Source organism: Kordiimonas sp. UBA4487 (genome assembly GCF_002389025.1).
Taxonomy (GTDB): domain Bacteria; phylum Pseudomonadota; class Alphaproteobacteria; order Sphingomonadales; family Kordiimonadaceae; genus Kordiimonas; species Kordiimonas lacus.
In genome coordinates, this window is record NZ_DGNR01000011.1 from 741,380 (window position 1) to 792,099 (window position 50,720).

The 50,720-nt window shown below is 60.3% G+C and carries 42 protein-coding genes, 1 tRNA gene and 1 pseudogene (1 of these 44 cut by a window edge); 25 read left to right on the forward strand and 19 right to left on the reverse strand.

Annotated elements, in window-relative coordinates:
• Window positions 1–661 carry the 5' portion of a tRNA (adenosine(37)-N6)-threonylcarbamoyltransferase complex transferase subunit TsaD gene (gene tsaD, locus B3Z17_RS09105; RefSeq protein ID WP_286829510.1) on the reverse strand. Its footprint begins 461 nt before the window's first position, so only the first 661 of its 1,122 coding nucleotides appear in the window; the start codon lies at window positions 659–661; the stop codon falls past the left edge of the window.
• Window positions 662–909: 248 nt separating this feature from the next.
• On the opposite strand from tsaD, the gene hemC reads away from it, so the two are divergent.
• The 7 genes from hemC (at window position 910) to B3Z17_RS09140 (ending at window position 6,187) form a co-directional block, all read left to right on the forward strand.
• A complete protein-coding gene (gene hemC / locus B3Z17_RS09110) occupies window positions 910–1,887 on the forward strand; it encodes a hydroxymethylbilane synthase (RefSeq protein WP_286829511.1) in 978 nt (325 codons plus the stop codon).
• Window positions 1,884–2,582, forward strand: a complete 699-nt coding sequence (locus tag B3Z17_RS09115; protein WP_068309080.1) for a uroporphyrinogen-III synthase — start codon at window positions 1,884–1,886, stop codon at window positions 2,580–2,582. The genes hemC and B3Z17_RS09115 overlap by 4 nt, the downstream gene beginning before the upstream one ends.
• 33 nt (window positions 2,583–2,615) lie before the next feature.
• Entirely contained in the window at window positions 2,616–3,845 is a 1,230-nt protein-coding gene (locus tag B3Z17_RS09120; protein WP_286829512.1) for a hypothetical protein, read from the forward strand.
• Entirely contained in the window at window positions 3,842–5,236 is a 1,395-nt protein-coding gene (locus B3Z17_RS09125; protein WP_286829513.1) for a heme biosynthesis protein HemY, read from the forward strand. Before B3Z17_RS09120 ends, B3Z17_RS09125 begins: the two co-directional genes overlap by 4 nt.
• 93 nt (window positions 5,237–5,329) lie before the next feature.
• Window positions 5,330–5,405 (forward strand) — tRNA-Thr (locus B3Z17_RS09130).
• 44 nt (window positions 5,406–5,449) lie between these two features.
• Window positions 5,450–5,872: an alternative ribosome rescue aminoacyl-tRNA hydrolase ArfB gene (arfB, locus tag B3Z17_RS09135; protein WP_286829514.1), complete on the forward strand. Its 423-nt coding sequence runs from the start codon at window positions 5,450–5,452 to the stop codon at window positions 5,870–5,872.
• 57 nt (window positions 5,873–5,929) lie between these two features.
• Window positions 5,930–6,187, forward strand: coding sequence for a hypothetical protein (locus tag B3Z17_RS09140; RefSeq protein WP_286829515.1), 258 nt, complete (start codon window positions 5,930–5,932; stop codon window positions 6,185–6,187).
• 171 nt (window positions 6,188–6,358) lie between these two features.
• Here B3Z17_RS09140 and B3Z17_RS09145 read toward each other — a convergent pair whose 3' ends face one another.
• Genes B3Z17_RS09145 through B3Z17_RS09175 form a run of 7 tightly spaced genes read right to left on the reverse strand, consistent with a single transcriptional unit; the run spans window position 6,359 to window position 12,567 of the window.
• Window positions 6,359–6,685 carry a HesB/IscA family protein gene (locus B3Z17_RS09145; protein ID WP_068309090.1) on the reverse strand — a complete coding sequence of 109 codons (327 nt, stop codon included), beginning with the start codon at window positions 6,683–6,685 and terminating at the stop codon, window positions 6,359–6,361.
• A gap of 29 nt (window positions 6,686–6,714) precedes the next feature.
• Complete coding sequence (locus B3Z17_RS09150) at window positions 6,715–7,230, reverse strand: SUF system Fe-S cluster assembly protein (RefSeq protein WP_414672771.1); 516 nt, start codon at window positions 7,228–7,230, stop codon at window positions 6,715–6,717.
• On the reverse strand, window positions 7,230–8,474 hold the full coding sequence (locus B3Z17_RS09155) for a cysteine desulfurase (RefSeq protein WP_286829517.1): 1,245 nt from the start codon (window positions 8,472–8,474) through the stop codon (window positions 7,230–7,232). Before B3Z17_RS09155 ends, B3Z17_RS09150 begins: the two co-directional genes overlap by 1 nt.
• On the reverse strand, window positions 8,474–9,778 hold the full coding sequence (gene sufD / locus B3Z17_RS09160) for a Fe-S cluster assembly protein SufD (RefSeq protein WP_286829518.1): 1,305 nt from the start codon (window positions 9,776–9,778) through the stop codon (window positions 8,474–8,476). Before sufD ends, B3Z17_RS09155 begins: the two co-directional genes overlap by 1 nt.
• A gap of 48 nt (window positions 9,779–9,826) precedes the next feature.
• On the reverse strand, window positions 9,827–10,564 hold the full coding sequence (gene sufC / locus B3Z17_RS09165; RefSeq protein ID WP_286829519.1) for a Fe-S cluster assembly ATPase SufC: 738 nt from the start codon (window positions 10,562–10,564) through the stop codon (window positions 9,827–9,829).
• A gap of 18 nt (window positions 10,565–10,582) precedes the next feature.
• A complete protein-coding gene (sufB, locus tag B3Z17_RS09170; RefSeq protein WP_068309098.1) occupies window positions 10,583–12,052 on the reverse strand; it encodes a Fe-S cluster assembly protein SufB in 1,470 nt (489 codons plus the stop codon).
• A 44-nt stretch (window positions 12,053–12,096) separates the two neighbouring features.
• Window positions 12,097–12,567 carry an SUF system Fe-S cluster assembly regulator gene (locus tag B3Z17_RS09175; protein WP_286829520.1) on the reverse strand — a complete coding sequence of 157 codons (471 nt, stop codon included), beginning with the start codon at window positions 12,565–12,567 and terminating at the stop codon, window positions 12,097–12,099.
• Window positions 12,568–12,818: 251 nt separating this feature from the next.
• On the opposite strand from B3Z17_RS09175, the gene B3Z17_RS09180 reads away from it, so the two are divergent.
• Genes B3Z17_RS09180 through B3Z17_RS09190 form a run of 3 tightly spaced genes read left to right on the forward strand, consistent with a single transcriptional unit; the run spans window position 12,819 to window position 15,432 of the window.
• A complete protein-coding gene (locus B3Z17_RS09180) occupies window positions 12,819–13,769 on the forward strand; it encodes a thiamine pyrophosphate-dependent dehydrogenase E1 component subunit alpha (RefSeq protein ID WP_286829521.1) in 951 nt (316 codons plus the stop codon).
• Window positions 13,766–14,770, forward strand: a complete 1,005-nt coding sequence (locus B3Z17_RS09185) for an alpha-ketoacid dehydrogenase subunit beta (protein WP_286829522.1) — start codon at window positions 13,766–13,768, stop codon at window positions 14,768–14,770. Before B3Z17_RS09180 ends, B3Z17_RS09185 begins: the two co-directional genes overlap by 4 nt.
• Before the next feature lie 2 nt (window positions 14,771–14,772).
• Entirely contained in the window at window positions 14,773–15,432 is a 660-nt protein-coding gene (locus tag B3Z17_RS09190; RefSeq protein ID WP_286829523.1) for a cytochrome b/b6 domain-containing protein, read from the forward strand.
• A gap of 75 nt (window positions 15,433–15,507) precedes the next feature.
• Here the strand turns inward: B3Z17_RS09190 and B3Z17_RS09195 are convergent, their stop codons facing one another.
• Both B3Z17_RS09195 and B3Z17_RS09200 read right to left on the reverse strand, forming a co-directional pair.
• Window positions 15,508–15,975: a c-type cytochrome gene (locus B3Z17_RS09195; protein ID WP_286829524.1), complete on the reverse strand. Its 468-nt coding sequence runs from the start codon at window positions 15,973–15,975 to the stop codon at window positions 15,508–15,510.
• Window positions 15,976–16,216: 241 nt separating this feature from the next.
• Entirely contained in the window at window positions 16,217–16,633 is a 417-nt protein-coding gene (locus B3Z17_RS09200; RefSeq protein ID WP_286829525.1) for a GcrA family cell cycle regulator, read from the reverse strand.
• Between the two features lie 147 nt (window positions 16,634–16,780).
• Here B3Z17_RS09200 and B3Z17_RS09205 point away from each other — a divergent pair, with 147 nt between their 5' ends.
• From B3Z17_RS09205 to bla, 8 genes are all read left to right on the forward strand, one after another.
• Window positions 16,781–17,629 carry an ABC transporter permease gene (locus tag B3Z17_RS09205; RefSeq protein ID WP_286829526.1) on the forward strand — a complete coding sequence of 283 codons (849 nt, stop codon included), beginning with the start codon at window positions 16,781–16,783 and terminating at the stop codon, window positions 17,627–17,629.
• 40 nt (window positions 17,630–17,669) lie between these two features.
• A complete protein-coding gene (locus B3Z17_RS19625) occupies window positions 17,670–18,440 on the forward strand; it encodes a CatB-related O-acetyltransferase (protein WP_349680300.1) in 771 nt (256 codons plus the stop codon).
• A 672-nt stretch (window positions 18,441–19,112) separates the two neighbouring features.
• On the forward strand, window positions 19,113–21,512 hold the full coding sequence (locus B3Z17_RS09215; RefSeq protein WP_286829527.1) for a TonB-dependent receptor: 2,400 nt from the start codon (window positions 19,113–19,115) through the stop codon (window positions 21,510–21,512).
• A 135-nt stretch (window positions 21,513–21,647) separates the two neighbouring features.
• A complete protein-coding gene (locus B3Z17_RS09220; protein ID WP_286829528.1) occupies window positions 21,648–22,217 on the forward strand; it encodes a hypothetical protein in 570 nt (189 codons plus the stop codon).
• A 502-nt stretch (window positions 22,218–22,719) separates the two neighbouring features.
• Entirely contained in the window at window positions 22,720–23,913 is a 1,194-nt protein-coding gene (locus tag B3Z17_RS09225) for an aspartate aminotransferase family protein (RefSeq protein WP_286829529.1), read from the forward strand.
• A 35-nt stretch (window positions 23,914–23,948) separates the two neighbouring features.
• Window positions 23,949–24,887, forward strand: a complete 939-nt coding sequence (gene argF / locus B3Z17_RS09230) for an ornithine carbamoyltransferase (RefSeq protein WP_286829530.1) — start codon at window positions 23,949–23,951, stop codon at window positions 24,885–24,887.
• Between the two features lie 63 nt (window positions 24,888–24,950).
• Window positions 24,951–25,916 carry an Hsp33 family molecular chaperone HslO gene (locus tag B3Z17_RS09235; RefSeq protein WP_286829531.1) on the forward strand — a complete coding sequence of 322 codons (966 nt, stop codon included), beginning with the start codon at window positions 24,951–24,953 and terminating at the stop codon, window positions 25,914–25,916.
• A 130-nt stretch (window positions 25,917–26,046) separates the two neighbouring features.
• Window positions 26,047–26,793, forward strand: coding sequence for a subclass B1 metallo-beta-lactamase (bla, locus tag B3Z17_RS09240; RefSeq protein WP_286829532.1), 747 nt, complete (start codon window positions 26,047–26,049; stop codon window positions 26,791–26,793).
• 7 nt (window positions 26,794–26,800) lie between these two features.
• Here the strand turns inward: bla and B3Z17_RS09245 are convergent, their stop codons facing one another.
• The 3 genes from B3Z17_RS09245 to B3Z17_RS09255 all read right to left on the reverse strand — a co-directional run bounded on the left by B3Z17_RS09245 (window position 26,801) and on the right by B3Z17_RS09255 (window position 31,651).
• Window positions 26,801–28,270: a TrkH family potassium uptake protein gene (locus tag B3Z17_RS09245; protein ID WP_286829533.1), complete on the reverse strand. Its 1,470-nt coding sequence runs from the start codon at window positions 28,268–28,270 to the stop codon at window positions 26,801–26,803.
• 158 nt (window positions 28,271–28,428) lie between these two features.
• On the reverse strand, window positions 28,429–30,633 hold the full coding sequence (locus B3Z17_RS09250) for a TonB-dependent receptor (protein WP_286829534.1): 2,205 nt from the start codon (window positions 30,631–30,633) through the stop codon (window positions 28,429–28,431).
• Between the two features lie 139 nt (window positions 30,634–30,772).
• Complete coding sequence (locus B3Z17_RS09255) at window positions 30,773–31,651, reverse strand: LysR family transcriptional regulator (protein ID WP_286829535.1); 879 nt, start codon at window positions 31,649–31,651, stop codon at window positions 30,773–30,775.
• Between the two features lie 130 nt (window positions 31,652–31,781).
• Here B3Z17_RS09255 and B3Z17_RS09260 point away from each other — a divergent pair, with 130 nt between their 5' ends.
• Together B3Z17_RS09260 and B3Z17_RS09265 are read left to right on the forward strand one after the other, a co-directional pair.
• Complete coding sequence (locus B3Z17_RS09260) at window positions 31,782–31,991, forward strand: hypothetical protein (protein ID WP_068309130.1); 210 nt, start codon at window positions 31,782–31,784, stop codon at window positions 31,989–31,991.
• The gene (locus B3Z17_RS09265; protein ID WP_286829536.1) at window positions 31,966–32,595 is read left to right on the forward strand and encodes a 2OG-Fe(II) oxygenase; all 630 of its coding nucleotides are present in this window, start codon (window positions 31,966–31,968) and stop codon (window positions 32,593–32,595) included. Before B3Z17_RS09260 ends, B3Z17_RS09265 begins: the two co-directional genes overlap by 26 nt.
• A 7-nt stretch (window positions 32,596–32,602) precedes the next feature.
• Here B3Z17_RS09265 and B3Z17_RS09270 read toward each other — a convergent pair whose 3' ends face one another.
• The gene (locus tag B3Z17_RS09270; RefSeq protein ID WP_286829537.1) at window positions 32,603–33,835 is read right to left on the reverse strand and encodes a cation:proton antiporter; all 1,233 of its coding nucleotides are present in this window, start codon (window positions 33,833–33,835) and stop codon (window positions 32,603–32,605) included.
• A gap of 102 nt (window positions 33,836–33,937) precedes the next feature.
• Window positions 33,938–41,863: a DUF4347 domain-containing protein gene (locus B3Z17_RS09275; protein ID WP_286829538.1), complete on the reverse strand. Its 7,926-nt coding sequence runs from the start codon at window positions 41,861–41,863 to the stop codon at window positions 33,938–33,940.
• Between the two features lie 481 nt (window positions 41,864–42,344).
• Here B3Z17_RS09275 and B3Z17_RS09280 point away from each other — a divergent pair, with 481 nt between their 5' ends.
• The 5 genes from B3Z17_RS09280 (at window position 42,345) to B3Z17_RS09300 (ending at window position 45,160) form a co-directional block, all read left to right on the forward strand.
• Entirely contained in the window at window positions 42,345–42,974 is a 630-nt protein-coding gene (locus B3Z17_RS09280) for a phage tail protein (RefSeq protein WP_286829539.1), read from the forward strand.
• Between the two features lie 45 nt (window positions 42,975–43,019).
• On the forward strand, window positions 43,020–43,466 hold the full coding sequence (locus tag B3Z17_RS09285) for a DUF6916 family protein (protein WP_286829540.1): 447 nt from the start codon (window positions 43,020–43,022) through the stop codon (window positions 43,464–43,466).
• Between the two features lie 20 nt (window positions 43,467–43,486).
• Entirely contained in the window at window positions 43,487–44,128 is a 642-nt protein-coding gene (locus B3Z17_RS09290; protein ID WP_286829541.1) for a phage tail protein, read from the forward strand.
• An 89-nt stretch (window positions 44,129–44,217) separates the two neighbouring features.
• Complete coding sequence (locus B3Z17_RS09295) at window positions 44,218–44,568, forward strand: DUF6916 family protein (RefSeq protein ID WP_068309142.1); 351 nt, start codon at window positions 44,218–44,220, stop codon at window positions 44,566–44,568.
• Between the two features lie 31 nt (window positions 44,569–44,599).
• Entirely contained in the window at window positions 44,600–45,160 is a 561-nt protein-coding gene (locus tag B3Z17_RS09300) for a hypothetical protein (protein ID WP_286829542.1), read from the forward strand.
• Window positions 45,161–45,177: 17 nt separating this feature from the next.
• Here the strand turns inward: B3Z17_RS09300 and modC are convergent, their stop codons facing one another.
• The 4 genes and pseudogenes from modC to B3Z17_RS09320 all read right to left on the reverse strand — a co-directional run.
• Complete coding sequence (gene modC / locus B3Z17_RS09305) at window positions 45,178–46,275, reverse strand: molybdenum ABC transporter ATP-binding protein (RefSeq protein WP_286829543.1); 1,098 nt, start codon at window positions 46,273–46,275, stop codon at window positions 45,178–45,180.
• A complete protein-coding gene (gene modB / locus B3Z17_RS09310; protein WP_286829544.1) occupies window positions 46,272–46,961 on the reverse strand; it encodes a molybdate ABC transporter permease subunit in 690 nt (229 codons plus the stop codon). Before modB ends, modC begins: the two co-directional genes overlap by 4 nt.
• Window positions 46,954–47,715 (reverse strand): molybdate ABC transporter substrate-binding protein, encoded by a 762-nt coding sequence (modA, locus tag B3Z17_RS09315; protein WP_286829545.1) that lies wholly within the window; start codon window positions 47,713–47,715, stop codon window positions 46,954–46,956. Before modA ends, modB begins: the two co-directional genes overlap by 8 nt.
• A 119-nt stretch (window positions 47,716–47,834) precedes the next feature.
• Window positions 47,835–50,720, reverse strand: a pseudogene (locus tag B3Z17_RS09320) (hypothetical protein); the annotation flags it as partial.

Sequence of the window (50,720 nt, forward strand, 5' to 3'; positions counted from 1 at the left end):
TGCAGCCCGGCTTGCCCACCATGGGCTTTGGCAGGCGGAAGCGCTTGGGGTCTCCTTCGCGCGCTGCAGCCTCAACCGCTGGCCCCCCGGGGTACCCGAGGCCCAGTAATTTCGCTGTCTTATCAAAGGCTTCGCCTGCCGCATCATCAATGGTCGTCCCGAGCCGAGTGAACTGCCCCACGCCGGTGACAGACAGGATCTGGCAGTGCCCGCCTGAGACCAGGAGGAGCAGGTACGGGAAGCTGATATCGTCCACCAGCCGCACCGTCAGCGCGTGGCCTGCCAGATGGTTGACGGCGATGAAAGGCTTGCCGGTGGCGGCGGAAATGGCCTTGGCGGTCATCACCCCGACCATCAGGCCGCCGACCAGGCCGGGGCCGGTGGTGGCCGCGACAGCGTCCATGTCATCAAAGCCGAGGCCTGCATCTTTCATCAGCGATTCCAACAGCTTATCCAGGTGCGATATATGCTGGCGCGCGGCAATTTCCGGCACCACACCGCCGAATTCGGCGTGATCGTCAATCTGGCTTAGCACCCGGTGGGCAAGCACGCGCTTGTCGGCGCTGACGATCGCGGCGGCCGTTTCGTCACAGCTGGTCTCGATCCCCAGAACATAGGGGCGCTGCGGGTTTTCCGCGCTGGTTGCCTGGTCGTTCGCCATGATCGTCCTGTCTTACCCCTTTTGGGCACACATTCGCCGCCCCGTGTGCCCTTGGGGCACAAAAGGGCACACCCATAGGGCCCAAAAGTGCCCTCATGCCGGGACAAATTGTCTCGCCGGCCATTTCGTCAGGGCATCTTGCCCCATTTGGGCTTTAGCCCGGTAGCATAAAGTTCTATAAGCCAGAAGATGAGCACGCGGCTGATCCTGACCTGGCCGCGCCCGCAATAGCACCAGAAGAGGCATCCGTGCAAGAAGCGACCAGTAGCAAAAAGATTTTGAAGATCGGCACCCGTGGCAGCCCGCTGGCGCTGGCCCAGGCCGAGGACGTGAAAGCCCGCCTTGTGGCGGCGCACGACCACCTGACCGCTGACAATGTGGAGATCGTGGTGATCAAGACCACCGGCGACCGCATTCTGGACCGGCATCTGATGAACGCGGGCGGCAAGGGCCTGTTCACCAAGGAGATCGAGGACGCGCTGCTGGCGCGCGAGATCGACTGCGCGGTGCACAGTTCAAAAGACATGCCGACCCACCTGCCCGACGGGCTGGCGCTGACGGTGTTCCTCCGCCGAGAGGACCCGCGCGACGTGTTCATGAGCGCGAGCGTGGACCGGTTCGCGGACTTGGCCGAGGGCGCGACCCTCGGCACCGCGTCGCTCCGGCGTCGGGCGCAGGCGCTGAGGCTCCGGCCGGACCTGAAGGTTGTCACCTTCCGCGGCAATGTGCAGACACGGCTCAAGAAGTTGGCAGCGGGCGAGGCCGAGGGCACCTTCCTGGCGCGCGCGGGCCTCAACCGCCTGGGCATGAGCGACAAGGCCACCGAGACCCTGCCGGTGGAGGATTTCCTGCCGGCGCCAGCGCAGGGCGCGGTAACGGTGGAGGTGCGCACCTCAGACGGCGCCATGATGGAGCTTCTCAAGCCCCTGCATTGCCGGGAGACGGCGGTGGCGGTGACGGCGGAGCGCGCCTTCCTGAGCGCGCTTGACGGCAGCTGCCGCACGCCCATCGCGGCCCACGCGGCGCTTGAGGGCGACCGGCTGAAGCTCAGGGCCCAGCTGCTGTCGCTTGACGGCACGCAGGTGTTTGAAAAGACGGGCGAATGCGCCGCGGAGATTGACCGCGCCGCCGACCTCGGTAAAGATATCGGGGCACGGATAAGGGAAGACGCCGGCGAGGCCTTTTTTAGTGAACTCGCCCGCGCCATCGAAGCGGAGATAGAATGACCACAGTCCTCGTCACGCGCCCCATGGAAGAAGCCACCCCCACAGCCGAGAAGCTGGAGGCGCTGGGGCACCGGGTGATCATCGCGCCGATGATCCAGATCGATCCTGTTTCCTTTGAAATCCCCAGCGAAGACCGCAGCCTGATTGTCACCAGCAAAAATGGCGCCCGCCTTGGCCTTGCCAACATCGGCAACAAGGACCGGCCGATTTTCGCGGTGGGTGAGGAAACGGCGAATGAGGCGCGCAGGCTTGGCTTCACCAATGTGACAGCCGGGCCGGGCACAGCGCGCCAGCTGGTGCCGATCCTTCTTGAATGCGGCCTGGCGGACAAGCGCAAATACACCCATCTGGCAGGCAATGTGATCAGCTATAATATCGCTGACGTGCTTCGGGGCGAAGGCATTGACGCCGATACCTGCGTTACCTACCAGTCGCGCCCCTTGCGGGCCTTTTCTGCTGGGGTGCAGGAAGCTCTGGAGGAAGGCGAAATCGACATGGCCCTCTTTTATTCGCCGCGTACTGCCACCACATTTGAGGAAGCAGCGGCAGAATATGGCCGGTCCGACTGGCTCTCGAAGATGGATGCCGTGGCGCTTTCCACCCGCGTGGCGCAAAATCTGATCGGGCCGTGGCGGTCTGTCCGCTATGCCATCATACCGACCGAGAAGGCACTTTTCAGCCTGCTCGAAGAATAAGATGACGAAGGGGGCCCCGAAAGGGGCATGCTTGTGAGCGAAAAAGACACAGACAAGGCGCCTGACGCCGCTTCTGAAAGGCCTGATGATCCCGATATCATCGAGGCAACCATCATCCATGAAACGCTAGAGCCGGACCCGGCTTCTTCATCAAAATCGTCTGACACGACTTCACCGAAGAAGGCGGGCATGGGCGCGGGTACCAAGCTTGCCTGGGGTCTTGTGGTGGTGATGGGCGCGTTTGGCGCGGGTGTCTATCTTGCCCCCCAATTCGCACCGGGGCTGGAACGCCTGGGCATCAGCCTGGCGCCGCCCCCTGCACAGAATTCTGCTGGCACGACTTTTGACAGCCAACCGCTTGAGACAGCCATGGACGACCTGAAGGCAGCCTTTGCGCGCCAGCAGGAAATCCTGGCGCAGCAAGCCGAAGACCTGAAGGCCGCGGAGGCCGCGCGCGCGGCTCTGCAGGCAGACCTGAACCAGTTGGCGGCCACCGGCACGGGCGGGACAACAGCACCTGCTGTCGACGCGCAAAAGCTCGCTGCCCTCCAATCAGAGATCACGCGCCTGACCGATGACGTGGCACGGCTTTCGACCCTGTCTGGCGCGGCCGACCCCAATGTAACCGAACTGAAGGGCGCGCTGGCGCTGGCCCGCAGTGAGGCCGCCAGCCTGAAGGCGCGGCTGAAGGCGGTGGAAGACACGCTTTTGAGCGTGCAGGCCGGGGCGCTTGAAGCCTCCCCGCGCGGCCGCATTGTGCTGGCGTTGGGGCGCCTCAAGGACCGGGCGCTGGTGGGTCAGCCTTTTGGTTCTGGCCTTGGCGCGCTGAGGCCTGATTTCGCCGCCCTGCCCGCGCTGGACCAACAGATGATCGGGGCCGACCTCGGCTATCTGGAAAGCCACGGCACAGGCGTCGCCAGCTATGACGCGCTGGTGGCAGACTTTGACGATGTCGCAGCCGCGGCGGTGAATGCCGCCGACAAGGCCGACGGCAACTTCCTGGCGGGGCTGTTCTCCAGCCGCCGCACGGACGCCGGGGCCACGGGGCTCGATGCCGAGCTGGTGAAAGCCGAGCGGCTGTTGCTGGCGCGCGATGTGGCGGGTGCCGTTAAGGTACTGGCGGCGCTTGAAGGCCCGGCGCTTGAGGCCACGGCCGTGTGGCGCGACCGGGCAGAAGCCTACGCCGGGGTGCGCCGCGCGTTCGACCGGCTGATTGAACGGGTGTCATCCTCCACCGTCGCCATGGGCGGGAGCGGCCAATGATCCGCCTGTTCCTGTGGGTGAGTGCGATCCTTTTGGTGGCCTTTGCGGCCGCCCGCCTGGCCGATAACCCGGGTGCCGTGACCATCGATTTCGCCGGGCTGCGGGTTTACACCAGCTTTGCCTCCATGGTGCTGGCGGCGGCTGTTGTGGCGGCCACCACGGCCTCAATCGTGTGGCTGGTGGGCTGGATACGCCGCGATATGCCGGTCCTGGGCAAGAACGCCGAAATCAAACGCCAGGGCCGCGGGCTCAAGATGCTGAACCAGTCGCTGGTGGCGCTTTCGGCCGGGGATCACAAGCTGGCCAGGAAGCTGGTGGAGCAGGCCGAAGTGCTGTTGCCGCCCCAGCCGATGGTGCATCTGATCGCCGCCGAAGCCGCCACGCGCGCCGGGGACCATAAGGCCGCGCAGGCGCGCTATCACGCGCTGGAGAAAACCGAAGACGGGCGTTTCCTGGGCCTGAGGGGCCTGGTGCAGGAAGCCCGGCGTCTGGGGCGCGAGAATGAAGCGCTCCGGCTGGCGCGCACGGCCTTTCATGAGAACCGCAAAAGCCCCTGGGTGCTCAAAACCTTGTTCGCGCTGGAAGTCGCGGCGGGCAACTGGGCGGAGGCCGAAGAGGCGCTGGCCAAGGTTTCACGTGAAAAACTGCTGGAATCAGAGACAGTTACCCGCCACAAGGCGGCGCTCACGTTTGCCCAGGCGACCGAACAGAACCTCAAGGGCGACCGGGACGCTGCCCGCAAGACCTTCAAGAAAACCCTGCAACTGCGCCCTGATTTCGCGCCGGCGGCTGCGGCCCTTGCGAAGCTTGAATTCGCTTCCGGCAACAAGAAGCGGGCCGAGAAAATCGTGAAGGATGTCTGGTCCCGCGCGCCGCACCCGACGCTCGCAAAGGTCTATAAGGAACTGGACGCCTCCGAAAGCGGCGCCGACTGGCTGAAGCGTGTGCGCACGCTGACGGACGCCAACCCTGAAGACGCCCAGTCGATGCTGCTGCTGGCGGACGCGCTGATGGACGCGCGCGAGTATGACGCCGCCAAACCGGTGCTCGAGAAACTCACTCGTGACGCGCCTACCCGCGCGGCGTGGCAATACCGCCTCGCGCTCGCGCACGCGCTCGGGGAAAACCCGGACCCGATCGAGGCCGCGCTGGCGCACGCCGAAGACGGTGCGCGCTGGGTGTGTACAGACTGCGGCCACACGCCAAAGGGCTGGGCGCCGCTCTGTGGTGGCTGCGGGGCGTTCGACAGCTTCCGCTGGCACGCGGGTGAAGCGGTCGCCCACGCGCGCAAGGACCCGGGCGAAGCCCCCATCGCCATGCTGGTCGGGACCTCGGGCACGCCGCTGGATGCGGTGGTGGACGACGAAGACGCCGAACGCCTGGGCGCCTAGGGCGGGCGCAAAAACGCTTGATCACCATGGCCCGCATCCGGTATATACGCCGCCAGACGGGGCACCCCGCCCTTTATCTTGCTGATCGCAAGGGCCGCTTTAGCTCAGTTGGTAGAGCACATCATTCGTAATGATGGGGTCACGTGTTCGAGTCACGTAAGCGGCACCATTTCCCGAGATTGCTTTTCCGCGCGCCTGCGCTATCCTGCGCGCATGATTGAGATCACGCCGCATATCATCATCCAGGACGATGACATTCAACTGACCGCCAAGCGCGCGTCGGGGCCGGGCGGCCAGCATGTCAACAAGGTGTCGACCGCGGTGGAACTCAGGTTCAACGCCCGCGCGTGCGACGCCATCAGCAATGAGATGTTCATTCGCCTTCGGAAAATCGCCGGCAAGCGCATGACGGCGGCGGGCGAGATTGTGCTGGTGGCGGAAAGCCACCGCAGCCAGATCGACAACAAGCGCGACGCCACCAGGCGCCTCACCGACATGCTGAAGGCGGCGACCAAACGGCCCAAGTTCCGGGTGCCGACAAAGCCGTCGAAGGCGGCGAAGGAACGTCGGATTACGGCCAAGAAAACCACCGGCGACCGCAAGAAGATGCGCGGCAAGCTGAAGCTGGTGGATTAGGGCTGGTGGCGTGTGTGGTCTGTGGGGTTGGGCTGTTGATAAGGAGAACGTAACGCGGTGCAGGAGTTTTTTGTTGGATACAGTTATGGGGCTGGTGGATTTTGGTTTTTCATCACAGCACCTTCCAAGGAAGACATTATAAAGGAATATCCCGGCGTGAAGGTTTGGGACAATCCACCTGAATTTGCCCAAGACATATCGGACCATATACGAGCCACCAGTAGTTACGAACTGGGCGCAATCCCCGATTTGGTGCATGACGTTTTGGAAGAGGCGATCCGTACGGCCGTGCATTTGAAGCCGTTTCACGATTAACCTGAGTTACACACCTTGCCGTCATTCCTTGCCCAGCCGAAGGCAGGTTACGGCGCGGGCTCCATGAACAAAAAAGCCTCCGCCTGTGGGCGAAGACTTTATCGGTCTCTGGACCCCGGATCGTATCCTCGGCTTGCGCCTCGGGTCCGGGGTGACGATGGAAAAGGTCCCTTAAACGTGGAAGCTTTCGCCGCAGCCGCAGCGGCCCTTCTCGTTCGGGTTGGTGAATTTGAAGCCGGTTGAGAACATGCTGTCCTCCCAGTCCATTTCGGTGCCCAGAAGGAATAGCAGCGATTTCCGGTCAACGAACACCTTCACGCCCTTGTCTTCGACAAGTTCAAAATCGTCCGATTGTTCCTCGACATAGTCGACCGTATAGCCAAGCCCCGAGCAACCGTGTGTGCTGGTGCCAAGCTTGATGCCCACAGCCTTGTCATTCCTGGCGAGGATGCCCCGAATGTGCTCTGCGGCGCGGTCTGTAATGTTGATTACTGCCATTTATACGTCTCCTTGACCTTAACGTGGTGCTAAAGAAGCCCCAGTTCAAGCCGTGCTTCGTCTGACATGTTGGACATATCCCAAGCCGGTTCCCACACCAGCGACACTTCCGTGCCGTTCACGCCCGCGACGCCGTTCACCTTCAGCTCCACTTCGCCGGGCATGGATTCCGCGACCGGGCAGTGGGGAGTGGTGAGCGTCATGGTGATCTTGACGTTCCAATCATCGTCGATATCGACACCGTAAATCAGGCCCATCTCATAGATGTTGACCGGGATCTCGGGGTCGTAAATTTCACGGAGCGCCTCAACGATGCGGGCTTCAAGTTCGTCTTTCGACGCTGGCGGCGTGCCGCCATTCTTGGGCGCAGCGTCTTCGCTGGCGGCTTCCTCTTTCTTGTCCTGCTCCAGGAACTTGTTGAGGAAATAGCCGCCTTCCTGCGGGCTCACGGTCGGGCGCTCAACGTCCGCCTTCGGCTGGTTTTCCGCCGGTACCTCAGGGGTGCCCGAGAGGTCCATGATATCGCGTTTGTTGTCTGTATCCATCATCCAAAGATGTCCGTTACTTTTTTGAGGCCCGCCACCAGGCGGTCCACGTCAGATGTGTCGTTATAAATACCGAAGCTGGCGCGCACGGTGCCCGGAACGCCGAAGCGGTCCATGATCGGCTGGGCGCAGTGGTGCCCGGCACGCACGGCGATGCCCTGGCGGTCCAGGATGGTGCCGATGTCATGCGGGTGCGCATGCTCCATGGTGAAGCTGATCAGCGCGCCTTTCTCAGGCGTCGTGCCGATGATGCGCAGGCTGTTGAAAGCGCCGAGCGCCTTGGTGGCATACTCAAGGAGCGCCTTCTCGTGCGCCACGATGTTTTCCTGTCCCAGCGCGGTGATGTAATCCAGCGCATGCTTCATTGAGATACCGCCCGCAATGTTGGGCGTGCCCGCCTCGAACTTGTGCGGCAGGTCGTTATAGGTGGTTTTCTCGAACGTGACGGTGGAGATCATGTCCCCGCCGCCCTGCCAGGGTGGCATGCGGTCCAAGAGGTCTTCCTTGCCGTAGATCACGCCGATACCGGTGGGGCCGTAAGCCTTGTGGGCAGAGAAGGCGTAAAAGTCCGCGTCCAGGTCCTGCACGTCAATCTTCAGGTGCGGCGCGGCCTGACAGCCGTCAATCAGCGTCACGGCACCCACGTCATGCGCCATGCGGATGATGTCCTTGACCGGGTTCATGGTGCCGATTGAGTTGGAGATATGCACCACCGCAACCATCTTGGTGCGCTCACTGAGGAGCCCCTTGTAGGCGTCCATATCGAGCGAGCCGTCGTCCAGCACCGGAATCACGCGGATTTTCGCACCGCGCTCTTCGGCCACCATCTGCCACGGCACGATGTTGGAGTGGTGCTCCATTTCCGACAGGATGATCTCGTCACCTTCCTTAAGGAACGTCCGGCCCCAGGCTTGTGCCACAAGGTTGATGCCTTCGGTCGCACCGCGCACGAACAGGCATTCCTTGGATTTTGCCGCGTTAATGAAGGCCTTTACCGTTTCGCGCGTGGCCTCATAGGCCTCCGTCGCATCCTGGCTGAACTTGTAAACGCCGCGGTGGATGTTGGCATAATAATGCTCATAAAGCGCCGTCTCCGCATCGATCACAACGCGCGGCTTCTGGGCCGATGCGGCGGTATCCAGGAAGGTCAGCGGCTTGTCGTAGACGGTTTCCGAAAGGATTGGGAAATCCTTGCGAATCGCCTCCACATCCAGGCCTTTTATGATCGGTGCAGCGTCGTTCATTACTCTACTCGCGACTTGTTTTCCGGGATGGGCTTCGCTTTGCGCTCTGCCATCCAGTCACCCACGCGGACCATCAGGGCGTCGCGCAGGGGTTCAATTTCAATGCGCTCCAGCGCGGCGGCTGCAAAAGCTTCCACCAGCATCTGGCGCGCGGTCACCGGGTCAATGCCGCGGCTGGTCAGGTAAAAGATCGCTTTCGCGTCCAGGTCACCCACGGTGGCACCGTGGCTGCATTTGACATCGTCTGCGAAAATTTCAAGCTCGGGCTTCGCGTTCGCTTCCGCCGTGCGGTCGAACACCAGCGCCTTGAAGCTTTGGTCTGCCTCAACCTTCTGGGCGTCCTTGTCGACGGTCACTTTTCCTTGAAACGACGTTTTGCCGCGGCTGTCGGCCACCGTGCGGAAAATCTGGTCGCTGGTGGTGTGCGGCATGGTGTGGCTGATGTGTGTCAGCGTATCGTGGCTTTGGCCCGTGCCCGCCAGCGCCACGCCGTCGATGGTGGCATTGCTTTCGTCCGACAGCAGGCGCACATAGGCTTCAAACCGGCCAACCTTCGCCCCGAGCGACAGGTTACAGGCATGATACTGGCCGCCCGCGCCCACATTCACATAGGCTTTGGTGGTGTGGATGGCGTTTGCGCCTTCTTCCTGCAGTCGTGTGTGATGGAGCACCGCGCTTTCGGTCACGCGGGCCTGCAACATGCTGTTGGTCCAGTAGGCACTGTCATCGCCAATGAAACGCTCAACAATATGGACGCTGGCGCCTTCGCCAAGCTCAACGATATGGCGGCTGTGGGCCGCGCAGTCGTCTGCGCCCGTCATGATATGGATAATCTCCACCGGGTCGTCGATCTCAACTCCTGCGGGGACCGCAATCACCATGCCGTCTTTCGCCAGTGCCGTGTTGAGCATGCCGACGCCGTCGCGGCCACGCACCAGTTCCGCCGCGCGGTCCGGATTGGCCATGAAATGGTTCGCGAGCGAGCGCACGCTTGCTGCCTGCCACAGGTCACCCATGTCGGACCGGCTTTCGCTGAAGCGGCCGTTGACGAACACAAAGCGCGCTGCACAGTCGGTGAAGGCCTCGGGAACATCCGGGGTTTCGCCTGCATGGTTCGCTGGTGCGTAGGTTTTGGTGCGCAGGGTTTTGAGGTCGCTGTAGCGCCAGTCCTCGGCCTTCGCGTGCGGGAAGCCCTGGGCGGCGAAATCCTTGATCGCCTTGGCGCGCAGGTCGTCCATGCCCGCAACCGACCCTTCAAGGGCTTCAGCCTGCTTCTCGTAGCTCTGTATTACTGCGTCGTCCATAAGTTGGTCCTTGCCAGAAAGAGGGGCCAGATAGAGGGTTTCGCGCGCTTACGCGACATCCGCATAGCCTTTTTCTTCAAGTTCAAGCGCCAGTTCCTTGCCGCCAGATTTCACGATCTTGCCGTCGATCATCACATGCACCTTGTCCGGCTGCACATAGCTGAGAAGCCGCTGATAGTGGGTGATCAGCAAGACCGCCGTGTCTTCGCGGCGCTGTACATTGATGCCCTCGGCAACGGTCTTGAGCGCGTCGATATCGAGGCCACTGTCGGTCTCATCGAGCACGGCCAGCTTGGGGTTCAATACCGCCATCTGGACCATCTCGTTGCGCTTTTTCTCGCCGCCCGAGAAGCCCACATTGACGAAACGCTTCAGCATGTCCGGGTCCATGTTCAGAAGGGTTGCCTTTTCGCGCACCAGCTTCATGAACTCAGCCGCCGACATGTCGTCTTCGCCGTTCAGCTTGCGCACGCTATTGAGCGCCGTGCGCAGGAAATTCAGGTTCGACACGCCGGGGATTTCAACCGGATACTGGAAGCCGAGGAACAGGCCCGCAGCCACACGCTCATGCGGTTCCATTTCCATCATGTCCTGGCCCATGAACTCGATGGTGCCTTTGGTGACTTCATAATCGTCGCGGCCCGCGATGGTGTTGGCCAACGTGGATTTGCCGGCGCCGTTGAGGCCCATGATGGCGTGGGTTTCGCCCGCGTTAATCTCAAGGTCCAGGCCTTTGAGGATTTCCTTGCCGGCGACATTCACATGGAGGTCTTTGATCTTCAGCATAATTCTCTCAATCACTCTCTAGCCAACGCTGCCTTCAAGGGAGATGCCAAGAAGCTTCTGGGCTTCCACGGCAAATTCCATGGGCAGATGTTGCATTACTTCCTTACAGAAACCGTTCACGATCATGGCGACCGCTTCTTCTTCCCCAAGCCCGCGGGCCCGGCAGTAGAAAAGCTGGTCTTCCGAAATCTTCGATGTCGTCGCCTCGTGTTCAATCGTGGCGGACGGGTTCTTCACTTCGATATAAGGCACCGTGTGTGCGCCGCATTCACTGGATACCAGGAGCGAGTCGCACTGGGTGTAGTTCCTCACACCCTCGGCGCCGGACATGACCTTCACCAGGCCACGATAGGTGTTCTGGCTCTTGCCCGCACTGATACCCTTCGAGATGATCGTCGAGCGGGTGTTCTTGCCCTGGTGGATCATCTTGGTGCCGGTATCGGCCTGCTGGTAATTGTTGGTCACGGCCACGGAATAGAACTCGCCCACGCTACCGTCGCCGGCCAGCACGCAGCTTGGATATTTCCAGGTGACGGCAGAGCCGGTCTCAACCTGGGTCCAGCTGACTTTCGAGTTCTTGCCCTTACAGAGCGCCCGTTTGGTCACGAAATTATAGATGCCGCCCTTGCCTTCCTTGTCGCCCGGATACCAGTTCTGGACGGTGGAATATTTGATTTCGGCGTCGTCCATGGCGATCAGTTCCACCACAGCGGCGTGCAGCTGGTTCTCGTCGCGCATGGGCGCCGTACAGCCCTCAAGGTAGGAGACATACGAGCCTTCATCGGCCACGATCAGTGTGCGTTCGAACTGGCCGGTGTTTTCCGCATTGATCCGGAAATAGGTCGACAGTTCCATCGGGCAGCGCACGCCCTTCGGGATATAGACGAACGTGCCGTCGGTGAAGACAGCGCAATTGAGCGCGGCGAAATAGTTGTCGCGCACGGGAACAACGCTCGCCATATATTTCTTCACCATGTCCGGATATTCGCGAATGGCCTCCGAAATTGACATAAAGACAACGCCGGCCTTCTTCAGTTCCTCGCGGAAGGTGGTGGCAACAGACACACTGTCGAACACGGCGTCGACGGCAACCTTCGCGGCGCCCTCAACACCCGCCAGCACTTCCTGCTCGCGGATCGGGATGCCGAGTTTCGCGTAGGTGGCCAGCAGCTCTGGGTCTACTTCATCCAGGCTCTTGGGGCCGTCTTTCTTCTTGGGTGCTGCAAAATAATAGCTTTCCTGATAATCGATCGGTGGGTAGTTCACCTTGGCCCAGTCGGGCTCATCCATCTTCAGCCAGGCTGCATAGGCCTTCAGGCGCCACTCCAGCATCCACTCCGGCTCTTCCTTCTTGGCGGAAATGAAACGGATGACGTCTTCGGACAGGCCTTTTGGGGCCATATCCATATCGATATCGGTGACAAACCCGTATTTATATTCGCCCGTAACATCCTGGACTTGTTTTTGGGCTTCAGCGGTTCCGGCCATGGTGGCGGCTCCTTACGTTATCCATACTCAGTTTACTGGCGGCCTCAGGCCGTGGCGGTCTTCTTGCTCTCTTTGGCTTTCTGCTCGAAGCGGGCGGCCAGGTCGAAACTGTCCTCGGGCCCTGCAAGCGCAGACAGCTTTACGTCAAGAAGTGCGCCGCGGACGGCACTGTTTATCAGCTGCCAGCGGGGGCGCATTTGACATATGTCATCGAAGCAGCAATCGCTGGTGCCGGTCTCGGCGCAGTGCGTCAGCGAGATCGGGCCGTCGATGGCCTCGATAATGTCAGCGACCGAAATATCGTCCGCCGGGCGCGACAGGGAAAAGCCGCCCTTCAGGCCCCTGTGGGAGGTCAAAAGACCGCCTCTGCCGAGGGCATTCAGGATTTTGGCGACGGTGGGTGCCGGGATGCTGGTGGCGCTCGAGAGGTCCTGCGCGCTCAACCGGCCGTCAGCATGCGACATTTCGCACATTAACACCACGGCATAGTCTGCTAAGTTGGTTAGCCGGATCACGGCCCTATCCTTATTTTAAATCCCCGGTGTGGGGCGCCAGTTCAAATCATATCAGTAAATTCTTACCAATTTACTCTGATTTCACACATATGGGCGTGTCAGGCGGAGGAGTCAACCGATTTGCAGCGCCTTATTACGCATTTCTGACAAAATTACACCTATTTATTACGCACGCCGGGTAAAACTGTGGTTAAGACCGCCAAATTTCGCTAAACCCCGAGAGAGGGAAGCTTCATTCTGACGGACGTTTTATGGAACTTGAAGACCTGACATTGATGTTTGAAAAGGCCCACTTTATCCGGGCGTTCGAGGGCGCGCTTGCTGCGGCTTCTGATGCTGGTGAGGTGCCGGGCCTGGTGCATCTGTCGAACGGGGCAGAGATTCTGGAACTGGCGGTGGCCTCGGCGCTTGACCTGCCGAAGGACCAGGTGACCGGCTCGCATAGGAGCCACGGCATTGCGCTTTCCCTCGGCGTCGACCCGCTGGCGCTGGCCTGTGAAATCCTGGGCCGCGAGGGCGGCTTGTCTGAGGGCCTTGGCGGCACCCAGCATTTGATCGCGCCGGAAAGCGGCCTTTTGGGCTCAAACGGGATTGTTGGCGGGCAGGTGCCACTGGCGCTGGGCGCCGCGCTTTCGGCAAAGACGCTCAAGACCGGCGGTATTGCTGTCAGCTATTTCGGTGACGGGGCAGCCAACCAGGGCGCTGTGCTCGAATCGCTCAATCTCGCGGTGGTCCTGAAGCTGCCGGTTCTGTTTGTGTGCGAAAACAACGGCTTTGGCCAGTCGACCGCATCTGCCTACGCGGCGGGCGGCACCAGTCTCCTTGGTCGCGCGCGGGCTTTTGGCCTGGCCGCCGATCATGTGGACGGCACCGACCCCCTTGAGGCCACCAAGACCGCGCACCGGCTTGCCGCCTGGGTGCGGGACACCGGCTCGCCTGCGTTTCTCGAGGCCAGCGTGCCGCGTCTTTCCGGCCACTATCACGGCGACACGGAGCGTTACCGCACCACGGACGGCAGATCGACCGATCCGCTGGATCGGCTGGAGGGGATGATTCTGTCCCGCGATGTGCCTGAGGGTCTTGTTGACGGCATGAAATCCCGTGCCCACGCCGATGCCCTGGCCATTGTTGATGAGGCCACCGCTGCACCGGACGCGAGCGACACAGCCCTTGAGGCCTTCATGGCGGAGGCACAGGCATGACCCAGATGACCCTTTCCCAGGCGCTGAACCGCGCGCACCATGATGTGATGGCCGCTGACGACCATATCATTGTTATCGGCGAAGACATCCATGGCGGCAGCGGGGTGACCGGCGGGCAGGAGTTGGGCGGCGTGTTCGGTGTGACGCGCGGTTTGGCGTCCAGGTTTGGCGCCGGCCGGGTGATCGACACGCCGATTTCAGAGACCGCCTTCGTCGGCATGGCCACGGGCGCGGCGATGACCGGGCTGAAGCCGATAGTGGAGGTGATGTTCTGTGATTTCATGGGCGTCTGTTTTGACCAGATCATGAACCAGGCGGCCAAGGCGCGCTTCCTGTCGAACGGCCGGTTTGACCTGCCGCTTGTCATCCGCACCACCATGGGCGCGGGGGATGGTTCGGGCGCCATGCACAGCCAGTCCACTTTCGGCATGCTCAGCACCGTCCCGGGCCTCATGGTGGCGTGCCCCAGCTCGCCCGCGGATGCGGCGGGGCTTTTGAAGTCTGCGGTAGCGGCCAAGGGGCCGACGATATTGATGGAGCACAAGGGCCTTTATGGTCATGCGGATACGGTGGAAGATGATCTTCCTGCTGTGCCTATCGGCAAGGGACGCGTGGTACGGGAAGGCACGGACCTGACGATCATCGCGGTTTCCGCCTTCGTCCATAAGGCCGAGGCGGCGGCTGAGGCGCTCAAGAAGGACGGTATTGAGGCCGAAGTGATCGACCCGCGCACCATCAAGCCGCTTGATGAAGCGCTGATCCTTGAAAGCGTGAAAAAGACCGGGCGGCTGCTGGTGGCCAGCGAGGACGCGGCCTTCGCCGGCTTTGCCGACGCGGTGATCAGCTTTGTTACCCGTGCGGGCTTTGCGGACCTGAAGGCCGCGCCCGTGGCGGTCACCCCGCCGGACATGCCCGTGCCTTATGGCCGCAGGGCGGAGGCCAAATGGCTGCCGACGGCGGAGACGATCATCAAAGCGGCAAAGAAAATGATGGAGGCATAATCATGCGCGGAGACGCACCCCAGGAAGGCGTGAAAATCTGGGACATTGCCCTGCGGCTGTTCCACTGGGCGCTCGTGGTGGCTTTTGCCTTTTCGGCCTGGTCAGCCTTTCAGGACAAGTTCGGCATTTATGCGAACATGCACACCTACGCGGGTGTTTGCGTGCTGATTCTGGTGTGCTGGCGCATCCTGTGGGGTCTTGCCGGGTCTGAAAGCGCGCGCTATACAAGCTTTGTCCGGGGGCCGAAGGCCATCATCGGGTACCTCAAGCATGGCGACGCGGCCAAATGCCCGGGCCACAACCCGCTGGGGGCCTGGAGCGTGGTCTTGATGCTTCTTCTTCTTCTGGCGCAGGCAGTGATGGGGCTTTTTGCCACCGATGATATGTTCTTCTCCGGCCCGCTGTCGGACCAGGCGGGCGACTGGGCCGGGCGGCTGACGCGCTGGCACAAACAGACAGGCCTCGTGCTCCTCGGCCTTGCCGGGCTGCATATCCTGGTGGTGCTTTATTATACGCTGATCAAGAAGGCCGGGCTGGTCCGCGCCATGATCACCGGCACCAAACCTGCGGCCAAACGGGCGCCGAAACTGGCCTCACCGTGGCGCGCGCTCGCCATCCTTGTGCCGCTGGCTGGCACGCTCTGGCACCTGATCCTGGGTTAGGTCCGGCTTGTATTGGAAGCCATAAAAAAGGGCGCCCCAGTTGGCGCCCTTCCTGTTTTCGGTCCTGAACGTGCGTCAGTCCAGGTCGGCTTTATATTTGTCGTGGCAGCTTTTGCAGTTGGACCCAAGTTCCTTCATCGCCGGGCCGATCTGGGCCATATCGCCGCTGTTGGCGGCGGCAAGGAACGCCTGGGCATCTGTTTCCATCTTGTCGAGACGCTCGGCGAAATCGTCCCAGTTTTCCCAGATGTTGTCCTTGGCTTCGGTGAAGCCGTGCATGCCGCGGGTGTCTTTTTCAAAGCTGGCTTTGGTTTTCGAGGCTGCATCAGCCATGTCGGCCGCGATGGCCGGGAAGTCCGCCGGGCTGCCTTCTTCGCCCTTCATGATCTTGCTGATCTTGCCGAAGCCTTTGCCAAACACTTCCATCACGTCGTGGCGCACCTGCGATTCGTGAAAGCGGTCATCACCGTGGCTGAAGGCCGGCAGGGCCGTGCCCAGCATAAGGGCTGCGGTTGCAAGGCCTGTCAGGACTGTCTTGTTCATTCTGTGCTCCCAAGTATAGCGGGGCGCCCCCGGCGCCCTTCTGGTTCGTTTGTTCAAACTGTAACGCGGCGCGCGCGAAGGGCAAGCCCGGTTTGACGTCGAATTCGCAGCAGACGCCTGCCCTCGCGACAATGTGATCACAGGTGCTGAGGTGGGCATAAAGAAAAACTCGCGGGAGGAAGACCTCCTGCGAGTCGCATTATCTGATTCGGCCTGAAGCCCGGATTGGCGCCCGCGTATCCTACAGAATGGTGCGCGGCGGCTGAGGGCGCTTGTCGCGGCGTGGCGGCTGGGCCTGGTAGGCTTCCGCGCAGTGGCCAGCGCAGTAAGGCATGCCCGCTTCGGCTTGCTTGCCGCAGAAATGGAAGTCTGCGTCGCCCGGGTGACCGATTGGCCATTTGCACATGCGGTCTGTCAGGTCCAGCAGCGTAACTAGTTGTTTATCCGCCTTTTTTGCGACTTTCTTGGGTGCGGCCTTCTTCTTGTCCTTGTCGGCTTTCACCGGGGATGGACGTGATTTGAGGCCAAGGCGGTGGGCCTTGCCGATCACGGCGTTGCGGGTCACACCCTCGCCCAGTTCCTTCGCGATCTGGCTGGCGCTGAGGCCATCGTCCCAAAGTTTCTTGAGCTGATCAATGCGATCGTCCGTCCATGCCATGGTCTTTTCCCTGTATTTCTTTTTATGGGCGTCGGTGACTCCCGAGTCACCCGATTCCCTAAAGCTTATATCGCCCAACGACCCCTCTTGCCAAGGGGACAAACGACACCATATGGTGAGGCCCTCATTTTTTTATGGAGTCAGCCCATGGAATCCACCACAGCCAGTATCGCCCCCAAGGACGCTCAGGACAGCTATCCGGAACTGGGGAGCCGCACCATTGGTGCCGTCAACTGGGTGGGGCTGTGGACGCTCTATGCGCGCGAATCGCGCCGCTTCATGAAAGTGTGGGCGCAGACGCTGGCGGCACCTGCCGTCACCACCATCCTTTTCATGATCATTTTCACGCTGGCCTTGGGCGGTCGGGGCCGCATGGTGGCGGATATGCCCTATGCCCAGTTCCTGGCGCCGGGCCTGATTGTGATGGCCATCCTGCAGAATGCGTTCGCCAACACGTCCTCATCGATCCTGATTGCCAAGGTGCAGGGCAATATTGTCGACACATTGATGCCGCCCTTGTCTGCCCTTGAGCTGACGCTCGGGTTCGTCGGTGGCGGGGTGACGCGCGGGCTGCTGGTGGGCCTTTCCGTGGGCACTGCCTTCTGGGCCATGCCGGGTGTCACCATGACCATCGAGCACCTCTGGGCCGTGGCCTATTTCGCGCTGGCGGCCAGTGTGATGCTGTCGCTTGTTGGCGTGCTGACCGGCGTGTGGGCGGAAAAGTTCGACCATTCAGCCGCCATCACCAATTTTGTGATCGCGCCCCTCAGCCTTCTCTCGGGCACCTTCTATTCCATCGAACGGCTGTCGACCGGCTGGCAGGTGTTCAGCCAGTTGAACCCCTTCTTCTATATGATCGACGGCGTGCGCTACGGCTTTATCGGCCGGGGCGACAGTGACCTGATGACCGGCATCATCTACACGCTCGTGCTCAACATCATCCTGACGCTGTGGGTTTACCGGGTGTTCAAGACCGGCTACCGCCTGAAGGCCTGAGTAGGATTTTTTTATGATTAAAACCATCTAGGATTTTTTTATGATTAAAACCATCAACGAGACTGAAGCGAAGCATTTGAAGGACAAATATTCGTTTCACTCGAAGAACATCATGATGTCCCAGTGGATCGATTTCGAACCCGGTGTTTTGTTTGGCGATCAATGTATGATCAATACTGTGCAGATCGGGAAATACAGCTCTGCCAGCCCGGGGACTGAGCTGATCAATGTTGAGATGGGGCGCTATACGTCCGTTGGGCATGCAGTGAAGATCGGCATGTCCCAACATCCGCTCGATTGGCTGACCACAAACGCTTTCACCTACCGGTACAAGAAGTTTGGCGGCAAATTCAACGATGCCGGTCGCACCTATGCCAGCTTCCCTGACAAGACGGTGATTGGCAATGACGCCTGGATCGGCGCAAAGGCTGTGATTACTGGCGGAATCACCATCGGCAACGGCGCTGTCGTGGCGGCGGGATCGGTGGTGACGAAGGATGTGCCCGACTATGCCATTGTGGGCGGCAATCCGGCCCGTATCATTCGCTATCGGTTTGATGAGAAGCTTTGTCAGCGCCTGTCGGAGAGCGCCTGGTGGGACTATGATCTTTACGATGAAACCGACACCAAAAGCATCCCGTTCGAGAACCCGGAGGAAGCCCTGGACCTGATCGCCAGCCGTGCCGAATCCGGCGAGATCGCCAAAGTAGACGGGACGCTCTACCGCTTGCAGGTAAAGCAGAACGATCAGGAAAAATTGGTGCTGGTCTGTCGCGAGAAGAAGCCGGAAGCAGGCGGCCGCCAGGACTGACAGGCCAAGGCGCCGGATGACGCCATGATCCGTGGGCGGTAAGGGGCTGCCCCGGCACCCGCATCCGTGGCTGCGGCCTGATCCCCCAACGATTATTCCCAGAATACAAACTGACTTCGTCTTTTATGCAAGTGGGGCCGCCTGGCCCTCTGCGAAACTTATCGGGAAGGGTTTCCTGCAACGTTTTCCCATGCAGGAAAGTCTTTCCAAACGGGGGACCGGTTCAGCCGGTTCCCCCTTTTTTTGTTCGAGCGTCAAATCAAGGCCGCCAATTCAATCCGTCACCCTGAACTTGTTTCAGGGTCCATCCTGGGAATGGTGATGCGGGCAGATAAAGTTTGTGGATGCTGTTTGCGAAGCAGGCGGCACGCCAAACGAGGTCAGCATGACGGCGATACATATTTGATTCATGGTGGCTGTATGGACCAGGTGGGTGATTGAAGGGGGCTTTCCTTTACCAACCATTCTGCCTGTAAACTATTGTTATATGGTCAAAATCCCCGGTTTTCGGGGCTTTTTTTCCTTTATTGCCCGACCGTTCGAATTTCTTAACTATTTTATTCCTAAAACAATTCCGCCCTTCGTCATGGAGGGTGTCGGCGGGCAGATGGGTGCTTGCTGATTGGTTAAAAATAACATCGGCGCAAAGTGCCGAACCAGGGAGGTATTCATATGATATCCAAGAAAACATTGTTGCTGAGCTCATCGGTCGCTGCGCTTATGGGCGCGACAGCGGGCACGGCAATCGCCCAAGACAGCGATTTCACTTTTGAAGAAATCGTTGTGACGGCAACCAAGCGTGCGTCCTCTATTCAGGATGTGCCTTTCTCGATCAACGCCATGAGCGAAACCGACATCAAGCGTGCGGGCGCCAACAATCTGGAAGACCTGGCGCGCAATGTCGCTGGCCTGCAGATCCAGAACCTGGGCCCCGGCCAAAGCCAGGTTGCCATCCGCGGCGTGTCCGCCGGCCAGATCGTGCGCGACCAGCCGGGCGTGAAAGAACAAGTCGGCGTTTACCTGGACGAATCCGTGATCTCGCTTTCCCTGTTCACGCCAGACCTGGACCTTTATGACCTGAACCGCGTTGAAACGCTGCGTGGCCCACAGGGTACGCTGTTCGGTTCCGGTTCCATCGGCGGTACCATCCGTTACATCACCAACCAGCCAAGCTTCGACGGCATCGCAGGCAGCTTTGAAGCAGACCTCAACACCGTCAAGGATGGTGGCACCGGCGGCAGCCTGAAGGGCATGATCAACGTGCCGCTCAGCGACACCATCGCTGTGCGCGCTGTGGCCTACCACACGGAATATGGCGGCTTTATCGACGCCATCCGTGAAGGCGGCTCGATCGACAAGAACGTTAACAGCGGCAACCGTACTGGCGGCCGTTTCGCGCTGACGTTCAAGCCATCCGATAGCGTCACCTTCACGCCGCGCATTGTGTATCAGGAAATCGACATGAACGGTTTCAACCGGCAGGAAGTGTTCAACCTCTATGCCAATCCGTTCACTGACGCGTCCGTGGCCGGTGGCCGCGCGCCGGTAACCTTTGACGAGCGCCAGCAGTTCCTGCTGCTCGACGAAGCGTTCGAAGACCAGACCATGATCGCCGATGCCACGCTTGAGATCAGCCTCGACGGTGTCGATATCACGTCTGTGACCAGCTACACCGACCGTGACATTCTGGTTTCCCGCGATGCGTCCGCACTCACGGGCAGTGTGTCTGTTGACCTTGGCTATCCGGATGAAGCTGTGATGCTGCCATCGAACCTGCGCGACACCACCAAGGTGGAAAGCTTCACGCAGGAACTGCGCCTGTCGTCAAACGGTGACGGACCGCTGCAGTGGGTTGTGGGTGCCTTCTATTCCGACACCGACCGTTTCTACAAACAGTTCCTGCCGACGCCAGGCTATGACGCCTACACCGACGCGGTTCTGGGCGATGGCACGGCTGCGGCGACTTCGATGGGTGTTGGCCCGGTCGATTCGCCTTTCTATTCGGAGCTGCCCTACTCGATCGAGCAGATCTCCCTCTTTGGTGAGCTGACCTATGACATCACCGACCGCCTGCAGGTAACAGCCGGGGGCCGTTACTATGACTATAGCGAAGAGCGCTATGTGACCCAGGTTGGCCTGTTCGGTAACGGCGTCGTTGACCAGCTTGACGAGACCTCCGCGAACGGTTTCACGCCGCGCGTTCTGGCGCGCTATGACGTCTCAGACGACGTGACGGTGAACGCGCAAATCTCCAAGGGCTTCCGCCTGGGCGGTGTGAACGATCCGCTCAATACCGCGCTCTGTAACGCGTCTGACCTCGAAATCTTTGGTGGTTTCCAGGACTATGGCGACGAGACACTGTGGAACTATGAAGCGGGCATCAAGGTGAACAAGCGCAAGGTGTCCTTCAACGCCGCCGCTTTCTACACCGACATCTCGAACCTGCAGGTCACGCTGGATGCGGGCTCCTGTTCGTCGCGGATTTCCTTCAACGTGCCGAAAGCCCACACCATGGGCCTCGAGGCAGAGTTCAAGGCGCGCCCGACCGACAATTTTGAGGTGACGTTCGCAGGCAGCCTGATCGAATCCGAGTTTGATTCGACCGTGATCGACAGCACAGACGCGGTACTTGGCGGCGTGCGCGACGGCAACCGCCTGCCTTCAGTGCCGAAGTTCCAGTTTGGCTCCACGGCAACTTACTTCTTCCCGGCAGACTTTATCGCTGACGGTGCTGAAGCTTACTTCTCCGCCACCTTCCAGCATCGCGGCAGCATCTTCACGCAGCCGTCCGACCAGGAAGCCGGCGCGGGCACCTTCACGTCCGGCCTGCCGTTTGGCGGTGCGTCGGGCACCGACACCACGGTTCTGGACCTGGAGCTTGATAGCTTCCAGACCATGAACCTGTCGTTCGGTGTTGAAATGGAGAAGTGGGACGTTGTGGCCTACATCAACAATGTGTTTGACGAGAATGCGAACCTGTCGTTCGACCGCGAGCGCGGCGGCCGGGCCCGCCTTGGTTTCCGGACCAACGAGCCACGCACCATCGGTGTGAAATTCCGCACCCGCTTCTAAGACACTCAGAGACTCCGGGAAGGGTTTCCTGCAACGTTTTCCCATGCAGGAAACCCTTCCCGACCAGGGGAGCCGGCCAGTCCGGTTCCCCTTTTTTTATTGTATTGGTGTGGGGTAGGGGGTGTATTCAAAGAAATGTCCGATACCAAAAAAGGGGCTGTTGGCTACTGCGGATATGAGGAATGGGCAGCAAGGGGTTGGATGTTGCAGCAATCACAGAATGAAAAACTGGAATACGGGAAGCGAAAAGCCGGCGTGAAGCGCGCCGGGTTTGAGGCCAAAGAGCGGGAAATTTTCGTCGATGAAGATAAGCCGTCAACCACTGCACCGTGGCTTGAGTCATCAAAGCTGCTGCTCACCCTGTTGGGTAAGGCCATCAACCCGCTGAACTGGAAAAAAATATATCAGGCAATCTATTGGACCTGGCTCAAGACGACCAATCAGTATGAAAAATTGCTGGGGGTTTGGGATGCGAAATCGCCTGAAGAACCTTCCGTAAAAATATTCGTGTCGCTGCAGAAGGTAGATTGTTTGATCCAGCTTGGAAGGCATCCTGAAGCGATGAATTCCTTGAAAGGATTGGCCGCAGAAATCGATGCCTGTGAGAGCGACGATGCATGGAAGGAAGAGAAGCACCGAAAGGTGAAGTTCTACTGGAAAACAATTCAAGGCCTTGCCGCTCTGCCACATAAGGAAGCGGGTTGATGAGGCGCTTCACTGAATCAATTCCTACAAACACTTTTTGTAATTGGTGATTGAAAGAATTTTCAGTCAGCAACTTATCTCCCCTAATTCAACAGAACTTCCCGTATAGCCCAGTTTTTTTCGTGTTTCCTGCGGTGCGCTGCCATTGACTTGGCCGTGCCATGGGGGCATCCTTCGTGCCAATCAGGCCGGGGCGCGGGGGCACTCCGGCTAATAGCATTTAAATGATCGAGAAAAAGTCCTTCGGCGTTGCCTCAGTGTCCTTTTCCTCGGGGAATTAATGAAAAACTGGTCCTCGAAGCGGTTCATTGGCCCAGTTTTAAACGATTGCTCAGGCAATCCGGCAGTGCGGATTGCCAGGAAGAAATTTGACGGCAAGGCGAAGAGCCGCCTCAAGCCTTGTCGTCGCCGTATGGTAGCTGAAGGAAAGTACACTGAGCGCAAGCGAGGGACTTTTCTTCAATTGAACAGAGCCTCACAAGAGGCCGGATGGAGAGAAGACGTGATTAGCCCATTGATGCCTACATACGCCCGTATCCCTGTCGCTTTCGAGCGCGGCGAGGGCATGTATCTCTATGATACCGACGGCAAGAAATATCTGGATTTTTATTCCGGTATCGGCGTGATGTGCCTGGGACACAGCCACCCGACGCTGGTGAAAGCCATCCAGGACCAGGCGGCCAAGCTGTGGCACACGGCCAACACCTATGAAATCCCGCTGGGGACCAAGCTGGCGCAGCGCCTGTGCGACGCCTCGTTTGCCGACACCATGTTCTTCACCAACTCGGGCGCGGAAGCCATCGAATGCGCCATCAAGATGGTGCGCAAGTATCATTATGACAAAGGCAATGCGGGCAAATACCGCCTGGTGACCATGTCGAACGCTTTCCACGGCCGCACGCTGGCGGGCATCGCCGCCGCGGGCCAGGAAAAACTGACGAAGGGCTTCGAGCCCCTGCCGGACGGCTTTGACGTGGTGCCGTTTGGCGACATTGAAGCGGTGAAGGCGGCCATTGGCCCCGAGACCGGCGGCATCATGGTTGAGCCCGTGCAGGGCGAAGGCGGCATCCGCCCGCTCAGTAAAGACCAGATGCAGGCGCTCAGGGACCTGTGTGACGAAAACGGCCTCCTTTTGGTGCTGGATGAAATCCAGTGCGGCATGGGCCGGACCGGCAAGCTGTTTGCCCACGAATGGTCTGAGGTGAAGCCGGATATCGTCACGGCGGCCAAGGGCATCGGCGGCGGTTTCCCGCTGGGCGCATGCCTCGCGACCGAAGAAGCGGCCTCCGGCATGACCGTTGGCACCCACGGCAGCACCTATGGCGGCAACCCGCTGGCGATGGCTGTCGGCAACGCGGTGCTGGACGAAATGCTGGCGCCCGGCTTCCTTGAGCGCGTGCGCGACATGGGCGACAAGCTGCAGGCCCGCCTGGGCGCACTGCAGCAGCGCCACGGTGATTTTATTTCTGAAGTGCGCGGCATGGGCCTGATGGCCGGTATCCGCCTGCCGGAAGTCCCAACCCGTAATGCGGTGGTGGACATGATCGGCCGCGGCATGCTGCCGGCTGTGGCGGGCGACATGGTCATGCGCATGCTGCCGCCGCTGATCATTGAAGACGAACATCTGGACGAGGCCATGGACAATCTGGACGCGGCCATGAACGACTGGCGGAAAAACGGCATTCCCGGCAAATAGCCGCCAGCAAACTTGTGTGAAGAGGAAAAGGTGAGATGACGAAGACACCCAACAGCCATTTTATTGACCTGAAGGATATCCCTGCAGAAACCCTGCGGCACATCCTGGACACGGCCAAGGAATGGAAAGAGGCGCGACGTCATCTCCCCAAAGGTGCTGTGGACGAAGGCGCGCCGCTCGCCGGCCACGCGCTCGCCATGATTTTTGAGAAATCCTCCACCCGCACGCGCATCAGTTTCGAGATGGCGATGCACCAGCTGGGCGGCAAGGCCGTCGTGTTGCAGGGCGGCAGTATGCAGCTGGGGCGCGGCGAAACCATCGGCGACACCGCCCGGGTGGTAAGCCGCTATGTGGACGCCATCATGATCCGCGCCAACACGCACGAAGCTGTGCAAGAACTGGCAGAAGAGGGCGATGTGCCGGTGATCAACGCGCTCACAGACCGCTCGCACCCATGCCAGATCATGGCCGATATCATGACCATCGAGGAACACCTGGGCCCGATCAAGGGCAAGAAGCTGGCGTGGGTCGGCGACGGCAACAATGTGGCCACGTCGCTCATTGAAGCGGCGGTGAAGTTCGACTTCACGCTGATGCTGGGCTGCCCGGAAAACTTTGCGCCCTATGACGACGTGCTCGAATGGGCTGAACAGCAGGGCGGCGATGTGCATGTGGTCACCGACGCCGAGGCCGCCGTGTGGGACGCCGACGCCGTGTTTACAGACACCTGGGTGTCGATGGGCGATGACCGTACCGGCAGCCGCGTGCGCGCGCTGGAGCCCTTCCAGGTCAACCGGGCGCTGATGGAAAAGGCGGCCGACGAGGCCGTGTTTTTGCACTGCCTGCCCGCGCACCGCGGCGAAGAGGTCACCAACAATGTGATGGATGGCCCCCAGAGCGTGGTGTGGGACGAGGCGGAAAACCGCCTGCACGCCCAGAAGGCAATCCTTGCTTGGTGCCTCGGAAAGATATAAAAGCGCCCCGAACGGGCCCCTTGGGGCCCAAAGGCCTTTTAGTTGAGTATGGAAAGCGTTCCCATGAACGACACCCCGATTGTTGTCAAAGACCCGGCAGGCAGCCGGGACAATGAAATCCGCCCCTTTGCCATTGAAGGCATGGATGTGCGCGGCCGCGCCGTGCGGCTGGGCACGGTGGTGGACCAGATCCTGAAGGCACACGACTATCCCGAGCCTGTGGCGAAGATTTTGGGCGAGATGCTCACGCTCACCGCCATGCTGGGGTCCATGCTCAAATTCAACGGTATCGTGACGATCCAGACCAAATCCGGCGGTCCGGTGCCGATGATGGTGGCGGACTATGAGCTTCGGGATGACGGCGTCGGTCGCCTGCGCGGCTATGCGGACATCAACGCCGAGGTCATGGCCCAGTACGGCAAGAACCCCAGCTTCCACGGCCTGATCGGCTCCAAGAACGGCTATCTGGCGCTCACCATCGACCAGGGCGACGACATGGAGCGCTATCAGGGCATCGTTGAGCTGAAGGGCGAGACGCTTTCGGAAGTGGCGCGCAATTATTTTGAAAACAGCGAACAGACGCCCACGGAAATCCGCCTCAGGTGCGACCATGACCCGGTGACCAACCATTGGCGCGCCGGCGGCATCATGGTGCAGCATCTGGCACGCGGCGAGTCGGGACGCGAGCGTATCCTTGAGCGCAACACAGAGGAAGAGTGGAACCGCGCCAGCGTGCTGATGCACAGCGTCAAGACCGAAGAGCTTCTCGACCCGCAGCTGACGCTTGACCAGCTGCTGTACCGCCTGTTCAACGAGGACGGCGTGCGCGTGTTCGACAGCGTGGCGCTGGTTCACGCCTGCCGCTGCAGCCGCGACCGCTTGCTTACCGTGATCAGCCAGTTCTCGGACGACGATGTGGATCACATGACGGTGGACGGCAAGATCAGCGTCAATTGCCAGTTCTGCAACTCCACCTACGATTTCACGCCCGATGAGGCGCGCGCGGCGGCCGAGGAAGCCAAGGCCTGAGGCAGGCAATGACTTCAGAAATCTCGAAACAGGCGTGCCGCCATGGCGCGCCTTTTTTGTTTCTCCATCTTTTTGCCCTCATTGGGTGGCACAAGGGGTCGGTGTGGACGTTAATTTCAGGGAGGTCTTTGTGCGTGCACTGCTGATGTTTCTGGTTCTTCTTTTTGCTGTTTCGGGCGCCCATGCGGACGGCACGCCGGACGACGATAGCGTGCGCATCCGGCCGCTGACAAACGGTGTGTGGCTGCATGTCTCAAGCCACACGTTCGAGGACGGTTCGCGCTATACCTCCAACGGGCTGATCGTGCGCGAACGCGGGCACCTGGTGCTGGTTGACAGCGCCTGGGGCGACGCGGCCACAGCCACCCTTCTGGATGAAATCGAAGCCGCCATCGGCCTCAAGGTCACCATGGCAGTGGCCACCCACTCCCACGCGGACCGTGCGGCAGGCGCTGCAGTGATGCGCGAACGCGGCATCCGTTTCTATGCCTCTCCGAAAACCCGCCAGTTGATGATCGCCCGCGGTGAGATCCCGCCGGAATATGAATTGGATATCGCGGCAGAGGCCGGCGCGACAACCACCCTCGGGCCGCTGGAGATCATGTATCCCGGCGCGGCCCACACCACCGATAATCTCATGGTATGGCTGAAGCAGCAGAAGCTTTTGTTCGGCGGCTGCGCGGTACGTGAAGCTTCAGCCCGGGGCATCGGCTATTATAAGGAAGGTGATCCGGCGGGTTGGGGTAATGCCATGGCGCTTGCAAAGGACCGTTACGGAAACGTAATAATTGTTGTTCCCGGCCACGGCGCGGTAGGTGACGCCAGCCTGCTGGACCATACAGCGGCCCTGGTATCGGACCATCTGGCAGACCAATAAGGCGCGCCTAGTCCCGCCAGAAGTGCGGGTCAAACAGCATGATCAGGGTGAAAATCTCCAGCCGCCCCAGAATCATGGCGAATGAGAGTAGCCATTTGGCGGCGTCGGGCAGGCTTTTAAAATTGCCCGAGGGGCCAATGATCTCGCCGAAGCCGGGGCCCACATTGGTGATGGCCGTGGTGGCCGCCGACAATGCTGTGGCAAAATCGATATCCATCATCGCCAGCATGAGGGTGACGATGGCGATCGAGGCAAAGAAGGCCGCGAGGAACGCCAACACCGACAGGGGCAGGTCTGTGGGCATGCGCGCGCCGTGATAGTTCAGGATCACCACCCGGTTGGGGCTGTTGAGCCTGAGGAGCTGTTCCCGAAGCGTGATCCACAGCACCTGGAAGCGGTATATCTTGATCGCGCCGGAGGTGGAGCCCGCGCAGCCGCCCGCGAATGTCAGCAGGAAAAAGCCCGCCACAGCGCCCGTGCCCCACAGCGTATAGTCCTCAGACGCAAACCCTGTGGTGGTGACGATGGAGACAATATTGAAAGCCGCCGCGGTCAAGGCTTCGAAGAAGTCCCAGCCCCTGTCCGCCATCAGCATGATGGTGGCGCCCAAAATCCCCACAGCCAGGAACTTCAGGAAGGCGTTGATCTGCGGATCGCTGGCGAAGGCGTGCTTGCGGCCCCGGGCGAATTTGATGAAGGCGATAAAGGGAATGCTGCCGGCAATCATGAACAGGATGCCAACCCACTGGCTGGCCATGCCGAAGTGGCCGAAGGAATCGTCATGTGTGCTGAAGCCGCCGGTCGCGACCGTTGCCAAGGCATGGTTGACCGCGTCAAAGAAGCTCATGCCGGTCAGCAGGTATCCCAGTGTGCAGGCTACTGTCAGGGCCACATAGACACCGGTGATCCATTTCACCAGTTCGGTGGATTTGGGGATGATTTTTTCAGACTTGTCGCTGCTTTCGGTGCGGAACAGCTGCATCCCGCCGATGCGCAGGAACGGCAGCATGATGATGGCCATCACCACAATGCCAATGCCGCCGATCCAGTTCAGGAGCGACCGCCACAGCAGAATGCCGGGCAGCACGGTGTCCAGGTTGGAGATGACGGTGGAGCCGGTTGTCGTGATGCCCGATACGGTCTCGAACACCGCGTCGGTATAGCTGAGGTCGGCGTCATGCGGCAGGCCCATGCCAATGAGCGGCAGCGCCGCAAACACCGGCAGCACCAGCCAGGTGGCGGCGGTCAGCAGGAAGGCCTGCTTGATGTCCAGGCTGAAGGGCGCGTTGTCGCGCGTGGCCAGCACCAGCGCCAGGCCCATGAAGCCGGTGAAGGCAGCAGAAAAAAGAAATTCGTAAGGGGTGGAGCCCGCCATCTTGGCTTCCACCACGGCAGGGACCATCATGAAGACGGCCAGCGCCACCAGAAGGAGCCCAATAACCTGGACGATTGGGCGAGCGTCGATGCGGAAAGTCATGGTCTTGGTTGCCCTTGGCGGCTCAGGCGGGGCACAGGTCCCTTACAAGCCGTTCCGCAGGCTTCTTCCTTTGCTTGTCTGGCTGATCTTATTCATCAGGCCGTATCCTGCCGGACGCTAGAAACACCGGGCCCCCAAGTCAAGCTTCTCGCGCGCGCCTAAAACTCATACGTCAGTTCAACACCGTAGCTTCGCGGCACGGTCTGCGCTTCCACGATGGTGCCGAAAAAGTCCCTGAGGCTGGCGGCGGTGCCGCCGTCGCCAAAGCCGTTCTGCAGCCAAAAGGCAGCCGTCCAGCCGTCAGCCGGGCTGCCGACTCCCAGTTTGGCATTGAGCTGCGACCGGCTTGATATCTGCCCGAATGGCACGCTGCCACCACCCAGCAAGGGTTGCTCGGTGATATTGTCGGGCGTGACGAAATAGCTGTCGGCGAAGGAAGCGTTCAGATTGATAAAGCCCATGAGGCTGTCGCTGATCGGGCGCTCGTACGCCAGGGCGATGCTGGCCTCCACATCAGGGGCCTCAAGCTTGTTGCCGGACACGTCCGTCGCCCCCACGCCGCCATCGACGAACTGGCGGTATTTTGCGTCCAGCAGCGCCAGCGATGTGGTGAGAGAAAGGCCGTCGGTGGGCCGGGCGGTCAGCTCAAGTTCCAGGCCCTTGGTGCGCACCTTGGCAGCGTTTGAGATCACGATGATTGTGCTGCCGCCGCCCTGGTCCAGGAACTGGTTCACCTGGAAGTTCGTATAGTCCACCCAGAAGGCAGTGGCGCTGAACCAGGCCATGCCGTCCCACAGGCTGCCCTTGATGCCGGCTTCATAGCTGCGGGCGCTCTCTTTTTCGAACTCCAGCTGGTCCGGGAAAATGGCGGCGCTGACATAGTCCAGGTTATAGCCGCCGCTCTTGAAGCCCTCACCATACCGCAGGAACGCGGTGATGGCGTCGGTTGGCGCGTAGCTGAGGCTGAACGTGGGGGAGACGTCTGTGTCATGGCGGCTGTCCTTGAGCGTGCCGGTGGCCAGCTGGAATGCCGGCGCGCCGGTTGTGTCGACGCTCCAGTCCACGCTTTTCCCGTCACGCGACCACCTGAGCCCGGCTGACAGGGTAAGCGCGTCGCTGAGGCGGTAATCAAAGCTGGCATAAAGCCCCCAGGCTTCCGTGTCCACACGGCCGACACTGGTCATGTCCGCGCCTTCAGCAGCCCCCAGAATGAAGGCCGCAGCGCCGCCAATGGCGTGCCGGTCGGTCTCGCCTTTCTGGTCCAGATAGGTGACCCCGAGCACATAGCCCAACCGGTTGCCGTCGTCCGGCGACGTCAGCCTGAGTTCCTGGGAAAAGTGGCCATAGTCTTCGGCGTAATCCACATAGAGGATATCGATACTCGTATAGTCGGTATCATAGTGATGCGCGGCGTCGGTGGCCCTCAGTCCCGTCAGGGACTTGAGCTCCATGCCGCCTTCAAAGGTCCAGGCCATGCTGAGGCCGGCGCCCTTGGTGATCACTTTCTGGGTTGGCGCGACGTTGAAATCCACTTCGAACGGGGCAGGTGCCACTGTGTCGGGGAAGATGCCGAAGGTGTCCGAATTGGGGTCGCCTACCAGCATGGCTTCGTCGATTTCATTACGGTCCAGGCTCAGGTGTGCCTCAAACCGGTCGCTGGGGCGATAGAGCATCTGGGCGCGCAGGCTGTTGCGGTTACGGTTGTCGATTTTCGAACCGTCAAAGAGGTTGGTGGTCAGGCCGTCGCGCTTATGGAGGCTGCCGGAGAGGCTGGCGAACAGTGTGTCCGACAGCGGTATATTGAGGCTGCCCTCAAGGGTGCGGGTGTCGAACCGGCCATAGCGTGCCAGCGCTCTGCCTGACACCTCTGGCCCAGGTTTGGCGCTGATCAGGGTCACGGCGCCCGCGATGGCGTTGCGGCCAAAAAACGTGCCTTGCGGCCCGCGCATCACTTCCACCTGCGCCACGTCCAGCAGTGACTGGTTCAAGCCGTAAGACGGCCCCAGATAGATGCCGTCCAGATAGAGGCCCACGCGTTCGTCAAAGCCGATGTTGCGGCTGTAGGTGCCCACGCCGCGCAGCGACACAGTGTTATTGTAGGCAAACTGGGCGGCGGTCCTGAGGTTGGGCACAGCCAGTTCCAGGTCTTCCAGGGATGTTAGGGTCCAGTCTTCAATGGTGGCTGCACCCACCACACTGATGGATACGGGCGTGTCTGTCAGTGTCTGTTCCCGCTTGCGCGCATGTACCATGATCTCTTCAACCGGGCCTTCCACTTCCATACCTGTGGCCGGGGCCGACAGGGCAGGAACCAGAGCTGAGCCAAGCAGCATTGGCAGATAGGTGCGGCGGATACGTGGCACGGCAATGACCCCTAGCGTGAGAACTACCCCTCATTTAGGGCGGTTCACTATAGGAAAAAGCCCCTAAGGCCGCAAACTTTATACATATTATCCGGGAATGGGAGGAAATGTCTGGTTGAGTGGGCTGTGGCTGTTGTCGCTATGCAGTGCCCGCGCTAACGCCGCTGTTTTCGGCCGCGATCTGCCTTAGGCCGCTCAACACGGTGCCGATCAGGGCGCTGTCATGGTCTTCCGGGAAGGCGGCATAGACCGGATAGGTGAAGGTAGGGGCGTCAGGTACACGCATCAGGCTGCCAGCCGCGATATAGGGGGCCGCAATGCGCATGGGAAAATAGCCTGCTGCCGCATTGTTCAGGAGGAACGAGATCCCCAGTGATCCCACATTCAAATTCAGGTGCGGTGTGACGGCATCGGGAAAATTGAGCGCATGGTCGGCTTCAAACTCGGGCCCCCAATCTACATAGACATATTCGGCCTCGCCCAACCCGCCCGGGTCATCGGGCCTATTGCTGCTGACCAGCACCAGCTGTTCTTCGAAAATCTGGCGGATTTCCGTGCCCGGGCGCGCTTCGGGCCGGTAGAGCACCACAAGGTCAAGCGTGTCGTCCACCAGTTGCTGCATAAGCTGGCTGGAGGAAGCGATCATCTGGGCGCGGATGGCAACCTCAGAAGCGTTCTGGCGCATCCAGGGCAGCCAGTGCAGCAGGAAACCGTCCCACAGGCTGGGCTGGCCGCCGATGGTCAGCAGCTTCTGTTGGCCTTCCGGGAGCGCGAGCGACAGTTTCGCCTGGTCCCACTGGCGCTGGATGGCGCGGGCATGACGGGCGAAGGCAAGGCCCGCGCGCGTGGGCACGGCGCCCGTTTTGTTGCGGGTGAACAGTTCCTGCCCCAGCATTTGCTCCAGCGCCTTGATGCGGCTGCTGACAGTCGACTGGGCCACATTCACCCGGTCAGCGGCGCCCAGGAAGGTGCCGGTTTCCAGAACCGCCAGGAAGGTTCGCGCCTGGGTGATGTCCATGGGTTTCTCCATGTATCGAATTATTCGATATCAACTATCTGATTTATCCGCTTTTCAAATGAAAAGAGCAAGCGCAGAACGACAAATATGAGTGTCCTTTCCGGGGAATAGCCCCATCGGGAGAACGGAAATGAGTCGGTCTGGATTTTTTGATGACGAACTGGGGCTGGACGACGATCCCAGCTACAGCGATCAGTATGACGACGAATGGCCCATCGATGAAGCAACGCTCAAAGCTGCGCTGCAGCGGGGACGCACGATGAGCCAGATTGCCCAGAAATATGATGTCAGTGTGGGCGAAGTTGCCGACCTGATTGACATGTACGACCTGGACCATTGAAGCCATGACACCCCGCGGCGATATCGGCCTTGCGCCCCCTCTTGCTGCCAGAGAAACGGTTGTTACCCTGCCGGACTTCCTGAGCGCGGAGGAATGCGCGCGCCTGACCGCTTTCGGGGAATCCGAAGGCATGGCGCCGGGTCGCCTGACCGGTGGGGTCATGGTTTCCGGCATCCGGTCCGCCAGCACCCTGTGGCTCGATGATGACACACTCCTCTGGTTCACCGACCGTATGATCGAAGGCCTGGCGCTCCTCAACCGGCGCTGGTTCGATTTCGCCCTGATGGGCTTCGATGAAGGCTTCCAGCTGCTGCGCTATGACGGGGCGGCAGAAAGCGGCGATTTCTATGACTGGCATATCGATATCGGCCGCAAGGGCCTGAACGCCAGTCGCAAGCTCAGCCTTGTGCTGCAGCTTTCAGACCCCGCTGACTATGAAGGCGGCACGCTTGAGGTGAATGCGGACGGCACACCGGCGGCGCAACCGCTTGCGCGCGGGTCCCTGACGGCCTTCCCGAGCTATGTGCTGCACCGGGTCGCACCTGTAACCAGTGGGCGGCGCTATTCCCTTGCCGCCTGGGCGCACGGCCCGGCCTTCCGCTGAGGTTCTTTCAGCCGTCAGGTTGCTTGTTTTTCAGGATCAATTGTAGCAAGAGGGGCGTCAGCGCGGTGGTCAGCACGCTGACCAGCACCAGCGCCGACAACAGCGGCCCGCCTGCCGGGTTTTCCCCGGTTCCGTTAAAGACCCCAGCGTCAACGGCAATGCCCACCACCACAAGCCCAACCACCCCGCGCGCGGCCATGCCTGTGCCGATGGTCAGCGCATCCCGGACACCAAAGCCCAGTGCCAGCGCCGGCAGCCCGGCACCGGCAATTTTGCTGAGAAGCGCGAAGGCCAGCAGACCGGCGAGAATCCACGGCATGTCGGCCGCCGCGCCGATATCCACATAAAGGCCCATGGACAGGAAAAACAGCGGCCCCAGCACGCCCTGCACCATTGTGGTCACCAGGGCCATGATCTCGGTATAGCTGCGGGCGCCAACACGGTATTTTTCAAAATACAGACCGGCCATAAAGGCCCCGACAACCCAGTGCAGGGACATGGCCTCCGCCAGCCAGCCATAGCCGAGTGCGGCAGTCACCAGCGCGCTGAACTCAATGGCCGACGCCTTCAGGAGCTTCAGGCCTTTCTGCACCCGGGGATAGACATGCACCCCAAGTAGCACCGTGACCGCGAAAAAGGCTGCAACCTTCAGCGCCATCACCCCAAGGTCCGCCAGACCCGGCAGGCCGCCGGTTTCGACAATGGCCAGCAGAAGCGCGATCAGCACCAGACCGATGATGTCATCGAACAGGGCGGCTGTGACGATCATCTCGCCGGCTGCCCCCCGGAGCATGTTGAAGTCTGTCAGCACCTTCACCACCACCGGCAGCGCCGTGATCGACAGCACCACGCCTGTCACAAGGGCCTGGCTGTCATGTTCCGGCCCGGCCGGCAGGAAAGTCCAGGCCAGCCAGGCGCCGCCCACCAGCGGTAGCAGGACGCCCCCTAGCGCAATCCAGAGGGCCTTGCCGGACGCCTGGGCAATCTCGCGCGGTTCCAGTTCGATCCCGGCCAGCAGGACGAGGAAAAAGACCGCGATATCGGCAGCCGCAGCGAGGGAATCATCCTTGATGATGGTCGGCAGGACAGGGAAGGTGTCTCCGAACTGGCTGGCTGCCAGCGCCACCAGCACACCTGCGGCCATTTCGCCCACGGACACCGGCAGGCGTGCGCGGTCGGCAAGGTGTCCGCCCAAGCGGGCCAACAGCAGAAACAGAAAAAGCGCGAGCATCATGTTCATGATGTCATCATGGCGGCAATTGCCCTTGAAGACCAGCCATCAAGAATGGGCGCCATAGGGAAAAGCCAGCGACATAAAGCCGCTGGCTGATGGATTGGTGGGCTAGAGCGTGAGGGTCATGCTGGCCAGGTCCCCGGTATCAAGGCCTATGAGGAACACACTCTGGCCGTTCCCCAGGTCGATCAGCAAGCCAGCCTGGCCGTTCTGCGTGGTATCACTGGCGGCCGCCTGTACGTCGGCCAGGGCGTCAAAGCCTGCGCCGCTATATTGCAGGTCCAGGCTGTCGTTCGCCAGCTCGAAGTCGCTGATGGTGTCGTTGCCCGAAGCGGCGCCGAAGATGAAGACATCCTCGCCCGATCCGCCCGACAGCACATCGTCGCCCGCGCCAGCCCACAGCGTATCATCGCCGGTGCCGCCCATGACAGTATCGCTGCCTTCGCCGTTATAGAGCATGTCGTCGCCCGTTCCGCCATCGACCGTGTCGTCGCCGAACCGGCCCCACAGGAGGTCGTCGTTGTCGCCGCCGTCCAGCTTGTCATTGCCGGCGCCGCCACCCAGGCTGTCGAACCCGCCACTGCCCATGACCGTGTCGTCGCCCAGGTCGCCAAGGCCGGCATAGACCAGGTCATTGCCCAGACCGCCATCGACGGTATCATTGCCGCCGCCGCCTTTGAGGAAGTCGTCATCATTACCGCCGCCGATGTCGTCGTTGCCGTCGCCGCCGTCGATGGTGTCCTTGCCGCCGCCGGTTCTGATGCGGTTGTTGCCGCTGCCCGACTGCACATAGTCGTCGTTGTCGGTGCCGTCGATGGTATCATCGTTACTGCCACCGTTGATGATTTCATTGACGTCGATCACGGTGATGGTGAAATCGTCGCTGTCGCTTGCGCCGTCATCATCGGTTGCCGTCAGTGTGACGGTGACAGTCGGCTCGGTTTCGAAATCAAGGATCTGGCCGGCTTTCAGCTTCAGCTGATTGTTGCTGTCGATGGTAAAGCGATTGTCGCTGACCGTATAGGTCAGGCTGCTGTCATCCACATCGCTGGCGCTGACAGTGCCCACAACTGCACCCGGCACAACTTCCTGCACGCTGCTGTTGCTCAGGCTGACGTTGGTGGGCGCATCGTTGCGCGCCGAGATGGAGATATTCATCGTAGCTGTGCTGGTGGCAAAGCCGGTGCCGTCATTGACGCTGTAGGTGAAGCTGGTTGACCCCGACTGATTTGACGGTGGGGTGAAGGTCAGGTTGCCGATATCGCCGACAGCAATCACGTCGCCTGCGGTCACATTCACGCCCGAGAGCTTCAGTGTGCCAGTGCTTGGCAGCGTGTCGATACGGACGCTCTGCAGCGTGTCGCCGGTATCCACGTCGCTGAAGTTGAAGTTGCTGGATGCGAAGGTCTTGTTGCTGTCCTCAGCGGTGGAAATCGATCCGCCGCTGCTGGTTGGCAGGTCATTCACGCCGGTGACATCCACATTGACTGTGGCGATCGCCACATCGCCCGACCCGTCGCCATCATTGGCAGTGACGGTGATGGTAGCAGCGTCATCCGTGTCCGCGTTGGCGGCGCTGGTATACTGAATGTTTGATGCGGTATCGAGATAGGTATCGATATCGTCTGCGTCGCCCGCCAGTGTGATGGTGGTGCTGTTGGCCAGGGTTGCCGTGACGCCCACGCCTGCACCATCGGCCGGTGTGCTGAAGGTGCCATCGCTGAGGGTCAATGTCACGGTGATGCTGGCACTGTCCACGTCGCCGAAGTCGGCGGCCGACAGGTCCACATCGCTTGCTGTGTCTTCCGTGACTGTCACATCCGTTGGCAGGCTTGCGCCTGTCGGATCATCGTTCACGGCCGTGATGTCGATATTGACCGTGCCCATCGCCACATCGCCAGAGCCGTCGCCATCGTTTGCTGTCACGGTGATGGTGGCGGCATTGTCGCCGTTGGTGTCTGCGCTGCCGGTATATTGAATGTTCGACGCGGTATCGAGATAGGTATCGATGTCGTCCGGTGCGCCCACCAACGTGATCACCGTGCTGCTGACCAGCGTTTCGGTGACACCCGAGCCCACGCCTGCGCCGTCTGCCGGCGAGCTGAAAGTGCCGTCATCAAGGGTCAGGGTGACGGTGATCGTGGCGCTGTCCACATCGCCGAAGTTGGCGGCTGACAGGTCAACATTACTGGCCGTGTCTTCTGTGACCGTCACATCCGTTGGCAGGCTGGCGACTGTTGGGTCGTCGTTCACGGCGGTGATGTCAATATTGACGGTGCCGACAGCTACGTCGCCCGACCCGTCACCGTCATTGACAGTAACGGTGATGGTGGCCGCGTCACCACCGTTGGTGTTCGAAGACCCGGTATACTGGATGTTCGACGCGGTATCGAGATAGGTATCGATATCGTCCGCGTCGCCTTCGAGCGTGATTTCCGTGCTGCTGACCAGCGTTTCGTTGACGCCGACACCTGCGCCGTCGGCTGGGGTCGAGAAGGTGCCGTCATCGATGGTCAGTGTCACGGTAACGCTGGCGCTGTCCGGGTCCGTGAAATCGGCTGCCGAAAGGTCAACATCGCTTGCTGTGTCTTCCGTGACAGTGACATCTGTTGGCAGGCTGGCGCCTGATGCGGCGTCATTGACCGGATCAACATTGATCGTGATGTCTGCCGAGCTGGAAGCCGGGTTGGTATCCGAATCGGTGATTGTCACGCGAACGACACGGTCGCCGTCTGTCGGATTGTCGCCACCTTCATTGTCATACTGGATCGCCTGCAACAGTTCCTGCACACGGGCCGGTGTGGCATCAGTGTTGAAGTTGATAACCAGGTCATTGCCCGCACTGATATTGTTACCCAGCGTACCCACAACCGTGCCGCTGACGGACACGTTCGAGCCCGCGGTGGTGCCTGCAAGGGATACCGTGCCGGAAGTGTCGAGCGTCAGCAGGTCTTCCGCGGCCTGACCGCCCGACTGGAAGGTGACTGTCATGTTGCCGCCGTCGAAATTGCTCGAATCCGCATCTGTCAGCGTTGCATTGCTGCTGACATCAATCAGCGTTGCGCTGTCACCTTCTGTGAAGGTCAGGCTGTCGCCATCCAGATTGCCAATCGCTGGCGGGTTGCCCGTGACGCCGACAGTGAAGGTGGCGGCTGTATCTTCGTCACCACTGTTTGCGGTGCCGTCGCCGTCATTGAGTACCAGGGTGAAGGAACGGTCACCCAGGCCTGTCGCTGCCGAAAGTTCCAGATTCTGAATCAGGGTCTGGACGTTGGCGTTCGTGGCATTGGCTGAACTGAAGTTGATCGTCAGGGTATTGCCGCCCTGACCGTCATCGGTGGCGTCCACCGTGCCGACGGATAAGCTGCCGACCTGGATGGTTTCACCCGCCGAAATGGTGGCGTCGCCGCCGGATGTCACATTCGTGCCGTCGACCGACCAGTCACCATTTGTGGTGCCGGATAGTTGGCTGAGCGTGATAAATCCGCCGTTATAATCAGACGAATCCGCATTGGTGACGGTCACATCATTGAGGTCGGTGACATCCTGCGCGCCGTCGCCGGCCACAATCTCGCTGGCGGCATCACCGTTGAGGTTCGAGACCACAGGCGCGTCGTTGACCGCTGTGATGGAGACGGTTGAGCTGACGGCCAGTGCCGCCACATTGTCGTTATCGCCGGTGTTGGAGCCGCTGTCGGTGATGCTGGTCAGCGTGACCACACGGCTTGACCCGGTAGTCGGATCGTCACCGGTATGCCCATAGGTCAGGCCGTCAACCAGTGTCTGGGCCTCGACCTCGGTCAAGGTGCCGCCCGACAGGGTGATGGTGGCTGTGCCGCTGGAGAAGGCCACGCTGTAGCTCAGGCCGTTGGTCGCAGTGGTATTGCTGGAGGCCTGCGTGATATCGATCACGGACCCGTCGATCTCCATGAACTCCTCACCGGTATCGGAGACGTCGGTGACGGTTATGGTCATGCCCGTGATGGTCTGGCCGCTCTCAACCGTGTCTATCGTGACGCCGGAGAACAGATCCTGGTTCGAGCCGCCTTCGGTGAAGGTTGGATCTGCACCGGTGGCGGTCAGCGTGGGTTCGTCGTTCACTCCCGTGATCGACACGGTTGTCGAACCACTGTCGCTGTCCGTGCCGTCACTGAAAGTCCAGTCCATCTGGGCGCTGGAGGCCGGGTCGTCGCTGGTGTTCTGATAGGTGATGCGCTGCAGCACTTCGTCCACCAGCGCACCGGTGGCCGCTGTGCTGCCGGATGTGAAGTTGATGGTCAGCGTGCCGCTACTGTCGGTGAAGGTGGCGAAGGTTTGGCCGCCGGACTGCAGGTTGCCGCCCGACACGGTGAAGCTGGCGCCCGACGTGTCGAAGTCGAAATCGTCATTGCTGTCAGCGCCACCGTTTCTTGCGATGGTCAGGGACGCACCCGAATAGTCGCTGGCGTTGTCAAGCTCGAAATCTGAAATTGTGACGTCGCTGTCAAAGGTGACAACGCTACCACCTTCGGTGAAGGACGGCGCGCCATCGAGGCCCGAGAAGGTCGGCGCATCATTGACCGCATTTACGGTAATATATGCCTGCTCAATTGCAGTTGAAAAAGCTGTTGAACCACCAGATGTACTAGAACTTACAATATCACCAGCTGTTCCGGTACTTTGGTCCCAAGCTCGGTATCTAATATTCGGTGACGTGCCGTACCAATTCTCACCAGGTACATACCTGATCAGGTCTGTTGGTCCTAGCAAAAGAACATTATCAGCGGCTGTTCCTATACCCGTGATTTCAGACCATGTTGTACCACTGTCCAGAGAATATTGCCAAACGCCGTTCGTGTCGGCTCCAACGTCGGTTGAAATGACAGCGATAGCCTCAACAGCGGAGCCATCCGCGTCAGTAATCGACCCATCCACAACAAGGCTGGCCACTGTGGTGCCGCCGTTGTTGGTGTTGTCGGTGGCGTCATCGTCGCCGTCGGCGCCGGAGCCGTCATCGTCGCCTGCATCCTCGTCAATCGCTGTCAGGGTTGGCGACTCGGTGTTATCCAGCACCGGCGCATCATTGACCGCCGTGATGTCCACATTGACGGTGCCCAGGTCCACGTTGCCGGAGCCGTCGCCGTCATTTGCCCGCACAGTGATGGTGGTTGCGTCATTGCCGCTGGCGTCAGACGCGCCGGTATATTGCACGTTCGAGGCGGTATCCAGGAAGGTGTTGATGTTGGTGAAGGTGCCGGAAAGCGACAGCGTTCCCGTGCCCGACCCACCAACGGTCACGCTGCCACCCGACGTGGCCGTCATGGTGCCGGCGCCGGCGATCAGATAAACCGTGACTGTGCCTGCACTGTCCACATCTGCGAAGGCGCTGGCGGACAGGTCGAGGTCGCTGGCTGTATCTTCTGTGACCGTTACGTCGGTTGCGAGCCCCGAAATGGTCGGATCGTCATTGACGGCTGTGATGTCCACATTGACAGTGCCAAGCGATACATCGCCCGATCCGTCGCCATCATTGGCTGTTACCGTGATGGTGGCAGCGTCGTTGCCGCTCGTGTTCGACGCGCCGGTATACTGAATGTTCGACGCGGTATCGAGATAGGTGTCAATGTCGTCCGGGGCCCCCGCAAGGGTGATGGTGGTGCTGTTGACCAGTGTTGCCGTGACGCCTGCGCCCGCTCCTGCGCCGCTTGCCGGCGTACTGAAAGTACCGGCACTGGCGGTCAGGGTTACGGTGATGCTGCTGCTGTCCACGTCACCGAAATTGGCGGCAGACAGGTCCACGCTTGAGGCTGTGTCCTCAGTGACTGTCACATCGGCAGGCAGGCCCGAGAGGGTTGGGTCGTCATTGACCGCGGTGATATCCACATTGACGGTGCCCAGGTCCACATTGCCCGATCCGTCGCCGTCGTTTGCTCGCACAGTGAGGGTGGTGGCGTCATTACCGCTGGCGTCAGACGCGCCAGTATATTGAACGTTCGACGCGGTATCCAGGAAGGTGTTGATGTTGGTGAAGGTGCCGGAAAGCGACAGCGTTCCCGTGCCCGACCCGCCAACGGTCACGCTGCCGCCTGACGTGGCCGTCATGGTGCCGGCGCCGGCGATCAGATAAACCGTGACTGTGCCTGAGCTGTCTACGTCAGAGAAAGCGCTGGCTGACAGGTCGAGGTTGCTGGCTGTATCTTCTGTGACCGTTACGTCGCTGGCCAGGCCGGAAATTTCCGGATCATCATTAACGGCGGTGATATCAAGATTGACGGTGCCCAGATCCACATTGCCCGATCCGTCGCCGTCGTTCGCGCGCACCGTCAGGGTGGCGGCGTCATTGCCGTTGGCGTTGGACGCGCCGGTATAGGTCACGTTTGAGGCGGTGTCGAGGAAGGTGTTGATGTTGGCAATTGTGCCCGAAAGTGTCAGCGTGCCGCTGCCCGATCCGCTGACCGTAACACTGCCGCCCGACGTCGCGGCAAGGGTGCCGGCGCTGGCAATCAGATAGGTGGTAATGGTGCCCGTGCTGTCCACATCCGCAATAGCGCTCGCCGAGAGGTCGAGGTTCGAAGCGGTGTCTTCCGTGACCGTGACGTCAGCCGCCAGGCCCGAAATCGTCGGGTCGTCATTGACCGCCGTGATGTCGATATTGACGTCATTGTTGGCCGCGCTGTCCGTGCCATCGGTAACCGCGATCGTAAGTGTGGCTGCGTCGTTGCCATTGGCGTTCGATGCGCCGGTATACTGGATGTTTGACGCAGTATCGAGATAGCTATTGATGTCAGCAACGGCGCCCACAAGGGTGATGGTGGTGCTGTTGACCAGCGTTTCCGTGACGCCGGAACCGTCGACCGGAGTCGAGAAGGTGCCGCTGTCGACCTTCAGCGTGACCGTAAGGCTGTCACCGTCCGCATCGGCGAACGTAACGGCAGACAGGTCAACGCTCGATGCCGTATCTTCAGTAACTGTAATATCGGTTGGCGCGCCCGAGACCGTCGGCGTGTTGTTAGTTGGGATCGAGAAAACAATATTGTCGAGAACTGCATCAAAGCCGTTGGCGCCGCCATCACTTACGGTGATGGTGAAGCCTGTAATTCCTGTCCAGTCACCAGGATTGACCACATCGGTTGCGGCATTGTCAAAACTGCCGAAGGAAACATTGATCGTGCTTCCTCCGCCGATTGGCGTGTAGGTAAAAGTACCTGTCGCTGTGACCGAGGCATCTCCAAAGACGAATTGCGTAACATCGATGGCGGTATCGAATGTGACGGTGATCTGGGTGATAGTATCATTGCCACCGGACGCATTATATAGCGTTTGGCCCGTCAGGTTCTGGGTGTTGTAGGCGGCGCTGCCAATGGTGCCGCCACTATATTCTACAGTAACAGTGACGCCATCGACGGTTTCAGTTGCCTGGTTATCAGCCACTGCATCTGCGCCGGACGCTGTTCCCAACGTCAGGTTAGTATCAAAGTCAAACGTGGGTAAGGTGTGGGGATAAGCTTCTGTCGCGGCGGGCGAAAAGGGTGCCTTTACGCCAATGTTCCAGGTGCCACCTGTTGCGGCGTTGCCAACAAGCCGGTTGGTGGCGGCTACTGTTGATTGTGTCAGGTTGGCGATCTGGTCGACAAAGCGTGCACCCAAAGCTCCCGTGGCGACCGAACAGGCCCATAAGGCAATGTCGCCACCAGTCTTGGTGACATGCGCAAGGGCCATGGAAAAGGGGCTGGGTTTTTCGAGAAAATGGCTGTCGATCCGTTGCCCGGCCAGCATAATGGCGCCGGGTTCACCGTGTGACAGGATATGGACTGCATGGGTCGGGGACAGGGCTTCAAGCCTTTCCGCGACATCCGTCAGTTTGCCATCTTCCGCCTGCACCACCTGTGTGCCGGGGACAAGGCCTGCCAGCAGGATATCCGCGTCAGCAACCGTCGAATCGATAATCAAAACCGATGCACGCTGCATGCCTTCAGGGCATGATTTACCGGTTTCTGAACTGTTGCTGGAGAGACGAGTGATGGATGTGGTGGCGCCGTAGAAGCCGTCTACCATGGTATGATCCTATTGCTGAATATCTGACCAACCTGTCTCAGTCCCGCCCTGGCGCGGTTCCGGCAGCTTGCTCGAGTGTACTATGCCCCCAAATACACGTGCAGATTTTGCTAAAACAATCGCGACAATCGAAACTTCAAACAGTTCGCAGCTATTCATACGCACGTAGCAAAATAGTGGAGAATTACTTCACAAGAAACAATAATTTTCGACTTTTTGGCGATTCAATGGTTGTATTTTAGTTGTAAGTGGAGGGCGGTGGATGAGAGGAAGATGAATTTTCCCTCCGTAAAGTAAGGGTTTTAAGGGGTTTTACGATTTTTGTCAGGTCAGCTCATTCAACCACTGTTACGATTGTTCAAGTTTTCGTCAGCACTAATAGGTTGACGAATAACAATCTTAGGGTTTCAATCCCACTTCTTGTTATGCGTGTGTTTTCCGAGTTTTTTGCATCCATTCCAATAATTTTAGGGGAAATCCTATGGAAGGCTATCTTGGAGTCATCGAGGCTCTCGGCTTCAATTTTACACCGCGCAACTACGGCGCGTGTGCAGGCGGACTGCTCGCGATCAGTCAGTATTCAGCGCTGTTCTCGCTTTTGGGGACAGCCTTTGGTGGCGATGGTCGCTCCAGTTTTGGTCTGCCCGAACTGCGTGGCCGTGTCCCCATGGGCTTTGGCACGGGGCCGGGGCTTCCCCCTTACATCATGGGGCAAAAGGTGGGTGTTGAAAGCGTTACGCTGCAAAGCGCCCATCTCCCGGCACACACCCACACCCACTCGTACGCCGGCGGAGGCGGCGGCAGCTTGGCAGCACAGGTAGAAGTGGCTTCCAACAGCGGCGGCAAGAAGCAAGTGCCTGCTGACGGCGACTATATTGCGGGCCCTGGTAACTCCCTTGGTCAAGTGCAGGAAAGCCTATTCCTGTCACCCGCAGATGTAACGGCATCGGTGCCTATTGGCGGTGTCAGCATCTCAGGGGAGGGTGGTTTCGATTCGAGCGCGTTCGCTATCCACAACACCGGCCAGAACTATCCTTTCTCTATCATTCAACCGAGTACGGTGATCAACTTCGCCATCTGCATGCAGGGTATGTTCCCATCACGCAGCTAACCCCAAGGGACGGATTATCCAGCCCTTATAGAAGGAGGTTTAGCTATGCTGGACAAGGTAACATCAAAGAATTTTAAGGATATCATCGGGTCAAAAGTGACCCTGACGATCATGGACGGCCCTGACATTGACCTGACGGTTGAGGAAGTTCATGAGGTCAAGATCAAGAAGGACGATGAACGCCCCGCCGGGTGCCGTAAGAAACCCTTCACGGTGATCCTGAGCGGACCCGAGTCCTATCAGGCGCCTGACGGTTGTTACAACCTTGCGGTTGATAAGGTCGGCGTGCTTGAGGGCCTCTATGTGGACAACAAGGCTGACAACCCTGAAAGCGAGGATTTCAACACAGAGGCTATGAAGAAGGCCGCGGCGGCAGCCAAGAAAAAGGCGCCCGCCAAGGCCAAGAAAAAAGCCGATGATGTGACGGTCGTCGATACCGAGCAGGAAACTCAGCCCAGCCCTGTTGTGCTTTACGAAATCAATTTCGGATAACGGGCAGCAGGAGATTTATCATGTATGAACAATATATGGGCGTCATCAAGGCGCTTGGGTTTCAATTCACACCGGCAGAATGGGGCCGTTGCAATGGTGCCATAATCGATATTTCGCAGTTCACGGCGCTGTTTTCGCTTCTGGGCTGTCGGTTTGGCGGTGATTGCAGGACGACCTTTAACTTGCCTGACCTGAGGGGGCGTATCCCGATGGGGTGGGGGCAAGCTCCCGGGCTGACGCCAAGGGTAATGGGCACAATGCCTGGCTTGTACCAGGAAGTATTGTCGCTTTCAGAAATGCCAGCACACATGCATAGCTTCAGCTACTCGGGGGGCAGTGGCGCCGGTTCGGGTGTCAGTTTCAACATGCATGTGGCAACAAACAGCGGCGGCAAGAATGCAGTGCCAAACACTGGTGACTATGTCGCCGGGCCAGGCAATTCCTTTGGCCAGTTGCAGGGCAATCTGTTTATTGCGCCATCTGATGTTAAGGCAAAAGCAAAAATTGGTGGCGTTACTGTGGCTGGGGATGTGCAGTTCGACAACAGCCGTCTCAGTATTGCGAATACGCCGCAGGCGACCCGGGCTGTGACGATCCAGCAACCAGTGCAGGCTGTCCATTACAGCATTTGCATGTCTGGCATTTATCCGTCGCGCTCCTGAGCGGGCGATAGATATCGGGTGCCGCGTGCGCGCGGCGCCCCACTCGCCAGGGAAGGCGGGAGTGGGTGGAACCAATTCGGGAGACAATCATGACCAATACAGAGACAGCACAGCTTTCTGTCGGGACCGCGAATGCGCAGCTTTTTGCTGGCGGCGAAGACCAGGACTATCAGTTTGTCGCGGGCGATCTGGCAATGCCGGTTCGGTTGATGGAATGCACAGAGAGACCTGATTCAGCCGGGCCAGACAGCAAGCGTACGCCCTTCCTGCTGATATTCCGGGCCGATGTCGATGAAGCGCACCTGATGCAGCAAACCATTGAATTTAACGGCAGCATCGTCGGGCTCAAGGACGGTTCCCTTGATGGCCTGATGATCCACCGGATGATGCGCCCGGCACAATTGCCTGAGGGCGCTTACTATCAGGTGATGTTCAACTGATCCCTGCCGTTACCGAGATTGGAGACACAGCATGATTGAAGGAACTGTCAACCTGCCGCACGGCATCAGCGCGCGCCCAGCAGGCCGCCATGACAAGGATTTCCTGGCGAAAATGTACAGGGACAACCGCGATGACCTGCGGATGGTTGACGCGGACAAGGACTATATCGAAACCGTGATCGAGATGCAGCTTGATGCCCAATCAGGCGGCTATGGGGCGCAGTTCCCCAACGCCATCTATCTGATCCTGGAAAAGAACGGCACCCGTATCGGGCGCCTGACACTGGATGTCCAGCCCGTTGAGCTTCGCCTGGTGGATCTGGATTTCATCAAGAAGGCCTCGGGCAAGGGTTATGGCTCGTCGATCCTTCTGTGGCTGATGAAGGCGGCGGCGACGACCAAGAAGCCACTTCTGGTACCCACCCGGCGCGATGATTTCGCCATGGGAAAATTCCTGATGCAATACGGGTTCGTTGAGGATGCGAGCATGTCGGACGATGTGTTCGCGCGCCTGAGCTGGATGCCGACAGCCGATGAGATGGCGGGTGTCGCGGACATCAAACCGCGTGCGGCTGCGGGCGGTACCGTTTAGGGATGCCCAGGCCTCGGCTAGGCGCCGGGGCCGTCAAACGACATGCTTTTCACCAGCGCGAAGACGGAGGTACCAGCCTTCAGCTGAAGATCATTGCAGGCATCGTGGGTGACCTGGGACCTGAGCTGGCCCCCACCGATATCGATCAGCACATCCACATGCCCAACATCATCAGCGTCGCGGATTTCCAGAATGGTGCCCTCAAGAATGTTGCGGATGCTGATGGCCTCCGGCTTCTTGAGCGCAATCGCGACATCCCGTGCCTTGACCCTCAGTGTCACTTCAGTGCCCGCCGGCGCTTCAATGGCCGGGGTGGTCATGGTTTGACCGTTCACCGCCAGGTGGGTCAGTTGCATGGTGCTGTCATGATCCTGCACCCGGGCCTCCAGGATCACGCCCGCTTCTGCGCGCCCGTCCGGCGGGATGAAATCAAGCTGGCTGAACAGGGTGCCTGCGGGACCTTCCGCCTGCTTCCGGCCGCCCTCGATGATCACCAGATGGTCGGCCAGCCGCGCGACCTCTGCCGAATCGTGGCTGACATAAAGAATCGGGATTCGGGCTTCCCGGTGGAGGGCTTCAAGGCAGCCCAGCAGGTCGTCGCGCCCGCGCCGGTCCAATGCCGACAGGGGCTCGTCCATCAGCAACAGCTCGGGTCCGCGCATCAGCGCCCGGGCCAGGGCCACCCGCTGGCGTTCGCCGCCCGAAAGGGTGTGGGGTGCGCGGTCCAGAAGGCGGCCGATTTTCATTTGGTCGACGATGTCCCCGAACACGGGCGGGGTGGCGCCAGCCCGCAGGGACCGTTTTTCACCAAAACGGATGTTGTCCGCCACATCGAGGTGCGGGAACAGGCTGGCTTCCTGGAACACATAGCCGATCGGGCGTTCGTGCGGGGCCTTGAAAATACCGCGCGCGCTGTCCTGCCATATGGCGTCGCCCACCTGCAGGCTGCCCTCAAGTTTTCCCAGCCCGGCCATGGCGCGCAGGATGGTTGTCTTGCCGCTGCCGGATGCGCCAAAAAGCGCGGTCACACCCGCGCGCGGCATGGTGAATGCCACGTCGATATCAAAGCCACCGGTCTGCCCCCGGAAGGCCGCCTGGATCATGTCAGCGCTCATGGCCGGTCCTCCCTTTTAAACCGCCAACGCTTTTCAAGCGTCATGACGGTAAAGATCACAAGGAAGGAGAAGGCCAAAAGGCCGGCCGCCAGCATATGGGCCGGTGCCCAATTGAGCGTTTCCACATAGTCATAGATGGCCACAGACAGCACCCGCGTTTCGCCCAGGATGTTGCCGCCGATCATCAGCACGACACCAAATTCACCCACGGTGTGACTGAACCCCAGCACCGCGCCCGTGAGGAAGCCCGGGCGCGCCAGTGGCACTGCCACGCTCCAGAATCGGTCCCACGGGCTGGCGCCCAACGTGGCGGCGACCTCCAGCGGGCGGTCACCGATAGCCTCGAACGCGTTCCTGATGGGTTGCACCACGAAGGGCAGGGAATAGATCACCGACCCGATCACCAGTCCTTCAAAGGTGAAGGCCAGGGACCGCGCGCCGTAAAGCGACGCAATCATGCCGCCTGGGCCGTCCGGGCCCAGCGCCATCAACAGGTAAAAGCCCAGCACCGTGGGCGGCAATACCAGCGGCAGGGCCACCACGGCGGCCACGGCTTCCCTGAAGCGGCTCCCGGACCGCGCCAGCCACCAGGCAATGGGCGTGCCGATAACCATCAGGATCAGCGTCGTGACAGACGCAAGTTTCGCCGTTAGCAGGATCGGGGACCAGATATTCAGATCATCCATCCGCGGCTCCCCCCTTGGCTGCGGGCAGGTGATACCCCATGCGGGAGATGATGGCGCGGGCTTCTGGTCCCTGAAGGAACGTGAGAAATGCCCGTGCGGCGTCATTGGTTTCACCGCGTGTCAGCAGCACAGCATCCTGCGCGATGGGCCGATGGAGGGTTGCGGGGACCAGCCAATAATCCGTCGGGGCTTGGTCGAACACCAGCGCCAGTGCCACAAAGCCCAGTTCCGCATTGCCTGTGGCAATGAACTGGTAGGCCTGCGCCACATTGGTGCCGCGCACCAGCCGCTCCTGATACGTCTCCAACAGGCCCATGGCCGCCAGCGTTTCAAGGGCCGCAGCGCCATATGGGGCCGTCGCCGGGTTGGCGATGGCCAGCCGGTCGGGGGCTGTCGTGGCCAATGTTCCTTCCTGAACCGGGCGCTTGTTGCCGCCATACAGCACGAGGGCGCCCATGGCATAGGTGAAGCGGCTGCCGCGGACGGCCAGGCCTTCGACCTCGGCACGTTGGGGTCGCACCTGATCGGCGGCGAGGAAGGCATCAAAGGGTGCCCCCTGGCTGATCTGGGCATAAAGCTGGCCGGTGGCCCCGAAACTGAAACGCACACGGTGGCCGGTTTCCCGTTCGAAAGCGGTGGTGAGGGCGCGGGCCGCATGGGTGAAATTGGTGGCCACAGCCACCCGGGTGTCGCCTGCGAACGCGGGGCCGCTCAGCAGCGCCAGTAGAAGCAGCAGTTTAGCAAAGCGCAGCATCAGCATTCGCCCGATCATTCCCGTGAAACACAACAAAATGTCTAGCGCGCGCCAGCGGTTGTGGCAAGGGCGGGAAAAAGAGGCGGCCCATCCGCTGGAGGGAAGGGCCGCTCTGTTGGCTAAAGGTCGATGTCAGCGAGGGCAATTTCACCCAGCGACACATCCGCAATGAAGATTGTGTTGCCGCCGCCGGTGTCGATCAGTACGCCATGGTCGCGGCCCAGCGTGGTCTCACGGGCCACAAGGGCAATGGAGTCGATCGGCGTGGTGATGCCGGTCAGATCCAGGCTGTCGACAAGCGGGTCGAAGCCGGTGATCACGTCATTACCGTGGTCACCTGCGAACGTGAATGTGTCCGCGCCTGACGTTCCGCGAAGCCGGTCGTCGCTGGCCGCCACATCCAGGACTGTGCCACCGTCACCCAGGATAGTGACCTGTGTCAGTTCAGCCAGGCTGATGTCTTCAAGGAACACGCTGTTGCCGCTGCCCAGGTCCAGAAGCACACCATCGTCGCGGCCGTGAGTGGTCTCATACGCCGCGTCCAGGACATCGGATAGCGTCGCAAAGCTCGTGGCCACGCCAGACAGGTCAAGCGTATCGTCGCGGCTGTCCAGGTCGGTGATCACATCGTTGCCGGAATTGGCGCCCAGAATGAAGCGGTCATCATGGCGGTTGCCGGTGAGGGTGTCATCGCCCGCGCCGCCATTGATGGTGTCGTCACCGCGCCGTCCGTCGATCTGGTCATCACCTTCTGTACCGTTCACTACATCAGCACGGTTGCCAGCGCGGATGCTGTCGCCTTCGACTGGTAAGGTTACGTCGGTTTCGCCGCTGAACAGGATGGTGGCATCCATCAGCTCAGCCAGGGACAGGCCTTCGATGAACAGGGTGCCGCCCCAGTCATCCACCAGCAGGATACCCGCAGTGCCACCCTGTGTTGTTTCTTCCGCCGCCGCCAATAGGTTGGCTGCGGTGATGGTGGTGGCGCTGAGGTCAAGAATATCGGCGTCGACGTCAAAGTCGGTGACTGTGTGATTGCCGGTGTCGATCGAGCGCACCACGAACCTGTCGCTGCCCGAGCCTCCTGTCAGCTGGTTGTTGCCCGCACCGCCGATAAGTGTATCGTCACCCGCGCCCGCGTCCAGCGTGTCGTTGCCGTCCCCACCATCCAGCGTGTCGTCACCGGCCCCTGAGGTCAGCATGTCATTGCCAAGCATACCGATCACATAGTCATCGCTGCTGTCGCCCGTCAGGGTGTCGTTTCCGTCGGTGCCCAACCACAGGGTGCCTTCAATGGCGAAGTTGCCAACGGATACATCCGTTGCGGTCACGCCGACGAGGCGCAGGCTGTTGCCGTTGCCGTCATCAAACACCGCATCAGCGCCGTCCTGTGTCAGCCCTGCCAGGACCTGGGCAAAGTTGAAGCCGGCACCGCGCAGGTCCAGTTGGTCCGTGCTGATGTCAAAGTCCGCCACCACATCATTACCGAAGCCGCTGCCGAACTGGAAGAGGTCTGCGCCTGCACCGCCCGTGAGCGTATCGTCGCCTTCCCCGCCAATGAGAATGTCGTCTCCATTGTCGCCCAGAAGCGTGTCATTGCCTGCGCCGCCATCAAGGGTATCCGCGCCCGCGCCGCCAGACAGAATATTGTTGCCGTTGCCGCCGTTCAGCAGGTCCGCATGGTTGCTGCCGGTCACGCCTTCGAAATTCTGGTAGACGTCCTTGCCGATGACGGCGCCACCAGCGTCCGACAGGCTGATATCTGTCATGTCCACACCGGCTGTGAGGTCGGCGAAGGTGATGATATCGACCCCAAGGCCACCGTCCACCGTATCGCCGCCCATGGGCTCACCGGCGTAGGGGCTGAAGCCGTCCGGTGCCGCATAGGCGAAATCGTCGCTGCTGAAGGCAAAGGTTGCCGAATGGCCGCCCCGACTGCTGCTGTCGTAGCCGCCGGCGGTGGGAACATAGGGTTCGGTGATGCCGGTCATGGCGGCATGGCTGGTATCGCCTGCGGCGATTTCCGCGGCCGTGGCACCATTCTGCCATTCACCGTTGACGGAAATCCAGATGGCACCTGCGTCGGCATCAAATGCCACACCAATCACGTCGCCTTCTTTCACGCGGTCAAAGCCGTTCTCATCGCGGCGTATGCGTCGACCGTCGCCAACATAGGTCTGGCCATTGCCGCGCAGCGTCAGGGAGCCTTCAATTTCGGCCAGCTCCTGACTCCAGTTGCTATCTGCGGGCGCCGCAATGGCCACAAAGAGACCGCTACCGGCCCGCGCGATATCTGTAAGCGTGATTTCCCAATAGTGCTGGCCGGATGCCATCTCATCGGTCGCGGCAATGCCTTCACGGCTGCGGCCACCACTATAGATATAGCTAAGGTCATCTGTGACGCTTACCTGCGGTGCATCCGACGCATCCTCCAGGCCCACGCCCGATGAAGCCTCTTCGTCGCCGTAGGCGCCCACCGTGTCATCGCCGCAGCCGGCGCTGATCAGGTCAGCGCCCGCGCCGCCTTCGATCCAGTCGTTGCCCGCGCCGCCATCGATGGTGTCGATGCCGCCGCCACTGAGAATCCTATCGTCGCCCGCCAGGCCAACAATACTGTCGCGGCCCAGGCTGCCGGTCAGGCTGTCGTTGCCGGCTGTGCCCATGACCGTGTCGCCAAAGCTGAAATCGCTTTCGCTGACGGATGCCGCACTCACGCCTGCAAGCGTGATGCTGTTGCCATTCGCGTCGGAGACCACAGCGTTGCCGCCTGCGTCTGTGATTGTCAGGCCGCTAAACGACAGGGTGGAGACCGAGAAATCGAGAATGTCAGTACCGATACTGAAGTCCTCGATCACGTCCTGGCCCCAACCGTCGCCGAAGACGAAACTGTCGGCGCCCGAACCGCCCGCAAGCGTGTCGTCGCCCGCGCCGCCCATCAGAGCGTCATCACCTGCGTCGCCGGTGAGCTGCTCGTCACCGTCGCCGCCGATCAGCGTATCGTCGCC

What these genes read in the sequence shown, in the direction of transcription:
- B3Z17_RS09115 (WP_068309080.1), top strand. Translation starts at nt 1,884, where the DNA reads ATGACCACAGTCCTCGTCACGCGCCCCATGGAAGAAGCCACCCCCACA.
- B3Z17_RS09125 (WP_286829513.1), top strand. Translation starts at nt 3,842, where the DNA reads ATGATCCGCCTGTTCCTGTGGGTGAGTGCGATCCTTTTGGTGGCCTTT.
- arfB (WP_286829514.1), top strand. Translation starts at nt 5,450, where the DNA reads ATGATTGAGATCACGCCGCATATCATCATCCAGGACGATGACATTCAA.
- B3Z17_RS09145 (WP_068309090.1), bottom strand. Translation starts at nt 6,685, where the DNA reads ATGGCAGTAATCAACATTACAGACCGCGCCGCAGAGCACATTCGGGGC.
- B3Z17_RS09150 (WP_414672771.1), bottom strand. Translation starts at nt 7,230, where the DNA reads ATGGATACAGACAACAAACGCGATATCATGGACCTCTCGGGCACCCCT.
- B3Z17_RS09155 (WP_286829517.1), bottom strand. Translation starts at nt 8,474, where the DNA reads ATGAACGACGCTGCACCGATCATAAAAGGCCTGGATGTGGAGGCGATT.
- sufD (WP_286829518.1), bottom strand. Translation starts at nt 9,778, where the DNA reads ATGGACGACGCAGTAATACAGAGCTACGAGAAGCAGGCTGAAGCCCTT.
- sufC (WP_286829519.1), bottom strand. Translation starts at nt 10,564, where the DNA reads ATGCTGAAGATCAAAGACCTCCATGTGAATGTCGCCGGCAAGGAAATC.
- sufB (WP_068309098.1), bottom strand. Translation starts at nt 12,052, where the DNA reads ATGGCCGGAACCGCTGAAGCCCAAAAACAAGTCCAGGATGTTACGGGC.
- B3Z17_RS09180 (WP_286829521.1), top strand. Translation starts at nt 12,819, where the DNA reads ATGGAACTTGAAGACCTGACATTGATGTTTGAAAAGGCCCACTTTATC.
- B3Z17_RS09185 (WP_286829522.1), top strand. Translation starts at nt 13,766, where the DNA reads ATGACCCAGATGACCCTTTCCCAGGCGCTGAACCGCGCGCACCATGAT.
- B3Z17_RS09190 (WP_286829523.1), top strand. Translation starts at nt 14,773, where the DNA reads ATGCGCGGAGACGCACCCCAGGAAGGCGTGAAAATCTGGGACATTGCC.
- B3Z17_RS09195 (WP_286829524.1), bottom strand. Translation starts at nt 15,975, where the DNA reads ATGAACAAGACAGTCCTGACAGGCCTTGCAACCGCAGCCCTTATGCTG.
- B3Z17_RS09200 (WP_286829525.1), bottom strand. Translation starts at nt 16,633, where the DNA reads ATGGCATGGACGGACGATCGCATTGATCAGCTCAAGAAACTTTGGGAC.
- B3Z17_RS09205 (WP_286829526.1), top strand. Translation starts at nt 16,781, where the DNA reads ATGGAATCCACCACAGCCAGTATCGCCCCCAAGGACGCTCAGGACAGC.
- B3Z17_RS19625 (WP_349680300.1), top strand. Translation starts at nt 17,670, where the DNA reads ATGATTAAAACCATCAACGAGACTGAAGCGAAGCATTTGAAGGACAAA.
- B3Z17_RS09215 (WP_286829527.1), top strand. Translation starts at nt 19,113, where the DNA reads ATGATATCCAAGAAAACATTGTTGCTGAGCTCATCGGTCGCTGCGCTT.
- B3Z17_RS09220 (WP_286829528.1), top strand. Translation starts at nt 21,648, where the DNA reads ATGTCCGATACCAAAAAAGGGGCTGTTGGCTACTGCGGATATGAGGAA.
- argF (WP_286829530.1), top strand. Translation starts at nt 23,949, where the DNA reads ATGACGAAGACACCCAACAGCCATTTTATTGACCTGAAGGATATCCCT.
- B3Z17_RS09235 (WP_286829531.1), top strand. Translation starts at nt 24,951, where the DNA reads ATGAACGACACCCCGATTGTTGTCAAAGACCCGGCAGGCAGCCGGGAC.
- B3Z17_RS09245 (WP_286829533.1), bottom strand. Translation starts at nt 28,270, where the DNA reads ATGACTTTCCGCATCGACGCTCGCCCAATCGTCCAGGTTATTGGGCTC.
- B3Z17_RS09255 (WP_286829535.1), bottom strand. Translation starts at nt 31,651, where the DNA reads ATGGACATCACCCAGGCGCGAACCTTCCTGGCGGTTCTGGAAACCGGC.
- B3Z17_RS09260 (WP_068309130.1), top strand. Translation starts at nt 31,782, where the DNA reads ATGAGTCGGTCTGGATTTTTTGATGACGAACTGGGGCTGGACGACGAT.
- B3Z17_RS09270 (WP_286829537.1), bottom strand. Translation starts at nt 33,835, where the DNA reads ATGAACATGATGCTCGCGCTTTTTCTGTTTCTGCTGTTGGCCCGCTTG.
- B3Z17_RS09275 (WP_286829538.1), bottom strand. Translation starts at nt 41,863, where the DNA reads ATGGTAGACGGCTTCTACGGCGCCACCACATCCATCACTCGTCTCTCC.
- B3Z17_RS09280 (WP_286829539.1), top strand. Translation starts at nt 42,345, where the DNA reads ATGGAAGGCTATCTTGGAGTCATCGAGGCTCTCGGCTTCAATTTTACA.
- B3Z17_RS09285 (WP_286829540.1), top strand. Translation starts at nt 43,020, where the DNA reads ATGCTGGACAAGGTAACATCAAAGAATTTTAAGGATATCATCGGGTCA.
- B3Z17_RS09290 (WP_286829541.1), top strand. Translation starts at nt 43,487, where the DNA reads ATGTATGAACAATATATGGGCGTCATCAAGGCGCTTGGGTTTCAATTC.
- B3Z17_RS09295 (WP_068309142.1), top strand. Translation starts at nt 44,218, where the DNA reads ATGACCAATACAGAGACAGCACAGCTTTCTGTCGGGACCGCGAATGCG.
- B3Z17_RS09300 (WP_286829542.1), top strand. Translation starts at nt 44,600, where the DNA reads ATGATTGAAGGAACTGTCAACCTGCCGCACGGCATCAGCGCGCGCCCA.
- modC (WP_286829543.1), bottom strand. Translation starts at nt 46,275, where the DNA reads ATGAGCGCTGACATGATCCAGGCGGCCTTCCGGGGGCAGACCGGTGGC.
- modB (WP_286829544.1), bottom strand. Translation starts at nt 46,961, where the DNA reads ATGGATGATCTGAATATCTGGTCCCCGATCCTGCTAACGGCGAAACTT.
- modA (WP_286829545.1), bottom strand. Translation starts at nt 47,715, where the DNA reads ATGCTGCGCTTTGCTAAACTGCTGCTTCTACTGGCGCTGCTGAGCGGC.